The organism is Lentzea albida (assembly GCF_900111005.1).
Classification (GTDB): Bacteria; Actinomycetota; Actinomycetes; order Mycobacteriales; family Pseudonocardiaceae; genus Lentzea; species Lentzea albida.
This window is the reverse complement of the sequence record NZ_FOFV01000014.1, coordinates 1-54,630: the sequence shown is the minus strand read 5'-3', so window position 1 is coordinate 54,630 and position 54,630 is coordinate 1. Positions and strand designations below refer to the sequence as shown.

Genomic DNA, 54,630 nt, shown 5'->3' with positions numbered 1-54,630 from the left:
GCGCCGCCGAGCAGCACCAGCATCGAGATCACCACGACCAGCACGGCGGGCACGTTGACGATCCCGCCCGCTCCCGGCGCCTGGCTCAGCGCGTCCGGGATCCGCAGCCCCGTCACGAGGTGCAGCAGCTCGTTGACGTACTGCCCCCACCCGACCGCGACCGCCGCGACCGAGACGCCGTACTCCAGCACGAGGCACCAGCCGCAGACCCACGCGACGAGCTCGCCCAGGGTCGCGTAGGTGTAGGAGTACGAGGACCCGGACGCGGGGATCAGGCCCGCGAGCTCGGCGTACGACAGCGCGGAGAACAACGCCGTGATGCCCGCCAGCACGAACGACAGCACGATGGCGGGTCCGGCGAGCGGCACCGCCTCGCCCAGCACGACGAAGATGCCGGTGCCGAGCGTGGCGCCGATGCTGATCATCGTGAGGTGGCCGACACCCATGGTGCGCTTGAGTTCGCTGCCGGGATGAGTCAGCTGGTCGATCGGCTTGCGCCGCAACACCCGCGCCCCGATGCGCTGTCCGTTGCTCATCAGGACAACCTAACGCCAGGGCCCGAACCTATTTGCCACCCGTCGGGCGGAACGTGCGGCGGTACGTGTCCGGCGGCACACCGACGGTCCGCTGGAAGTGGCGGCGCAGCGTCGTGGCCGTGCCCATCCCGGACGCCTCCGCGATCCGGTCCACGCTGTCGTCCGTCATCTCCAGCAGCTCCTGCGCCCGCCGGATCCGCTGGGTGTGCAGCCACTGCAGCGGCGTGGTGCCCGTCACGGCCTTGAAGAGCCGCGTGAGGTGCCGCGAGCTCATGCCGGCCTGCCGCGCCATGTCCTCGACGCTGATCATCTGGTCGAACCGCGCCGACACCCACTCGAACAACTCGGTGAGCGGATGCCCCTCCCCCGACGGCACCGGCGCCGGCACGAACTGCGCCTGCCCGCCGTCGCGGTGCGGCGGCACGACGAGCCGGCGCGCGGCCGTGTTCGCCGTGGCGGCACCGTGATCACCGCGGATCACGTGCAGGCTCAGGTCGATCGCCGCCGCCTTGCCCGCACTCGTCAGCACCTGCCCGTTGTCGACGTAGAGCACATCGGGGTCGACCTCCACCCGCGGGTACCGCCGGGCCAGCTCGTCGGTGTGCCCCCAATGCGTCGTGGCCCGCAACCCGTCCAGCAGCCCGGCCTCGGCCAGCACGAACGCCCCGGTGCACAACGACACGATCCGCGCCCGTCGCCCGTGAGCCGCCTTCACGGCCTCTACGAGATCCGGGTCGAGCGGCCGGTCGACGTCCGCAACCGCAGGCACGACCACCGTGTCCGCGTGCACGAGCCCGCTCAACGGAAGATCGGGCTCCACCGTGAACCGCCCCACCCGCACCGGCGAGTCACCGCAGATCCGGACCTCGTAGTCGAGGTGCGGGGCGGTGAAGATCTCGTACGTCGCGGTCAGCTCGAAGTGCAGCATCCCGTCCGTCACGGCAAACGCCAGCATGTCCGAAACTGTACGCATCACGTCGTTCCAGACACTGGCCGGGGACCGCCTCCGCGACTTGGATGGTCCACATGGGACACCACATCGCCGTCTACGGCGCCTCCGGCCTCACGGGACGCTTCGTCGTGGCAGAACTGGAGAAGCGCGGCCACACCGCCCTCCCGTTCGGCCGGGCACAGGCAACGGCCGACGACCCGGCGGCCCTGGACCGAGCCCTCTCCGGCGCCGCAGCGGTGATCAACACCGCGGGCCCGTTCGCCGTGACGGCCCTACCGCTGATCGCCGCCGCAGAACGAGCCGGCATCCCGTACGTGGACGTGGCGGCCGAGATCGAGGCGAACGCCGACACGTTCGCCCGAGGCGCCTCAGTCCCGGTGGTCCCGGCGATGGCGTTCTTCGGCGGCCTGGCCGACCTCCTGACCACCGCCGCGATGGCCGACTGGCCGGCAGCCGACGAGGCCCGCATCGCCTACGGCCTGAGCGACTGGCAGCCCAGCCCGGGCACCCTCACCGCGGGCGAGGTCTCCCGAGACCGCCGAGGCGGCCGCCGCGTCCGCTTCCACAACGGCGAGCTGACCTACCACGACGACACCCCGACCACCCTCGACTGGGACTTCCCGGACGGCACCCGCGAGGTGATCGCCGAGTTCTCGATGGCCGACGTCGTCACGATCCCCAGCCACCTCAGAATCGCCACGGTGACCGACCACATGGCCACCACGGCCGCCGCCGGCCTGGCCGCAGGAGGAGTGCGCCAGGAGCCTGAGACCTTCGAGGTGGACGTCCGAGTCCGCCGGGCGGGCGAGGAACGCCGGCTGACCGCGACGGGCAAGGACATCTACGCCGTGAGCGCCCCTCTGGCCGTAGAAGCCACCGAACGCCTGCTGTCCGGCCGCTTCACCACGACCGGCGTCGCCTCCGCGGGCAAGATGTTCGACGCACCCGACTTCCTGAGGTCGCTGGCAGACGTCATCAAGGTCAGCGGCAGTTCTTGACAAACTCCACAAAATCGGCGCCGGCCAACGTCGCCCCGCACACTCGATGGGCCGCGATGTCGCAAAGCGACGAGCCGGCCCGGGGGTCCGGGGGCGGAGCCCGCCGGCTGGGGGTCTGGGGGCTCGGCCCCCAGAAGACACCCGGAACGACAAAGGGTGAGCGCTGTCCGCGAACAGCGCTCACCCATGGAGTGGAGGTGCCGGGAATCGAACCCGGGTCCTGTGGCGGTTCATCAGGGCTTCTCCGTGCGCAGTCCGCTCTGTCTCTGCTTGACCCCACCAGTCATGCGGACGAGCTGGTGTGACGGGCCCAGTCGCTGTGAGTTTCCCGAACAGCCCCCGCGACCGGGACTGCTGGTAAGCCCTCTAGCTGATGCCGAACACTAGGCCGAAGGCACTCCTAGGTCGACAACCACTAGCTCTGCTGTCAGGCAGCGAGAGCGTAAGCGGTGCGCTTGTCGTTAGACGTGGCGCTTATTGGTTTGCGATGACGCTTGCGGTGGTCTCTCGCCTGCACCGGCACGCTTCCCCTGAATCAACGTCCACAGTCGAAACCGTTCACCCCCTTGTAGTGGTACGCATAGCATAACGACTGCAGCCACTGAGTTCTTCCCGAGGCAGGTAGGGCTGTCCCCACCTTCGACCGGATGGCTGGCCAGATGGTCTCTGACCAGCGGGAACGACAGCATGGACGTCATGAGGAAACCGAACGCGCTCGCAGCCGGGGTCTACCTGCTGACCAACCTGGTGACCGGCATCTTCTGGTTCACCCTCACCGTCGTGCTGACCGTGGTCGGGTTCGCGACGGCGGTCCTCTGGGTGGGTCTGCCGCTGCTGTGGCTCGCGATGAACGTCGTGCGGGGCGGCGCGACGGTCGAGCGGGCGTGGGTCAGGGCGGCGTTGCGCACGGACATCCCCACGCCGTACCGCGACCGGCCGGAGGGCACGCTCTGGCAGCGCTGGAAGTCCCAGTTCACGGACCCGGCGACGTGGCGCGACTTCGGTTACCTCCTCCTGCTGCTGCCGCTCGGGATCTTCGAGTTCGGCGCGGTCGTCGCCATGTGGTCGGTCGCGGCGGCGTTCATCGCCGTGCCGTTCTGGATCGGCGACGCGCCGTTCGCGGTGGTCGTGGGCGAGTTCTGGACCATCGACTCGTTCGCGTCGGCGCTGCCGGTGACGCTGATCGGGCTGGCGCTGATCCCGTTCGCGGCGCTCGGCACGCGGTGGCTGGGGACGCTGCACGGGCGGTTCGCGCGGGGGATGCTCGGGCCGACGCGGGCCGACGCGCTGGCGATCGAGGCGGAGCGGCTGCAGTCGAGCCGGGCGCGGGGTGTGGAGGCGGCCGAGGCGGAGCGCCGGCGCATCGAACGCGACCTGCACGACGGCGCGCAGCAGCGGCTCGTGGCCGTGGCGATGGGGCTGGGCCGGGCGAAGTCGAAGATGGACACCGATCCGCAGGGTGCCGCCGAGCTCATCGCGGAGGCGCACGCGGACGCGAAGCTCGCCATCAAGGAGCTGCGGGACCTGGCGCGGGGCATCTACCCGTCGGTGCTGGGCGACCGGGGGCTCGACGCGGCGCTGTCCGCACTCGCCGCCCGCGTGCCGATCGAGGTCGACCTGCAGGTCAACGTCGAGCCGCGCCCACCGACGGCGGTCGAGAGCGCCGCGTACTTCACCGTCGGCGAGGCGCTCACGAACATCACCAAGCACTCCAACGGCACCAGGGCGACCGTGCGGGTCAACAGGGTGGACACGGGGGTGCTGGTGGAGGTCACCGACAACGGTCAGGGCGGCGCGGAGCTGAAGCCGGGCGGCGGTCTCGCCGGGCTCGCCGACAGGGCTGCCACGATCGACGGTGTGGTTGTCGTCGTCAGCCCCGTGGGTGGGCCGACCGTCATTCGAGCGGAGTTGCCGTGCGCGTGGTGATCGCTGAGGACTCGGTCCTGCTGAGAGAGGGCGTGCAGCGGCTGCTCGCCGACGAGGGCATCGAGACCGTCGCGGCCGTGGAGAACGGCGACGGCCTGCTGGACGCCGTGACGGAGCACAAGCCGGACCTGTGCGTGGTGGACGTGAGGATGCCGCCGACGTTCACCGACGAGGGCCTGCGGGCCGCCATCGAGTGCCGCCGCCGCTACCCCGGCCTGCCGGTGCTGGTGCTGTCGCAGTACGTCGAGGAGCGCTACGCCGTGGAACTCCTCGCGGGCGGCGCGAGCGGCGTCGGGTACCTGCTCAAGGAACGGGTCGCGGACGTGAAGGAGTTCGTCGACGCGGTGCGGAGGGTCGCCGACGGCGGCACGAGCATCGACCACGAGGTGATCACGCAGCTCATGGTGCGCAGCAAGAAGAGCCCCGTCGACAAGCTGACGCCGCGCGAACGCGAGGTGCTCGGGCTGATGGCGCAGGGCCTGTCCAACACGGCCATCGCCGCCGCGCTCGTCGTCTCCGACGGCGCCGTCGAGAAGCACGTCGGCAACATCTTCGCGAAGCTCGGCCTGGAGCCGTCGAACTCCGAGCACCGCCGCGTGCGCGCCGTCCTCGCCTACCTGGACAGCTGAAGCAGCCGGGCGCCGGTGTCGTGCAGCACCATCTGCAGGGCGGCGGCGTCCAGGCCCCACGACCTGATGGCGTCGATCTGCACCTCGTACGGGTACGGGATGTTCGGGAAATCGGACCCCAGCACCACACGGTCCGCGAGCCCGGCGACGCGCGCACGCCAGTCGGCCGGCAACGGCGCCATGGCCTCCGAGAACGGAACGCCCACCATCGTCGTGTCGACGTGCACGTTCCGATAGCGCTCCACGAGGTCCAAAGCGCCTGAGTAGTTCGGCATGCCCGCGTGCGCGAGGACCGCCGTCAGCCGCGGATGCCGCCGAAGCACCTCCTCGAAGACGTCCAGCCCGGTGAACTCACCCGGCATCGGCCCGTCGCCGCAGTGCACGACCACCGGCACGCCGGCCTCCGCCAGCTGGCCCCAGACACCGTCCAGCAGGGCGTCACGCGGGTCGTAGGCACCGACCTGGACGTGCGACTTGAAGCACCGCGCACCGGCCTCCAGGGCCTTGCGCACGTACGCCTCGGCACCGGGTTCGGCGTAGAACGTGCCGGTCGGAACGGCCTCGGGCACGCGGGCCGCGAAGTCGGCCGCCCACGCGTTCAGCCACTCCGCCATCCCGGGCTTGTGCGGGTAGAGCAGGGGCGCGAACGCGGAAACGCCCAGCTCCCGCAGTGCGGCGAGCCGGGCGTTCTCGTCAGTTCGGTACCAGATGATCCAGTCGACACCGCTTTCGCGCACGCGGTCGAAGTACGCCCAGACCTTGTTCAGGACGTTCTCCGGCATGAAGTGGACGTGGACGTCCACCAATGCCATCAGTAGCGGCCCTTCAAGGCCCGTCCGTGCGCACGCGCGATCTCGCGGTTCGCGTCGCGCTTCGCCAGGTCCTGGCGCTTGTCGTAGGCCTTCTTGCCCTTCGCGAGGGCGATCTCGACCTTGACGTAGCCGTCCTTGAAGTACATCTGCAGCGGCACGAGCGACAGACCCGACTCCTTGGTCTTGCCGATGAGCCGTTCGATCTCGCTCTTGTGCAGCAGCAGCTTGCGCTTGCGCCGGACCTCGTGGTTCGTCCAGGTGCCCGCGACGTACTCCGGAATGTGCAGCGCGTGCAGCCAGATCTCGCCGTCGTCGACCTGGGCGAAGGCGTCCACGAGGGACGCCCGGCCCATGCGCAGGCTCTTCACCTCGGTGCCGACGAGCTGAATGCCCGCCTCGTAGGTGTCCAGAATGGACCAGTCGTGCCGAGCCTTGCGGTTCGACGCGATGACCTTCTGCCCGCGTTCCTTGACCATGACAACCAGTCTAAGTGGTCGGCAAAACTCTTAAAGACGCACGTAGAGACGCAGTGTCACGTAGCCGGTCGTCGCCGAGATGACGATGGCGACGAGGAACAGCCACGGCGACACGATCAGGATGTCCAGGTACCCGATCGGCGGGATGATCCCCGACTCGGTGAGGTTCCTGGTGATCCGGTCGAGGAAGAACGCCTTGAACAGCACCAGGCCGGCGACCGCGGTGACCGAGCCGATGATGCCCGCGACGACCGCCTCGATGAGGAACGGCAGCTGCGTGTACCAGCGGGTCGCGCCGACCAGTCGCATGATGCCGACCTCGACGCGGCGGGTGAACGCCGACACCTGGATGGTGTTCGAGATCAGCAGCAGGGCGGCGAACGCCTGGATGAGCGCGAGGATCAGGGCGACGTCGCGGAGGCCGTTGAGGCCCTCGAAGAACCTCTCCAGGAACTTGCCCTGGTCGTCGACGCCCTTCACACCGGGCTTGCCCTCGAAGGCCTGCTTGATGACGTCGGTGCGCTCCGGGTCCTCGAGCTTCACGCGGAACGTGGCGGGGATCGCCTCGGGACGCGCGAGCTTGAGCAGTTCCGGCTGGGCCTCGAAGATGCGCTTGAAGCGCTCGAAGCCCTCGTCGCGGTTCTGGAACACCACTGTCTCGACACCGGACGTCTGCTCCAGCTGCGAGCGCAGACCCGCGCACGGCTGCTGGGTGCAGTCCTTGTCGTTGGCGCTGACGTCGTTGGTCAGCAGCACGGAGACCTCGAGCTTGCCCGCGTAGTTGGCCTGCATCTTGTCGACCATGCGGACGACGAGCAGGCCACCGCCGAGCAGCCCGAGCGAGATGGCGGTCGTGAGGATCATCGCGATCGTCATCGTGACGTTCCGGCGAAGTCCGGTGATGACCTCGCTGAACACGAAGCTGGTACGCATCGGGGGCGGGGTTCCTTGGGGTTCGGGGGCTTAGGGACGCTTAACGGCCAACGCCGTAAACGCCGCGCGCGTCATCACGGACGACCTTGCCGTACGAGAGCTCCACCACTCGGCGGCGCATCGAGTCGACGATGCCGTGGTCGTGCGTGGCCATGATGACGGTCGTGCCGGTGCGGTTGATCCGCTCCAGCAGCAACATGATGTCCTGGCTCGTGTCGGGGTCCAGGTTTCCGGTCGGCTCGTCGGCGATCAGCACCAGCGGGCGGTTCACGAACGCACGGGCGATCGCGACGCGCTGCTGCTCACCACCGGACAGCTCGGTCGGGAACCGGTCCTCCTTGCCGTCGAGGCCCACCAGCTGCAGCACCTCCGGCACCACCTTGACGATGGTGTTGCGGGGCTTGCCGATGACCTCGAGCGCGAACGCCACGTTCTCGGCGACCGTCTTCGTGGGCAGAAGGCGGAAGTCCTGGAACACGCAGCCGATCGACTGGCGCAGGCGGGGGACCCTGCGCCGCGACATCTTGGCGACGTCGAAGTTGGAGACGTAGACGCGTCCCCTGGTCGGCACCTCTTCGCGCAGCAGCAGGCGCAGGAACGTCGACTTGCCGGACCCGGAGGGCCCGATCAGGAAGACGAACTCGCCCTTTTCCATCTCGACGGACACGTCGTCGAGCGCGGGACGCGTGGAGGTCTTGTAGACCTTGGAAACGTGTTCGAGACGAATCACGAGGCGCGAGTCTACTCATGGCCGGGGTAAAGCCCCCGTTCCGGTTACTTCCGGCCCCGGAAGGGCGGTTCGAATCTCGACCCGGCGTGTCCGACCAGGCACTACGCGTCCACGAAAAGAGCACGTCCTGCCCTCGTTCAGGGCGGAACGTGCTCTTCGACTCTCGGATCAGCTCAGGGCTACGCCTGCTGGGACTGCTTGCGCCAGCGGATGCCCGCCTCGAGGAAGTCGTCGATCTCGCCGTCGAGCACCGCGGACGGGTTGCCGACCTCGTGCTCGGTGCGGAGGTCCTTGACCATCTGGTACGGGTGCAGCACGTAGGAGCGCATCTGGTTGCCCCAGCTGGAGCCGGAGTCCTTCAGCGCGTCCATCTTCGCCTGCTCCTCCTGCCGGCGGCGCTCGAGCAGCTTCGCCTGCAGGACGTTCATGGCGGTGGCCTTGTTCTGCAGTTGCGAGCGCTCGTTCTGGCAGGACACCACGATGCCGGTCGGGATGTGCGTGAGGCGCACCGCCGAGTCCGTGGTGTTGACGCCCTGGCCGCCGGGGCCGGACGAGCGGTAGACGTCGACGCGCAGGTCCTTCTCGTCGATCTCGACGTGGTCGGTCTGCTCGACGACGGGCACGACCTCGACGCCCGCGAACGACGTCTGGCGGCGGCCCTGGTTGTCGAACGGCGAGATGCGCACGAGGCGGTGGGTGCCCTGCTCGACGCTCAGCGTGCCGTAGGCGTACGGGGCGGTGACGCGGAACGTGGCGGACTTGATGCCGGCCTCTTCCGCGTAGGAGGTGTCGAAGACCTCGACGCCGTACTGGTGGCGCTCGGCCCAGCGCGAGTACATGCGCAGCAGCATCTCGGCGAAGTCCGCGGCGTCGACGCCACCGGCCTCGGCGCGGATGGTGACCAGCGCGTTGCGCTCGTCGTACTCGCCGGACAGCAGCGTGCGCACTTCCAGGCTCGCGATCTCCTCGCGCAGCTTGGCCCTGTCGTTGTCCGCGTCGGCCTGCGCCTCCGCGTCCTCGGCCTCTTCGGCGAGTTCGTAGAGCAGCGGCAGGTCGTCGAGGCGGGAGCGGAGGCCGGTGACCCGGCGGAGCTCGCCCTGCTTGTGCGACAGCTGGCTGGTGACCTTCTGCGCCTTCTCCTGGTCGTCCCAGAGGTCAGGGCGGGTGGCCTGCGTCTCCAGGTCCGCGACAGCGGCGCGCAACGCATCGAGGTCCATCACCGCCTCGATGCTCGACAGCGTCGCGGAGAGGTCCTTGATGTCTGCTTCGACGTCCGGGTTCACGCAAAAAGATTACGCCAGCACCGGTCACAGTTCGCGACCGGTGCTCGCAGGCGTCGTCCGGACGACGCCACCGCCGTGGTGCTTAAGCGGTGGGGATCGCGTCGAGGAGCTTGAGAACCGCCTTCGCGTGAGCGAGGCCGAACTCGGCCACCGCCTTGGCGTAGGGGTCCTCCGCCGTCTTGGCCGCGCTCTTGGCGCTCTCCTGCTCCTGACCGTACGTGGTGCGTGCGGTCGTGATCAGGGACTCGCGCTGCTTCGCGGTCAACGAGCCGGCGTGCACCAGGCGCAGGATGAGCGGACTGCGCAGGTGGTCCGGGCCGGGCTCGGACAGCAGCCAGTTCTTGAAGGCCTTCTTGCCCGCGGCCGTCAGCACGTACTGCTGGCTCGACCGCGGTCCCTGCTTGCCGAGGCGAAGCAGGCCTTGGTCAGCCAGCGCGGGCAGCTCGCGGTACACCTGGGAGCGGGTCACGCTGAAGAACGCGCCGAAGCGGTCTCCTGCCTCCGCCACCAACTGGCCACCGGTCTTGGGTCCGTCGTGCAGCAGCCCGAGCAGGGCGGCTGCGGTCGCATTCAGGTCTGACACAACGACAACGTTCCCACGTCTGGGGGAAGCTGTCCACAATGGTCAGCCGTTCTGTCCACAGTGGCTGATCACCGGGCTAGTCTGATGGGCCATGCGGAGCAACGAAAAGTCTCGCTGAGTAAGCGGCAGTTTCCCAGGCTCACGCGTTTGGCCGCTTGACCGTCCGTGTCCATCCCGGATGGAAAAGTCCTTTGTCATAAACGAAACTCCCCCGCCCTCACTCGATCGGCGGTACGACTCTCACCGGCCGGAGCCACCCGAATGGACGGTCGGGGCAAGTGGTCGCACGACCTGGTGATGTCCGCGCGGACCTCTTTCCAGCGCCCGCAACTCCGGGAAAATGATCACTGCCAGGCAGGCGGCACGACGACGGAGGTCGGGGAGACCATGAAGAACCTGAACCTGAAGTGGCTGGACCACAAGAAGGTGGCGGCGCACACCAGGGCGTGGGTCACGGGAGGCATCCCGGAGCAGGCGGGCAAGGACGAGTGCATGGTCTGCGGCAAGCAGATCCGCAAGCACCGCACCGTCAACGGGGAGGGCCGCATCTGCTCCAGCATGCTGTGCGCCCAGTACTGGGCGGAGAACATGACCTGAAAGACCCGCCACGGCGTCCGGGAGGCCCACCGCCTCCCGCGCCGCTCAGAAGGCCGGGGCTCGACCCGGTGCAAAACGAAGAAGGCCGGAGCCTGATGGCTCCGGCCTTCTGTCTAGTAGCGGGGACAGGATTTGAACCTGCGACCTCTGGGTTATGAGCCCAGCGAGCTACCGAGCTGCTCCACCCCGCGCCGCTTCTAGCTTGTCTTGCTGTTGTAAGGAGAACTCTACACCCTCGAAAAACCGCTTTTTCACCACCCCCCTCTAACCGCGTTTCCGCAGGTCGAGGGCTCGCGGTCGCCGCCGGAAGCAATCTCGCCCGCGAAAGCCGTGTCAGCGAGGCGGCGGGTGTAGTTGCACGAAAGCAAGAAGCCCGGAACCTGATGGCTCCGGGCTTCTGCCTTGTAGCGGGGACAGGATTTGAACCTGCGACCTCTGGGTTATGAGCCCAGCGAGCTACCGAGCTGCTCCACCCCGCGTCGGTATGAATAGAACCTTACGCGGGGTGGAGCGGATAAAGCAAATCGTCAGGTCAGCCGGACGGTGTGGGGCTCGGCACAACCGACGACTGGCCCGTGGGCGGCGGCGCGGCCGCCCCGGTGTTGTACTGCTTGAACCTCTTCGTCGCGTCGTCCAGCTTCGCGTACGCCTGGCCGAGTTCGGTGAAGTTGCCGCTCGACTGCGCCCGCTTGATGTCGGCCAGCGCCGCGTCGATGTCGTTGACCGCCTTCTGCAGGTCGGGGCTGAGCGTCCCGTTGGCAGGAGGCGTGGACGACGGCGGCGTGGAGGTCTGGCCGTTGCCGTTGTTGTTTCCGTCCGACGGCGGCGGCACGACCGCGCCGGCGCCGCTGAGCACCTGGTCCAGCGCCTCGTTCAACGTGGACGCGTAGCCGACCCGGTCGCCGTACCAGACGAGCACCTTGGACAGCTGCGGGTACGACGTGTTGTTCGACGCCCGTTCGATGTACACGGGCTCCACGTAGAGCAATGCTCCGCCCACCGGAAGGGTCAGCAGGTTGCCGTAGACGACCGTCGTCTTCTGCTGGGTCAGCAGGTTGAGCTCACGGCTGACGTTGTCCGACGTGAGGAACTGCGTCTGGATCTGCTGCGGGCCCTTCGCGTCCTGGTTGAGCTGCAGGACGCTGATCTTCCCGTAGTTGTCCGGATCGGACCCGACCGAGACGTGCGCCGCCATGAACTCGCGGTTCTCGCGCACCAGGGGGCTGGTCAGCTGGAAGCGGACCTTGCTCGGGTCGCTCGGGTCGCCCGCGAGGACGTAGAACGGCGGCTGGGCGTCCCGGCGCTTGCTCGCCGCGTCGCGCTGGGCGTCGGCCGTCGTCACGTTGTCGATCGTCGGGTCCTGCGGCGGTGCCCAGTAGGCGACACCGGAGTAGAAGTCCGACGGCGACGAGACGTGGTACTTCGACAGGATCTGCCGCTGCACCTTGAACAGGTCCTCGGGGTAGCGGAAGTGCTGGCGCAGCTCGTTCGAGATCTCGCTGCCCGGCTTGACCGTGCCCGGGAAGACGCCCATCCACGCCTTGAGGACCGGGTCCTTGTCGTCGATCTGGTACAGGTTCACCGAGCCGTCGTAAGCGTCCACAGTGGCCTTGACCGAGTTGCGGATGTAGTTGACGGGCTTGTTGACCTGCGAGATGACGACGCCGTCCGCGGTGAGCGAGTCGTTGGTCGCGTCACCGAGCTGGGTGCGCTGCGCGTACGGGTAGTTCTCGAGCGTGGTGTATCCGTCGACGATCCACGTGATGCGGCCGTTGACGACGGCCGGGTACGGGTCGCTGTCCACCGTGAGCCACGGGGCGACGGCCTGCACGCGGTCGCGCGGCGTGCGCTTGAACAGGATCTTCGACTCGTCGGCGATCGACTGGTTGAAGAGGATGTTCCGCTCGCCGTAGTACGCCGCGAACGCGAGCTTGTTGATCAGGCTGCCGATGGGGACGCCACCGGTGCCGGTGTAGGTGTAGGACTTGGCGTCCGTGTCGTACTCCGCCGCCGAACCGGCCGGGCGGCCGCCGACGATGGAGTAGTCGTTCACGCCGAACAGCTCGCCGTAGTAGGTGCGCGGCTGGTCGACCTTGATGCCGTTCTGCGCGTTGCCGACGTCGCCGTTGGACTTGACCTCACTGGTCTTGAAGTCCGGGTAGCCGCCGTTGGACTCGTCGGCGACCGCGTTCACCTTGTTCGCCTCGGCGTAGACGAAGCCGTTGCCGTGCGTGTAGATGAGGTGCTGGTTGATCCAGTCGCGCTGGCCCTGCGGCAGGCTGTCGAGCTTGAGCTCGCGCACCGCGACGATGTAGTCGCGGAGCTTGCCGTCCACTGTGTACCGGTCGACGTCGAGCTTGTTCGGGAAGCCGTAGAACGGCCGCAGCTGCTGGAACTGCGTGAACGTGCGCGAGAGCACCGCCGGGTCGAGCAGGCGGATGTTGCCCAGGGTCGCGGCGTCGTTGGTCTTGATCTGGTCGTTGCTGACGTTCTGCTTGCCGTCGTACGGCTTCGTCTCGACCTTGTCGTCGGTCAGCCCGAACGACTGCCTCGTCGCCGCGATGTTGCGCGTGATCGACTCGGCTTCCTTCTGGATGGCGTTCGGCTTGACCGAGAACTGCTCCAGCACCGCGGGCCAGGCGGCACCGACGAGCACGCTCGACAGCACCAGCAGGACGGTCGCGATGGCGGGCAGCTGCACGTTGCGCATGAACGCGCCCGCGAAGAACGCCACGGCGCAGAACACCGCGATGCACAGCAGGATCAGCTTGGCGGGCAGCACGGCGTTGAGGTCGGTGTAGCTCGCGCCGACGAACTTCTCGTTCTCGTGCAGCAGCAGCGAGTACCGGTCGAAGAAGTACGCCACGGCCTTGAGCAGCACGAACGTGCCGGCGACGAGCGCCAGGTGCAGCCGGGCCGGGCCCGAGAGCTGACCGCCGCGACCGGCCAGCCGGATGCCGCCGAACAGGTAGTGCGCGATCACCGCGCCGATGAACGACACCGCCGTCGCGATGAACAGCCACGACAGCAGCCACTCGTAGAACGGCAGCTGGAACGCGTAGAAGCCGATGTCGTGCCCGAACTGCGGGTCGGTCACGCCGAACGGCTGCGAGTTCATGAACAGCTGGATCTGCTGCCAGTCCGCCTGCGCCGACGCGCCCGCGATCAGGCCGACGAACACGGGGATGCCGATCGCGAACAACCGCATCCGCCGCATCACGACGGTGCGGTAGCGCGCCACCGGGTCGTCGGGACCGGACACCGGCACGAACACCGGCCGCGCCCGGTAGGCGAGGTAGAGGTTGAGCGCGACGACTCCGCCGACCACCGCGCCCACGGCCACGAACAGCCCGAGGCGGGTGAGCAGCACCGTGCTGTAGACGTCGCGGAATTTGACCTCGCCGAACCACAGCCAGTTCACGTAGGTGTCGAGCAGCCGCGATCCCGTGATGAGACCGAACAGGAGCACAACACCCACGATGAGCAGTATTCGGCTGCGTCGGGACAGTTTCGGCAGTCCGACCGGAGGCCGTGTGGCCACGAGGCACGCTCCTGGATCGCGGTAAATCGATACGTACGTTTAGTCCAACTCTACGGACGACGCCCTGGGTTCCCGTGAAGTCCGCCGTCTTACGATGACACGCGTGTCAGCGAGTGAAACGCCAGCGGTCATCCTCCCGACGGTCGCCCGAGAGGTCGAGGAGTTCGTAGCGGCGGGCGGCTGGGACCAGCCACCGCAGCTCTTCTCCCTCGTCGCCACCTCGGACCTGCTCGACCAGCAGCCGGAGCTGCGCAGCCAGCTCGACCCCGAGTCGAGCCCGCTGACCCCGATCGCCCAGGACGCCCTGGAAGGCGATCTGGGAGACGCGCTCGCGGGCATCGAGTGGCCGCAGACCGTCACCGGCTGCGCACTGGCCCAGGAGATCGTCGTCCTCCCGCCGGAGGCCGAGACGGAACTGAGCCACGGCGAGCTGGACGACGAGGCGGCACGCAGGTTCGCCGCCGAGCACCCGTCACGCCGCGAGGCCCGCCTGGTCGCGGCCGTGCTGCGCGACGGCTCGGTCTCCTGCGTGCTGCGCCTGCGCGGCACGGTCGAGATGCCCGAGGAGTTCGTCGAACACCCCGAGCTGGCTCCCAACCTCACCGACGCGCTGCTCGCCACGCTGCGGCCCTAGTCGTCACGTCCCCAGGCTGGCACAACCCCGGCGGGTGAACCCGGCGGGTGAACCCGCCGGGGTTGTCAAGTCTTTGTGCGCTGTTCGCGGCGAGCGGACAGGTCAGCAGCTCGGCGTCTCCTTGCCGGAGTTGAGGGCCTCCAGCGACGACACGGCGTCCGACAGGTTCTCGACCTTGATCAGCTTCAGGCCGTCCGGCGCCTGCTGCTTCGCGTCGTTGCAGTTGGCCGAGGGCACGAGGAACGCCTCCGCGCCGGCCTCCTTCGCGGCGACCATCTTGAAGGCGATGCCGCCGATGGGCTTCACGGTGCCGTCGCCGGTGATCTCGCCGGTGCCCGCGATGGCCTTGCCGCCGTTGAGCTCGCCCGGCGTCAGCTTGTCGACGATCGCGAGCGCGAAGATCAGGCCCGCCGAGGGACCGCCGACGTCCGACAGGCTGATCTTGATCTTGAACGGCACGTCCGCGCGGTCGACCGGCGAGATGCCGATGAAGCCCGCCGGGCGGCCGTCGTCGCGGGTGCCGAGGGTGAGCTGGGTCGACTGGGAGGTGCCGTCCTTCTCGAACGCCACCTCGATCCGGTCGCCCGGCTTGGTGTTCTCGAGCGCGGCGCTGACGTCCGCGGCGCTCTGCACCTGCTTGCCGTTGACCGAGATGATCCGGGCGCCGAGCGGGATGACGTTGTCCGCGGGGCTGCCCTTCGTGACCTGGTTCGCGATCACCATGCCCGGATACTTGAGGTAGTGCAGCGCGGCGACCTCGGCGGAGGTCTGCGACTCGCTGAACGCGAGTTCGTTGTTCTTCTGCACCTGCTCCTCGGACTCGCCGGGCTTGAAGAACTCCTCGCGCGGCGCCAGGGCGTACCGGCCGGACAACCACAGGCCGAGCGCGCCGAACAGCGAGACGTCGTCGGTGAGCGAGACCGTCGTCATGCGCAGCGTTCCCCCGGTGGGGAAGGTGTCCTGGCCGTCGACCGACACCACGTCGGCGTCCTTCACCTTGCTGAGCACGTCGTAGGTCGGGCCGGGGCCCAGCGCGACGTACGGGACCTGGACGAAGCCGCCCGCTGTCCCGAGTATCGCCACCACCAGGAAGCTGACGATCAGCGTCCACGTCCGGCGGGTCAGTCCGCGTTCCCTCGGCGGGGGCGCGGGTGGGGGTGCGGTCGTGACGGTTTCACTCACGGCTGAACAGCGTACGACCATGTCGATCCGCGTACGGTAGAGGCATGAGTGACGTGCCGTTCGGGTTCAGCCCGCACGACCCCGACGACAAGAGCGGGAAGCCGGGAGACAACCCGTTCGACTTCTCTCAGCTGGGCAACATGCTGAGCCAGCTGGGCGCGATGCTGAGCAGCGCCGGGACGTCGAGCGGGCCGGTCAACTACGACCTCGCCAAGCAGATCGCGTTCCAGCAGCTGTCCTCGACGACGACCACGATCGGGTTCGCGTCCGACCAGTCGAGCGCGGTCACCGACGCCGTGCACCTGGCGGAGATGTGGCTCGACCCGGTCACCTCGCTGCCGGCCGGCACCCGCACGACGCAGGCGTGGACCGCGCGCGACTGGATCGAGCGCACCATCCCGACGTGGCAGCGCCTGTGCGACCCGGTCGCGCAGCGCATGTCCGGCGCCTGGGTCGAGGCGATGCCCGCCGAGGCGAAGCAGGCGGCCGGTCCGCTGCTGTCCATGCTCGGGCAGATGGGCGGCATGGCGTTCGGCTCGCAGCTGGGCAACGCGCTCGCGCAGCTCGGCTCCGAGGTCCTCACCTCGACCGACGTCGGCCTGCCGCTCGGGCCCGAGGGCACCGCGGCGCTGCTGCCGGCGAACATCGAGAAGTTCACCGAGGGCTTGGAGCGTCCCGCGTCCGAGGTGATGGTGTTCCTCGCCGCCCGCGAAGCCGCGCACCAGCGCCTCTTCACGCACGTGCCGTGGCTGCGGCAGCGCCTGCTCGACACCGTCGAGGAGTTCGCCAAGGGCATCAAGGTCGACACCTCCGCGCTGGAGCAGCTCGCGGGCCAGATCGACCCGTCGAACCCCGCCTCCATCGAGGAGGCCATGGGCTCGGGCCTGCTCGAACCGCAGACCACCCCGGAGCAGAAGGCGGCGCTCAACCGCCTGGAGACGCTCCTCGCCCTGGTCGAGGGCTGGGTGGACGTCGTGGTCGACGCCGCCGTCTCCGAACGCCTGCCCGGCGCCCCCGCGCTGCGCGAGACGCTGCGCCGCCGCCGCGCCTCCGGTGGCCCGGCCGAGCAGACGTTCGCGACGCTCGTCGGCCTGGAGCTGCGCCCGCGCAAGCTGCGCGCCGCCTCCGCGCTGTGGAAGCTCATCGGCGACCAGCACGGCGTCGAGGTGCGCGACGGCGTCTGGGAGCACGCCGAGCTCGTCCCGACGGCCGAGGACCTGGACGACCCGCTGGAGTTCGCCGAGCGCCTCACCAACACGCGCAACGCCCTCGAGGACCCGATCGCCGAGCTGGAGCGCACCATGCGCGAGGACGGCGGCAAGGGCGACAAGCCGGAGGACGGCGGCAAGCCCGAAGGAGCCTGACCAGTACCTGAACGTGTGACGCGCCCGGTGAGGACTTCCTCGCCGGGCGCGCCGCGTTCTCGAGGTGCGCCTCGTTCGAACCCCGGCAAGCGCTCACCACACCGGCTGCCGCACCCGAACACGCGAAAGCCCGGCGAACACACCGTCGCCGGGCGCGCTTCGCGTGGTCGGACCTTCAGTCCTCGGTGATCCCCCAGCCTGCGGCGGCCGAGAGACCCTCCAGGTAGCCCATGGCCCGCTCGGTCTTCTGGTAGCGGTGGACCCACTCCCAGAAGTCCTTGCCGTGCCCTGGGACCAGCAGGTGCGCGAGCTCGTGCACCAGCACGTAGTCGAGCACCCACGGCGGCACGTCGCGCAGCCGTTCGGACACGCGGATCGTGCCCTCCGTCGGCGTGCACGACGCCCAGCGCGTGCGCATGGGCGGCACCCAGCGCACGCTCACCGGATCGGCCAGCGAGTCCAGGTAGCGCGCCGACAGCTCGGCGCACCGCGCCATCAACGCCTCGTCCGATGTCCGCGCAGGGGACTTCCTGCGCGTCTCGCTGCGCTGGAGGCGGCTCAACATCTCCGCCACCCAGTGCTTCTCTTCCCCCTTGGTCATCCGTGCCGGTAGGAGGACGACGACGGTGTCACCCTCCCGGTACGCGCTGACCATGCGGCGGCGCCGGGGGCTCCGCCGCACTTCCACCCGCGGTTCGGCCATGCAGTCACCGTAAACGGCGTCACCGACAATTTTCGGCCCCCAACCGGCGGCAGGCGCGCACCCGGCGGGTGAAGTTCCACCGAACGGCGGCTGGACACGCGCGGGATCGACATGCGCGGTTTCGCGCGCTCGCGGAGGTACCGTCGCGCCAAGGTCCCCGAGTGTGTCCGCACTCACAACTGCAAGGGAGGGGCTGTGGCCGACACCTACAACGGCTACTGCGTCAAGTGTCGCGAGAAGCGCGACTTCGACGGCAACGTCGAGGAGACCAATGGCCGGCGCATGGCGAAGGGCACCTGCCCTGTCTGCGGCACGAAGATGACGCGGATCCTCGGCAAGGCCAAGGTCTGACGTTCGCGCTGGCAGGGGGCGCCGCCCCCTGCCAGTCTTGCCGTCGTGGACATGAGACCTCGCGTGCGTGCAGGACTGGCCGTGGTGCGCAGATCCCTCGGCGTCGTCCAGGTCGGCATCGACCCCAAGCACGCGGTCGTGATCGACTCGCTGCCCGAGGCGCTGGTCGACGAGCTGGTCACCCTCGACGGCCGGCACACGGTCGCTGAACTGGGTGAAAAGCTGAAATCCCGCGGCGAGGACCCCACCCAGCTGGGTGAAGTTCTCGCTTCACTCGACGAAGCCGGTCTGCTCGACGGCGAGTCCCCCGCGAGGGGTGGGACGGCCGCCGTCCACGGGTCCGGGCACCTCGCGCTTTCCATCACTTCGCTTCTGGCTGAATCCAACGTCCAGCTCGCGCACAACGCGGATCTGACGGTGCTGGCGGCGACGCTCGTCCCCGATCCGAACCTCGTCAGCACGCTGATGGCATTCCGGACGCCTCATCTGGCCGTGCGCGTGCGTGAGGGCGTGGGCATCGTCGGCCCGTTGGTGCTGCCAGGGCGTTCGTCGTGCCTGAACTGCGCGGACCTGCACCGCGCCGACCAGGACCCGGCCTGGCCCGTCATCGCGGCCCAGCTCGTGGGCAGGCCCGCGTCCACCGACGTGCTGTTCGCGTCGGGCACGGCGGCGCTGGCCGTGGCGCAGGTCCTGGAGTCGCTGGTCTACGTCAACGGGCACGAGCAGGCCCCGCCGGCAGTGCTGAACGCCACCCTCGAACTGGACCTCGCGACCGGGGTTGCTGAGAGGCGAAGCTGGTATCCGCACCCTGACTGTCAGTGCTCCGCACATAACATGGCCGAGTGACCGAGATTCCGCGCAAGGCCGTGCAGCGCACCGCCAAGCTGGCGAGCCTCCCGATCGGGGTGGCCGGCCGGGTTGTCGGCGGCTGGGGGAAGCGACTCACCGGACGCGCGGCCGACGAGGTCAACGCCGAGGTGACGGCCAAGACGGCGGAGCAGGTCTTCGCGGTGCTGGGCCAGCTCAAGGGCGGCGCCATGAAGTTCGGCCAGGCCCTGAGCGTGTTCGAGGCGGCGGTCCCGGACGAGCTCGCCGCGCCGTACCGCGAGGCCCTGACGAAGCTGCAGACCGCGGCCCCGCCGATGCCCGCCCGCACCACGCACCGCGTCCTCGCCGAGCAGCTCGGCGCGTCCTGGGCGAAGCGCTTCCAGTCGTTCGACGACACGCCCGCCGCCTCGGCGTCCATCGGCCAGGTGCACCGCGCCGTGTGGCACGACGGCCGCGACGTGGCGGTGAAGGTGCAGTACCCCGGCGCGGACGAGGCCCTGCGCGCCGACCTGAAGCAGCTGCTGCGCTTCTCGAGGCTGCTGCAGGCGATCATGCCCGGCGCCGAGGTGCGCCCGCTGCTCGAGGAGCTGCGCGACCGGTACCTGGAGGAGCTCGACTACCGCGACGAGGCCGCGAACCAGCGCACGTTCGCGAAGGCCTTCGAGAACGACCCGCACGTGGTGGTCCCCCGCGTCATCGCCTCGGCGCCCAAGGTCATGGTGACCGAGTGGACCTCCGGCGTTGGCCTGTCGCACATCATCCGCGAGGGCACGGTCGAAGAACGCGACCTGGCCGGGCAGCGGCTGGCCGAGTTCCACTTCTCGGCCCCGTCCCGCTCGGGCCTGCTGCACGCCGACCCGCACCCCGGCAACTTCATGCTGGGCGACGACGGCCGCCTGCGCGTGATCGACTTCGGCGCCGTGGCCCGCCTCCCCGACGGCCTGCCGAAGACGCTGGGCCTGATGACCCGCCTCGCGCTGGACGGCCGCTCCGACGACCTGGTCGAACTGCTGCGCACCGAGAACTTCATCCGCGAGGGCATGGAACTGCACGGTGAGGACGTCCTCGGTTACCTGGCCCCCTTCGTGGAGCCGCTGCGCACCGAGTCGTTCCACTTCACCCGCCGCTGGCTGCAGTCGCAGGCGGAGCGCGTGGGCGACCTGCGCAGCCCGGACTCGCAGACGGGCCGCTCCCTGAACCTGCCGCCGCAGTACCTGCTGATCCACCGCGTGACGCTGGGCGCGACGGGCATCCTCTGCCAGCTCGACGCCCACGTGACGGCCCGCGAGATCGTCGCCCGCTGGCAGCCGGGATTCGACGACTGACTCGTCCGAGTGAACCTGGGCAGAGTTGTCCACAGGTTGCGGTCGAGCCCGATCTCCCCCTGTCCGCATGGGCCACGATGAACCCATGGCACCCATCACAACCACCGCTGACCTGCGCCGATCCGGAGTCTCCTCACGTCAGGCAGTGCGCCGCTGCGCCCCACTCGGGCCGTGGCAGCGCCTGCTGCCGGGCGTGGTCCTGACCTCCCCGTCCCCGCCGACCCGCCTGGACAGGTTGCGCGCCGTCCTCGCCTTCACCGGCCCCACGTCGGTCATCACGGGAGCCGACGCCCTGGTCCGCCAAGGCGCAGCCGTCCCCCTCCCCCGCCACGTCCACGTGCTCGGCGGCTCGAACACGCGAAGAGCCCACCCGGGCATCCTGCTGGAACGCACGAGTCGCCCACCCGACGTGGTGCAGCGCCACGGCCTGCGACTCGCCGGCGCAGCACGGGCCGCGGTGGACATGGCCCGGCGAGAGCTGAACCCGCGCACCGTGGTGGCCGTCCTCGACGCGGTGGTGGAGGCGCGGTTGTGCTCGCCGGCCGACCTGCGGGAGGAGGTGGAGGCGGGGTGCCGACGGGGGACGGCGCTGGTCAGGCAGGCCTTGGCACACCTCTACCCGACCTGACGGCGGCGGCGCGTGTTGTGGGACGCGCGCCTTCCTGACGCGGGTCATCCGCTCACGTGCCCTTCAGGTGCGGTTGCTCATCGGGCATTCAGCCAACGGACCGCTCACCCCAGCGCCCGACACCCAGCACCTCACAACGCTGCGGCGCCGCGCCCAGCACACGGCAAAGCGGCACCCTGCGGCCGGCGACTCACACCCACGAGCCCGCCCCGGCGCGAACGCGTCCACGCGAGCGCACTCCTATATGAGCCCTGTCTCCGCGCGACCCGCCCCATAAGAGCCCAAGCCCCGACACGAGCCCACACCCCGCCAGGCGGCCCTGCGGCCCCCGTCCCCATACGAGCTCAGGCACGACGCAAGCTCACTCCCTCTCGAGCCGTGCCCGCGCGAACCCTGCCTTCGTGCGACCCCCTCGCCACACAAGCCAGTCCCTAGACGAGCCCCCTCGCGCGAACTTCCGCGCGCGTGAGCCACCCGAGGCCGCGCGACGCACCGAGCCCCGCGCTCACGCCAGCCACCCAGAACTCGCGCTTCCCCCAACACCCCACCCCAGGCCCAACACACCCAACGGCGGGCCGCACACCACCCCACCAGCGCGCGATCCGCGCCCCAAGGTGACTCAACGCCAGTACTCGTCCGGCAACTTCCCCTCGATGTCCCGCACGTGGCTCTTAGAACACCCCACGCACAACCACCGCAGTCCCCCACCCACCCGCTCCGAAGACCAGGCCAGCAACTCGAGGTCGGGAACGGAGGAACGCAGCCGCCCACATCTGTGGCAAGAGGCCGAAGAGGCCGCCGGACCAGCGGTCACCGGCGCCGTCCCACGTGCACGGTGTCGGTCTCCAGCAGGAACACGTCCTCGCGGGCCCCGACGTACTCCGAGTCGGAGGGGTTGAGCAGGCGACGCAACGCCTCGCGGTCGGCAGGATGCAGCGAGGGGCTCGTGACCTCGGCCAGCCAGGTCAGGCGGTCGGCTGCCCAGTCCCGGACCAGCTGCTTCGCCGGCGCCGGGTGGTCGACGACGAAGCTGAAGGCGCTGATCTCGCCGAGGCCCGCGTCGGCCAGGGCCACGTTCCAGCCGACGGGGAGGCGGACGGTGCCCGTCATGTTCTCGCGCATCGACACGAACCAGTCGGCGCGGGCCGCGGCCAGGCGGTCCTGGAGGCCCGGTGCGCCGACGCCGAGGTCCCAGGGGAGGAAGCGGGTTTCGAGTCCGCCTTCCGCGAGGGCCAGCCAGCCGCCGGGGGCGAGGGCCGAGACCAGGCGCTTGACGCCGCGCAACTGATCGGGCAGGTGGTGGATCACGCGGGAGCCCCAGATGAGCTCCACCGGGCCCGCGAAGGACAGCGGGTCCTCGGACGACAGGTCTGCGAGGACCGGTTTGACCTGCACGACGCCGTCCGATTCGAGACGTGCCGCGGTGCAGGCCGCGTCCAGCAACTCGGGGGTGGCGTCGACCAGGACCAGCACGCCGCCGCCGTGGTCGCGCAGCGCGGAGACCAGGGGGACGCTCATGGAGCCGGCGCCGCAGCCGACGTCCATCACCACCGGTGAGTCGGGCAGTGGTTCGACGAGGCGGCGCGCGACCGAGGTCAGCGCCTCCGCCTGGAGCGAGCCGTAGCGCCTCATCGCGTGGAGGCGGGAGGACCAGTCGATTCCGTCGTGTGTGTGGTGCGGCACAAAGGGGACGGTACGGAGGAACGGCCGAGGCCGCCATCCACCTTCTCGTGGATGACGGCCTCAGCTCGAGACTGTCAGAGGTCGAAGCGAGCCGCTCTGCGTCCCGCCCATCGCGACAACCTGCGCCAACGTTGCGCTGACGCGAGGCGGTTCGCCACGCGTTGCTCTTCAGCGAACCTCTGGGCTTCTTGTATTCGTATTCGCACGAGTTCTTCGTTCAGAGACATGGGAGTCAGGCCCTCGTTCAGGTAGGCGGGCATTGCGCTGTGGTTGAGCTGCACGGTGTTCACGCTGCAGACTCCGTCCTGCTGGCCGGAACGACTGCCGCGTCCTTGCGCGGACGGCCACGCGGCCGCTTCCGCGCGATGACGACACCGCGCTCGAAGATCTCTCCACCCCAGACGCCCCACGGCTCGTGACGAGCGATCGCGCCGGCAAGGCACTCCGCGAGCACCGGGCAGGTGCCGCAGAAGGACTTCGCCTTCTCCAGGTCGGCAGGAGCGTCGGCGAACCAGAGGTCGGGGTTGTGGGTGCGGCAGGGGATGTCGAGTCCCTCCGCGAGGTCCGGAAGTGCCTCGCCCGTGAGCGGGACAGTTGCCGTCAACATCAGGGTTTTCTCCTTGTGTGGGGTACTGCAAAAACACGAAGGCCGCGGACTCTGTGCGAGTCCGCGGCCTTCGTGAGCCTGGTGGTCCTTCGACCCCCTTATGGGGTCGGCAGGAGCCTTCTCACTTGATGCGCGGACAGCGCATTCGTGTAGTTGTGGACGCCATCGATCACCGGCAGCGCGACGATCGGCTGCTCGCTGCGCAGATCGGTGCCGCGCAGTCCGGTGGCCCGCTCGCGGGCCTGCAGTGCCATTGGCTTCAGGGCAGATTCCTGCCACAAGGCCTGGGCGTTGGCAGACGCGCAGAAGCCCTCGGACACGGGGAGGCCGAGCGCGCGCGAAGTCATGGTGAACTTCACAACGGCCACCTCCTCCATAGAGAGCTCTGCTGCAGAGAGCTAGAGCGTGTAGTAGTAGTTCTTCTTCCCCAGACGGGTCCTCCGGACCCGGCATGAGCAGGTTATGACCCCGTACCTGGGGCTCGCAACCTATTTAACGAAACTTGTCCCGATCAGGTGGCGGAGTACCCGACACCGGCTCGGACCAGGCCCAACACGTCGTCGCCGAACTTGTCGAGCTTCGAGGCGCCGATGCCCGAGATCGCGACGAGCCCGGCCGAATCCGTAGGTCGCTGCTCCGCGATCGCCATCAGCGTGGCGTCCGTGAAGACGACGTACGCGGGCACCTTCAGCTCCCGCGCCCGCCCCGCACGCCACTGGCGCAACGACTCCAGCAGCTCCTCGTCCACATCGGACGGACAGCCGCGGCACCGGCCGAGCTTGACGGCCTGCGCCTCGACCAGCGTCGACGCGCACACCCGGCAGGTCGGCTTCTCCTTCTTCATGAGAGGAGGCCGGGCGGCGCCCGCGGATACACGGGCGGCCGGGTGGTTCTCGGGAACGAGGCTGTAGAGGAACCGCGAACGACGGCGGTACTTGCGCCCGCCCGCGGCGCGCGCCAGCGCCCACGACAGCCAGATGTGCTCACGCGCGCGCGTGACACCTACGTACAGAAGGCGGCGTTCTTCTTCGATCTTGGCGTCGTCGCCGTCGGCGTACTGGATCGGCATCGTGCCCTCGACCAGTCCGACGAGGAACACGGCGTCCCATTCGAGGCCCTTCGACGCGTGCAGCGACGCCAGGGTCACGCCCTCGACCGTCGGCGGGTGCTGCGCCTCCGCGCGCAGGTCCAGCTCCACGCAGAACCGCGGCAGGTCGGCCTCGGGAGAGGACACCGCGAACTCCTCGGCGAGCTCGACCAGCGCGAGCAAGGACTCCCAGCGCTCCCGCGCGCTGCCACCGGTCGGCGGCTCGTCGGTGAGCCCGACACGGCCCAGCGCCGAGCGGACCACCTCCGGCAGGCTGCCGCCGGGAGAGCCCGCCGACCGCAGCGTGATCATCGCCTGGCGCACCTCGGCGCGCTCGAAGAAGCGCTCACCACCGCGCACCAGGTACGGGATGCCGAGCGACGCGAGCGCCTGCTCGTACACCTCGGACTGCGCGTTGACGCGGTAGAGGATCGCGATCTCCGACGCCGCGACGCCCTCGTCGAGCAGCGCCTTCACGCGGCCGGCGACGGCGTCGGCCTCGCCCGGCTCGTCGTCGAACTCGTGGAACCGCGGCTTCGGCCCGTCCGGGCGCTGCCCGATGAGCTGCAGCCGCGACCCGGCGGGACGCCCGCGCGCCCACTTGATCACGTCGTTGGCCAGCTCCACGACCTGCGGCGTCGACCGGTAGTCGCGCTCCAGGCGGACGACGACCGCCTCGGGGAACCGGCGCCCGAAGTTGAGCAGCGGCTGCGGCGAGGCGCCCGCGAAGGAGTAGATGGTCTGGTTCGCGTCGCCGACCACGGTCAGGTCGTCGCGGTTGCCGAGCCACGAGTCGAGCACGCGCTGCTGCAGCGGCGTCACGTCCTGGTACTCGTCGACGACGAAGCAGCGGTAGCGGTCGCGGAACTCCTGCGCGACCTCCGCGTTGTCCTCCAGCGCGCCCGCCGTGTAGAGCAGCAGGTCGTCGAAGTCGAGCAGCTGCGCCTCGTTCTTGAGCTGCTCGTAGGTCGTGTAGAGCTTCATGATCTGCTCGGCGGGCGCCGGGATGTCCCGCGCGGCGCGAGCGGCCGCGACCGGGTAGTCCTCCGGCGTCAGCAGCGACGCCTTCGCCCACTCGATCTCGCTGGTCAGGTCGCGCAGCGCGTCGGGCTCGGTCGACATGCCCAGCCGGGTCGCGGCGCGGGCGACGACGCGGATCTTCTGGTCGACGAGGTCCCAGCGCGGTCCGCCGATGACGCGCGGCCAGAAGTAGCGCAGCTGGCGTGAGGCGGCGGCGTGGAACGTCACGGCCTGTGCGCCGTGCACGTCCAGAGAGCGCAAACGCGTGCGCATCTCCCCAGCAGCGCGTTTGGTGAACGTGACGGCGAGGACCTGCGACGGAGCGACGTGGCCGCGTTGGCACAGGTAGGCGATGCGGTGCGTGATGGTGCGCGTTTTGCCGGTGCCGGCGCCCGCGAGCACGCACACGGGGCCACGCGGAGCCTCGACCGCTGCACGCTGTTCCGGATCGAGACCCTCCAGCAACGCGTCCATAGCCAGGCAGTCTCGCAGACGGCCGATGCAACACCGAGACCAGCGCGCCGTATCCTTGAGGGCATGGCTGGCAAGCAGGACAAAGCGGCGGCGAAGGAAGCGGCGAAGGTTCGCCGCGCGGCATCGCGCGAACGGCGCAAGCAGATCTTCGAGGCGTTCAAGATGCAGCGCCGCGAGGACAAGGCGCTCGTCCCGATGATGCTGGGCGCCCTGCTGGGCGTCACCGCGATCGCCGTGGTCCTGGGCATCGTCTTCGACGCGGTCTGGATGTTCGTGCCGCTGGGCGTCGCGCTCGGCGCGCTGCTGGCCGTGATCATCTTCGGCCGCCGCGTGCAGAGCAACGTCTTCCGCAAGGCGGACGGCCAGCCGGGCGCGGGCGCCTGGGCGCTCGAGAACCTGCGCGGCCGCTGGCGCGTCACGCCCGCCGTCGCGGGCACCACGCAGCTCGACGCCGTGCACCGCGTGCTGGGCCGTCCGGGCGTCGTCCTGGTCGCCGAGGGCGCCCCGCAGCGCGTCAAGCCGCTCCTCGCGCAGGAGAAGAAGCGCATCGCCCGCGTCGTCGGCGAGACCCCGATCTACGACTTCATCATCGGCTCCGGTGACGGCCAGGTCCCGTTGAAGAAGCTGCAGTCGACGCTGATGAAGCTGCCGCGCAACATCACGGCGGCCCAGGTCGACACGCTCGAGACCCGCCTCGCCGCGCTGGCCAGCCGCGGCGCCGCGCTGCCCAAGGGCCCGATGCCGGCAGGCGCCAAGATGCGCAACGTCCAGCGCGCCATGCGCCGCCGGGGCTGACCGGCAGTTCTCGCGAAACGGCGCCTGTCCCCCAGCAGAGGGGGTAGGCGCCGTTTCGCGTCGTCAGGCCTCGCCGACGACGACCCGCACGGTCGAGTACCTGCGCCGCAGCTCCTTGAGCGGCTGGTACGCGGGCGAGTCCCAGAACTCCTGCACGGCCTGCCTGCTCTCGAACTCGTGGATCACGAGCCTGCGCCACGACCAGTCGCCCTCGAGCACGAGCGGCGTGGCCTCGTCGAGGACGTTGCGGGCCCCCGCCTTCTCCAGGAGCGGGAAGACCTGGTCCACGTACTGCTGGAAGCCCTCGTCGTCGGCGATGTCGGAGTCGATCACTACATAAGCGGTCATGGGACCAACCGTAGAAACCAGGCGCTGGTCTTTCCCATGCCGAAAACGACCCAAGAAATACGCGAGAAGACCAGGCTAGGGTGGCACCGTGGACGTCTTCACCGATGTCATCGCCACCATGCGCGTGGGCCGCGCCAAGTTCACCCGCTCACGCTTCAGCGGGCCGTGGGGTCACCGCTTCGGCCCGTACCCCGGCGCCGGCTTCCACGTCGTGGTGCGCGGGTCGTGCTGGCTGATCCCGCCGGCCGGCGCACCGATCCGCCTCGACGCCGGTGACGTCGTCTTCCTCCCGCACGGCGCGATGCACGGGCTGAGCGACCGCCCGGACCGCACCGCGGCCGAACTGCCGCCGGCGCGCGACACCGACGACGCCCCGGACGACCCCGACGCCCACACCCACCTGGTGTGCGGCGCCTACCGGCTCGACCGCGGCGAGGCGCACCCGTTCCTGCGCACGCTGCCGGAGGTGCTGCACCTGCGCGCCCGGCCCGGCAGGCATCCCGCGCTGCGCGCCGCCGTGGACCTGCTCGGCGCGGACGTCGTGGAGTCGGAACCCGGCGCGGGAGCCGCGCTGCCCGCGTTGCTCGACCTGCTGCTCGTGTACCTGCTGCGCGCGTGGCTCGCGGAGGAGTCCGAACGCAGCCCCGGCACCGGCTGGTGCGCCGCGTTCACGGACCCGGTCATCGCCGCGACCCTGCGCCACGTGCACCGCGAGCCCGCGCACAGGTGGAGCGTCGCCGAACTCGCCGCACGGGCGGGCATGTCCAAGACGGCGTTCGCGCGCCGGTTCACCGCGCTGGTGGGGCAGTCACCGATGGCGTACCTGACCTGGTGGCGGCTGAGCAGCGGCGCACGAATGCTGCGCGACGGCGACGAGACCCTGGCCGCGGTGGCGCGCCAGGTCGGGTACACGTCCGAGTTCGCCTTCGCGACGGCGTTCAAGCGGGAGTTCGGCGTGGCGCCCGGCAGGTTCCGGCGCGGGGCTACCGGACCTTGATGACGACGGTGCCGGCCGCCTTGTCGTGCAGGCACCGCCCGTCCGAGTCCCAGACCAGCGCCGGGATCAGCGGGAAGATGAGGACGGTCCGCAGCAGGGCGCGCGGCAGGTGCACGAACGCCTTGCCGTCGATCCGCGCCACCCGCAGCCCGAACAGCGCGTGACCCGGCGTGAACCCGAAGAACGCGACCGCGACCGTGGTGATCACGAACCAGGCCAGCAGGCTCCAGTTCTTCGGCAGGTCGGGCATGGTGAAGAGGCCCGCGACGCCGGCCGCCAGGAGGAAGTCGACGAGGATCGCGAACGTGCGCCGCCCGATCGAGGCGATCGAGCCCGGCCCCTTCTCTGGGAAGCCGTGGCGCTCGCCGCGCCAGCGCTGCTGCGTGCCGTCGTTCGAGTCGTCACCCGGTGACAGCACCGAGTTGGGTCCAGACAGCCACGTACCGGTCCACCTGCTCACCCCACCAGAGTAAGGCCGTGCTCAACGGGTGAGCACGGCCAGGTCGTCTTGCCCTGTTCAGCGTCCCCGTTAACACTGGCGAAACATCGGAGTGACGGACGGGCAACACCGCCGACATACGGTCGCTCCTGATGACAAGCCGTTGTCCATAGTCAAGGAGTCGACGAGGGTGTTCAAGAATTCCGACGAGGTGCTGAAGTTCATCACCGACGAGGGCGTCAAGTTCGTCGACGTGCGGTTCAGCGACCTGCCCGGCGTCATGCAGCACTTCACGCTGCCGGCGAAGGCGTTCGACGCCGACGCCATCGAAGAGGGTCTCGCCTTCGACGGCTCCTCCGTGCGCGGCTTCCAGTCCATCCACGAGTCGGACATGCTGCTGCTGCCCGACCTCTACACCGCGCGCCTCGACCCGTTCCGGATCGAGAAGACGCTGATCGTCAACTTCTTCGTGCACGACCCGTTCACGCGTGAGGCGTACAGCCGCGACCCGCGCAACATCGCGCGCAAGGCCGAGCAGTACATCACCGACTCGGGCATCGCCGACACCGCGTACTTCGGCGCCGAGGCCGAGTTCTACATCTTCGACTCGGTGCAGTTCGACACCACCGCGAACGGCTCGTTCCACAAGGTCGACGCGGTCTCCGGCTGGTGGAACACCGGCCGTGAGGAAGAGGGCGGCAACCTCGGCTACAAGGTCAAGTACAAGGGCGGCTACTTCCCCGTCACCCCGAACGACCACTACGCCGACCTGCGCGACCAGATGGTCCTCAACATGGAGGCCCAGGGCTTCACCGTCGAGCGCGCCCACCACGAGGTCGGCACCGGCGGCCAGGCCGAGATCAACTACAAGTTCAACACGCTGCTGCACGCCGCGGACGACCTGATGCTGTTCAAGTACATCATCAAGAACACCGCGTGGCAGGCCGGCAAGACCGTCACCTTCATGCCGAAGCCGCTGTTCGGCGACAACGGCTCGGGCATGCACACGCACCAGTCGCTGTGGAAGGACGGCGCGCCGCTGTTCCACGACGAGAGCGGCTACGCGGGCCTGTCCGACACCGCCCGCCACTACATCGGCGGCATCCTGCACCACGCCCCGTCGCTGCTGGCCTTCACCAACCCGACGGTGAACAGCTACCACCGCCTGGTCCCGGGCTACGAGGCCCCGGTCTCGCTGGTCTACTCCCAGCGCAACCGCTCGGCGTGCGTCCGCATCCCGATCACGGGCAACAACCCGAAGGCCAAGCGCATCGAGTTCCGCTGCCCCGACTCCTCGGGCAACCCGTACCTCGCCTTCTCGGCGATGGTCATGGCGGGCCTCGACGGCGTGAAGAACAAGATCGAGCCGCCGGCCCCGATCGACAAGGACCTCTACGAGCTCCCGCCCGAGGAAGCCCGCGACGTCAAGCAGGTCCCCGCGACCCTCGACGCCGTGCTCGACAACCTCGAGGCGGACCACGAGTTCCTGCTCGAGGGCGGCGTGTTCACGCCGGACGTCATCGACACCTGGATCTCGTACAAGCGCGAGCAGGAGATCGACCCGCTGCGTCTGCGCCCGAACCCCTACGAGTTCGCGCTCTACTACGACGTGTGATCGGCGCGGGGCTTTGACCAGCCGTTTCACCGGTTGAAGCCCCAGCCAGGCCGTCTCCAGGCCGTCCAGCGTGGAGAGGCCGCCTGATCGACCACAGGCCGAGGGCTGGGTGACTGTTTCAGTCGCCCGGCCCTCTGGCTATGTCAGTGCGTTATGCAGAAGCACCGGGAGGGTCTCCGACTCCACCCAAGATCACCTGAGCAACGACGCCCGACGAACTGACGTTCACGGGCGCGTCCAACACCTCAACCTCAAGAACAACGCCGGTTGAGAGGTGGATCTGTCCGAGGCCGGTGTTGATGCCGGGGCCACCGACACCGGTACCGCCCCACTCGGAGTGCAGGCCGTTTTTCGTTTCCTTCAACACGACCCTTGGCAGTTGGAATACGCGACCAGTCACGTCGACTAGCTGAGCTTCTCCCGTGTAGCTGAACATGATCCTCTTCTTTCTTGTTCGCTCATCGGGCGGGATAGTCGCGAGTGGGGTCGCGGACGAGAGCAGGCATCATGCTGCATCCGGCAACTTCGTACCGAACACCTTGTCGACCGCCACTCTCGTTCGCTCGTGACTCGATGGCATCAGATGGGTGTAGACCCGAAGTGTAAACGCCGGATCGGCGTGTCCTAGGTATTCGGCGAGAGCACGAATACTCACGCCGTCCTCAAGGAGCATCGAGGCGAAGAAGTGCCGCAGCGCGTGGAAGCCTTCCGCGCGCCCAGGGGCGAGCACGCCGGCTTCTACGAGTGCGGGCTTCCACACGTGGTGGTTGAACGAATGCCGGTAGATCTGTTTCGACTCCCGCGTGTAGATCAACAGCGGCACCGTCACGAGCTTGCCGTCAGGTGTCCCCCACGGCAGCGTGATCGGCAGCGGTTCGAACTTCTGGACGTGCGCGTCAATCGACTCCCCTAGGCTGCTGGCCAGAGGTACGTCCCGAGTCTTCCCGTGCTTCGGCGGAGCAAAGATCATCTTGCCGCGCACGATCTTGATCTGACGCACGACGTGGAGGACACCCTCCGACTCATCCACGTCATCCGGCGAGAAGCCGAAGACCTCTCCCTGCCGCAGGCCTGCACCCGCGCCCAGGTCCACGCCAACGCGGTACCGCTCTCCGATCGAGGACCGGACAGCGTGCACTCGTTCGGGCTCCCAGGGAACGATCTTCGGGTACTCGCCGCGCGGCTTCTTCACGGACTTGGCGTTGCACGGGTTCTTGCGGATGCGCTCGTCGTCCACGGCCGCCGTGAAGATTGCTGAAACGTTGGCGAAGATCGTTCGGCGGTAGGTCTCCGCCAGGCCCTTCTTCTGGAGCTTCCGGTCCCACGTCTGGATCGTGGACGGCAAGATCACGCGCAACTCGTCGTCCCCGAAGTACGGGAACACGTGGAGCTTCAGCCGAATCTCAACCTGCTCACGCGTGGACTCGTCGAACGTCTGCCCGTCGAGCCAGTGTTCCTCCGCGTACTTCCTGAACGCGATCTTCCCCGCGTCGGGGTCGAGGTACGTCCCCTTGTTCTTGTCGTTCTCCATCTCGTGCAAGAAGGCTTCCGCCGCGTTCTTCTGGCGGTCCGGGAACGACTTCGTTCGCTCCCCACCACCTGGCAACGGGATGCGCACTTTGTAGCGCAATCCCTTGCCGTACAAGGCAGTCTTCTCCCGCACGCCGTCCTTGACGGTCCACCAGCGGTCTTGGATGTGGCCCATGACAGTCTTCTCCCCTTGTTCGAATTCGAGTGCTGTCAGGCCGCTTCAGCGCTGTTGAACCACTCGCGCACCTTGGCCGGGTCCCAACGAAGGTGTTTGCCAACCCGCCGCGCAGGCGGGCCGTAGTTCTTGGTCCGCCACCCACGAATCGTGTGCACGGGCACCCCGAGGAAGACCGAGAGGTCTTCCACTGTCCACAGCGGTTCGACGTTCGACATGAGATCCCCCCAGATCAGGCCGCTTGTACCGAAGTTGCTGAAACATCTGGCGCGGGGCGAGGGAGTACGGCCAGGACGGCTTGCGCCTGGTCGTACTCCGCTTTCCACTTCAGCCGCTGGGCGACCATCTGCATGAGCAGTTCGGCGCGGCCGGGGACATGCGGGTCACCCGCTTGAACCGGAGACCACATCAGCCGCGTCCGGTCGGTCTCCTGCTTGGCGATACCTGCCGCCGCCAGCGCTTCCCTGACGAAGGCCGCCCGGTCGGACTTGTGTTCGGCGAGGGTCTTCCCCGACCACCGCCGCGACACCAGCACACGCCGGCCGGGCAAGCCGAGCGTCTCCCTGCGGTGTGCCTTGGACCGGCAGCGCCCAGGAGCCATCCGAGAGTGCGCGCCCTTGGGCTGCACGCCGTAGGCCAGCCAGACCGCGCACCGGTCCGAGCAGGGTGTGACAGCCAGCTCTGCCACCAACCGGTCAGCGTGGTCGGAGACCCGAGAGGACGCGTCAGCGTGCACCACTTCGGAGATCGACTTGACCAGGTACTTGGTCAAGTAACCGATGTGGCGACCCGCTTCCTCGGTACCGCCGAGGATCCCCTTGGAGTGGACCTGTGCGCCGAACTCAGCCACGTGTGCCGGGACGTCGAGGTCAGCAACGGCCTCACCCCACGACGTGAGCTGTACGCGCGTGTCCGGGTCCACGAACCCCATCAACTGCGAGTCCCACACGGGCATCCGATCGCCGCTGTACTTGATCTCGTCGTGGTTGGGCCACCACACCTGGAGGTAGGTAGCCGCCGTGACTTCGCGGATGACCCGATGCGGGATCGAGCCCCGCACCGCGAAGTGCGCGTGAGGCGTGATCCGCTTCTGAGGCTCCACCGTGCCGAAGTACTGGGCGTCGAACCCGACGACCCGCCGCAGGTTCTGCCACCACCGGTCGACCAGCGAGGCGAAGTGCACCGCGTCCCGAGCAGCACGACGGTAGTCGTACGTCGACGGATCGACCGGGGAGCCGTCCTCACGCACCTTGCCGTAGGTGTCGAGCGTGAGCGTGACGAAGGTGGACGGCCGGTACTTGCCCGCGAACTCCCTGCCCACCGTTCGCTTGTCCACCTTGCGCCGAGGAAGGTTGGGCGCGTCCTGACGTCGGCGAGTGGACCGAATCGGAGCTTTTTTCGCAGGTAGATCGACCGATGGAAGGTTGCCGCGGACACCCTCCCCGCGCAGGTCCGCGTCCGCTTCCCGGATGGCTTCACGCAGGTCATCGACCTGGTCCAACGCACCTTCCGCCGCTGCCTTCCGGTACTCCGCCGTCAGGTCGGACCGGTAGGTGACCAACTCGACCTGGTCAGCCGAAGGCGCTTCCCGTTCGGCCACCGGCTCCTGTTCGAGGTGCCAGCCTTCACGGCACTGCGCCATGCGGGACTTGCGGTTGCGGTCCGCACAAGCCCGGCACTTGCTCGCTTGCGTGGAGTTGCACCGCACCGCAACGATGCGCACCTCTCCGGTGTCGAGGTCGACCACCTCACGGACAACGGGCCGCGTGCACACGCCGTGGTGTTCAGCCGCCGCCTTCACCACGTCCAGAGTGAGCGGCAGGCGTGCCCGTTCAGCCGACCTCATGCCCGCAACGTCAAGCGGCACAGCAGGAAGAACGTCAACAGCGTCCGTCGTGGACTGTTCGTTGGTCATCACGCCGCCATCCCTTCCGGGCCGTCCGGACGTCCGGGAAACTCGTGCACCGTCGCGTCCTCTGCGGTGAAGAACAGGGCCAGCTCGACCAGGTCCGCGTCAGTGACGTGGAAGGCCCGAGCCCGTTCCGGCTCCCTGCGGCCGTCCTGCTTGACCCAGGCGACACCGGGCGTGTTCTCGCTGATCTCGTGAGCCGCCGCACCGCGTTGCCTGACGCCCTCGCCCAGGACCATGTCCACCTGGACCGGCTCATCGAGCCTCAGCGCAACGCGCGTGGTGAACAGGTGTCGGAACCCGACGATTTCCTTGCGCGGGTCCTGGACCAGAGCGACGACCGCGAAGCCCGGAGCGCGTCCCTGCGAGGTGATCGTCTGCACCGCCCGAGCAGCGCGCTCCCGCAGGTTCTTGTCCGTCTGGTAGGCGATCACGTCCGCCAGCTCGTCCACGATCAGGACCGTGAACGGCTCCCCCGTCGAGCGAGCCCACAAGCGTCGGACACCCCTGTAGCGAGACGCCCGCTCCTTCACCTCAGTGGCGATTTCTTCCAGCAGCGCCACCGCATCCGGGCCGCTGTCGTAGACGACCTTCGCGAAGGCGTCCGGACACTGGCCGAGCTCCATCCCGCCCTTGGGATCGATGCCCACCAGGCGCACGAGCCCCGCACGGATGGCCGGGGCGAGCTGCCAGACGATCGACCACAGCACCGAGCCCTTACCCGCGCCGGGCACGCCCACGACCAGGAGCTGAGACCCGAGCAGCCGCAGCGACCACGGCCGGCCTGTCTCCGTCTTTCCCACGACGACCCGCTTGAGGTTCACCGCCGCCACGTCGTCAGCCAGCGCCGGAACGAGGACCGGCCGGCCGAGCGGGTCCGAGTGGATGAAGTCGAGTTCCAGCACTCGAGGCCGCAACACGCGCACCCGACATGACTTGGCGTTGAACGAGTGCGCCAGGTTGTCCCGCCGCGCCTCCCATTGGTCCGGGGACTGCGCGGGAACCATCCTGACCCGCACCCGGTCCCGCCAGCCTTCCGAGCGCACGCGGCCGAGCTTCGGGCGATACTCCTTGCCCCGACTGTCCTTGGACAGGTCCGCCAGCCGCGTCACGGTGCGCCATTGCGGCACGTAGACCGTGGCACGCCGCCACTCCGTCAGCACCCGAAACCAGACGTGCCGGACGTATGACGACCGGTGAAGCCCTGCCCAGATCACCAGACCGCCAGTGAGCGCCAGGACCACGAAGACCAGAACCCACAATCCGAAGTGGATGTAGATCAGGTAGACCGCCAGGCCGCCGACTACAGCAACTGGATACCGCAGCGCGAGCGCGACCAGGCGCACGACGAGCCAGCAGCCCAGCAGCACCAAGACGATGGGCAAGGACACGACCTTCACCCACCGTGGCAGAAAGAACCACCACGGCAGACGAGGACGGACACCTTCGAACGGAGCAGGATCAACCCACCTGTTCCCGGACATCACGCCTCACCGCCGTTCACAACGACCGTGACGAAGATCAGCGGCAGCCAGCCCAGGCAGGTGCAGCACTTGACCTGTCCCGGGGCGTAGATGCCGAACCGGTGGCATACGGGGCACCGCCGACCGTTCGGCAGCTTCCACACGGATGGACGACCGGCCCCGCTTGACGTGCCACACGAGTGTGGCGATACGCTCTGCATGACTCGAATCCCCTTGTGTCCCAACGAATACATGGCTGTTCGAGTCGGTGTGAATCGCCGGGAAGCAGTCGAGGCCCGCCAAGACTTTCGACTGTTTCCCGTGCGACACACCAACATCGGATCTTCAGTTGTTGATCAGTTGCGGCCTGACGTGATGGCCGTTCAGAGCTTGTCCGGCATCCCGCCAACCCAGCCCGTGCCGCTCTTCGGTTCCAGCACGGCGGCCAGCAACCCGGCATGCTGCGACAGCTTCCGCAGGAAGGCCGCCAACTGCCGCTCACCGTCCGGACCCTCTGGCACGTGGATGGCGATCTGCGACGGGTCCAGGTTCAACCGCAGGCAGTAGCCCGCAGCGGTCGCGTCGGGCCACGAAACGATGTCCGCCGCCGCATCCGGCCCGGGCGAGAGCAGCAGCTTGATCATCATTGCCCCTCCTGCCACCCGAGCGTTCGCGTTTCGGTCGCGGCCGCGTGGTGCTCGAACATGTCGGCCGCGTGAAGAGCCGCCGCCTTCGCCCACCAGTCGGTCTTCGGCAAGGCCGCGAGGTTCCGCCAGACCGAAGCCACCTCGCGGCAGCTAGCGACGAGGCGGGCGACCTTCTCCGGATCGACCGCACCCGCGTACCGGTTGGCGTCCTCCGCCGCCGTGTAGGCGCGGTAGGCGTCCTCCCATTGGGAGGAGAGCAAGTCGAACTCCGACACGGGTTACGCCGCCTTGGAGGAGTCAGCGGCTCCAGCGCCAGCCTGCTTGTTCGCCTGCGGCGGGTTGCCCGCCGACCTGCCCGAGGCGCGGAAGCCCGTAGCCCGGTAGATGTAGCTCTGGTACTTGAACTCACCGGTCCCAGCGACCTTGGGCTCAGCTGTGAGCCCGTCCAGTTCGATCGGCCGCATTCCGGGCAGCACCTCACCCGTGGTCGGGACCGGCTGGACGTCCGCGAGGAACGTGATCTCGAAGCTCTTGCGCTTGGCGTTCGGCTCGCTGGGGTCCGTGACGGAGACCTTCCACTGGCGCTTGCCCGTGGACTCGTCGATGCGCTGCCGCACCGGTCGGCCGGCGTTCTTCTCGTCGCGGGTCTGGTACTCCGTGTCCGGGGCGACCTCTCCCACCATCACGAGGCCCTGAGGGAACGCGTCATCGAACGAGACAGGGAACCGGTGGCCCTTTGTGATGCCCATGCTGTGCTCCTCTGAAGGGGCCGCTCATCTGCGGCTGTTTGCCCTATCGGGCATTGCCCATTCAGAGTCGGAGCCGTTTCGTCCCGTCTGAGTTCCGCCGAGGTCTCGTCTGACGCGCCGAAGGCTCAAATAGTCTCTTCTTTGTCTCGTCTCGCTGGTAGCGTGGTCTCGTCTCACCACGGGGGAGGGCTCATGGCCGCCGAATCGACGCTGTTGAAGGTGCTCCTGCGACAGCGGCACATGCAGGGCTACACGACGTTCCGCAAGGAGTACGACCGTGTCGCGAAGCAACTGGACAGCGATCTCATCGGCAAGTGGCCGAGCAAGGCCCAGTTCTACCGGTGGATGTCCGGCGACCTTCAGGGCTTGCCGTACGCGGACCACTGCCGGATCTTGGAGAAAATGTTCCCCGGCTGGAGCGCACAGCAGCTTCTCGAACCCCACGAGGGCGACAGCGACAGCCTGGTGACCGCGCCCCAACGAGACGCCGCGCCCGCCCACCCAGCGCCGCGTCCAGTACAGCTTCCGCAGCAGACCCGCCTTGCAGATCTGACGGCCGTCTACCCCACGAGGACCGAGTTCCTGCACAACGTCACCCCGCGCACGCTGTTCGACGGCGCGCAGGAGATCTACATGGCCGGCCTCTCGCTGAACATGTTCTGCCAGCAGTACTCGGACCGGAGCATCCTCGACGCGATCGAGCAGGGCACGGTCATCAAGGCCTTGTTCCTCGACCCGAACGGCACCTACACAGCGGCCCGCGAGCGTGAGGAAGGCTTGCCGGATGGGCACCTCAGCACCCTTACGCGCTTGAACATCGAGGCGATCCGCCGCGTCGGCTCGAAGGTGTCGGCGGGGGCAGCGGGATCACTCGGGATTCGCGTTTACGACGAGCCGCTTCGCTTCAACATCACCATCATTGACCAGCGGAAATGCGTCGTGCAGTCGTACCTGCCGGACGCCCGCGGAGTTGAGTCCCCGACGATGGTCATCGAGAAGAACGAGACCATGCCTGGTCTCTACACGACGTTTGCCCAGGTCTTCGACTCCATGTGGGACCGCGCCCAGGAGGTTGCTTGATGCACCAGCTCGACCACTTGGCGGACGTGGCCAGGAGTGCCGTCCGAATCGGAACCGAGCTGATCAAGACCACCCGCCCACACACTGTCACCGAGAAGGCCGACCGCGACACCTTCACCGAGGTGGATGTTCGGATTGAGCGCGATATACGCACCTACCTCGCCGAGGCGACCCCGGAGATCGGTTTCGTCGGCGAGGAAGAAGGCCGCAGCGACGTCAACGCTGACAGCCCGTTTGTGTGGGGACTGGACCCAATCGACGGCACGGCGAACTTCGTTCACGGCGTGCCCCTCTGCGGCGTCTCTCTGGCACTTATCCAAGGCGACCGCACTGTCGTCGGTGTAATTTCACTTCCATACCTGGATCTTCACTATTCTGCCACGGCAAGCGGAGGCGCGTTCGTTAATGGCAGAAAACTCGAAGCAAGCAAAACCGCCAAGCTGACCAAATCCATCGTAGCCATTGGCGACTATGCTCTAGGAGAAGATGCCGCCGCCAAGAATCGGCAGCGGATCGACCTCACCGCCGAGCTTGCCTCTAAGGTCGAGCGTGTCCGCATGTTCGGATCAGCTGCGCACGATCTTGCATGGTTGGCCGAGGGTCGAATTGATGGAGCAATCGTGATGTCCAACCAAACCCTTGACCTTGCAGCAGGTGTGCTTATTGCACGCGAGGCGGGAGCAATCATCTTGGACAGCACAGGAAACACTCACACCGCCGCTTCAAAGCACACAATTGCCGCAGCCCCTGGAATTGCCGACCAACTTCTCGAATTGGTACAATCGACAATCTCGAAAAGCACCTAGTCTACCGATCGCTCAAGGCTTCGATAGTCAGCCCTCGAACCGGCTCATACTATTCGGACACCAAGCTGAAATCTCTTTGAATCGGAACCTCCACAACGGCGGAACGTCAATAAGATCTCCCTCTCCAACTATTTTTACTTCGTTCATGTGAAGATAGGTCGGCATGTCAACATCCGGAAGGTCGTCATCGATCAGGTAGATTCCATTATTTTCAATCAACGCCAATATTCCATCTGAAAGCCCTTCACCTCCAATCCCTGAGGCGCGCATTCGATCCAGCCAGGTCTGCACCCAGAATTCTCGCGATACCGCCAACCCAGTAAACACCGTACCGCCGACGACGACCGCAAGACTAAAGCTCTGCAGCGACTTATCCAGGAACGAAACCATCATTCGCAGAAGCCTATCGCCTTCGTGGTTACCTCGAACCCGAGGGAAGTCTTTCACTGTTATACCCGCTTTCACTCGTGTTAAGGTTAGCGATCCTATCAGCTCAACTTGCACCAGGAGGCCACTTTGACGCAGACCAAGCTCGCGGTGATGATTGACGGAGGATTCCTCGTCAAGGCAGGCTGCGCTACGCTGAACATTACAGTAGACGATTTGCATCTAAATCCACTCAGAATATCGAATTGGTGCAACTTTTCTGCTCGGCGAATAGGCGCAGACTTCATGCGGGCATACTGGTACGACGGAATTCATGAGCCATCGAATCCAGAATACGAAACGCAGCTGGCTCGCGTTCGCGGCCTTCGGAATCAGGCAGGAATCCAGACTCGCCTAGGAAAGCTCTCGAAGCGCCCCAACCCAGAGTGGTCTGAGATCCGAAAAGCACTACGACAAATTGGCGCAGACCCAGACGAGTTCAAGAAATACTATCCGATGTCGAAGTATCGGTACGAGCAGAAAGGGGTCGACACCCTTATTGTCCTGGACATGGTGAGACTTGCCCAACTAAATTCTTACGACACGCTTTTGCTGCTTGCGGGAGATACCGATCTTGCAGAAGCAGTTAAGACCGTTCAGGACTACGGCAAGCGCGTAATAATTGCACGACCGGAGAAATCCGGAAATGCAAGTGACCTATTTGATCTCGCAGACGAATCCGTGACACTCACGGCGGATACCTTGAAACACATGCTCCTGAAGACTCCCGACTTCGATGAGAAAATAGAAGAAATTCGAGCACGCAAGGGCACGTCCATGCCCCTAGAACTCTCAGAGGGCAAGTAAGTGATCAGCAGCACTGAGCACTGATGCCCCGACAATCCCCGAGGGGTTGTATTTTTAGCCTGCAAACCTTCGGAATAGCCCCTTCTTCTTTCCCTGCCACGTCGGCTTCCATTTCTGTTCCCTGCAGACTTCTTTAAAGGAAAGTGTCCCAATGCCGTGAAACGTGTAGATATCTTTGATTCGCATACCGAGAAGATGCTGGCGTTGAACCGCAGTGGCACCATACCCAAGATCCTCACGAGCAGCGACCAGAAATTCGCCGTACAAGTACATCAAGATAGGCGCCGGCGCCGCTGAGTAGATCGCTTGCATCCAATTATGGTAAGCCTGAACAGCTCTATCGGATCCGAAAATAGCAATCCAGGTGGCAAAGTCCCTCATCCTCGTAATCGGGTCCATGGCATCTTCACTCGCATTGTACCTACCATCAAGCATTTCACTTAGCATGTTGATCATCGGTTCATACGTGTTGAACTTCTTCTCTGATAAGCGAGCTTCAAGCTCTCGTGTCCGCTGAGCGTCGCTTTCTGCCCGGCGAGTGCGGAGAGCGTATCGGCCAGCGAAGATCGCGGAAACTATCGCCGCGACTGCAGGAATCCCTGCTACCGCAAGCGTTATGAGGATGGTCTGCGTGGGCATGGCGGGAGGATACCGACGACGAGCGACACTCGTGCACTGCTGAATTCAGCTTTATTGGATCAAGGCGCGCCGCCGTCGGCGGCGCGCGGCGGGCCAGTCGCCTACCAGCGTGGCCCGCATCCATCCGGGCACGTCGGGCTCCCGCTTCGCTCCGCCCGCCGGCCACGACGGCGCGGTCCTCTGCGGTGGCGTGGGCAGCGCGCCGCCAACAGCGGAACCACACCACTAGCTATCAGCCAACTCCGGTCGGGACGATCGCGCGGTGGTCAAGCTGACCGAACTGGGCACGGCGATCGGGTCTGCTGCACGAGTAGGTGACAGTGGTAGTCACGCAGCCCGGCTGGCTGGCGTGGTCATAATTGCTTCGTATTCGATAGGGGTCAACCGGCCGAGAGCGGCCTGGCGCCTGCGACGGTGGTAAGTGCGCTCGATCCAGGTCACGATCGCGATCCGCAGTTCCTCGCGCGTAGGCCAGCTGCGTCGGTTGAGAACGTTGTTCTGCAGTAACGCGAAGAAGCTTTCCATCGCGGCATTGTCACCAGCGGCGCCGACTCGGCCCATCGATCCGGCCAAGCCGTGATGAGTGAGCGCACGGACGAATTTCCTAGAACGAAATTGCGAGCCGCGGTCGGTGTGCACCACGCAGCCGGCGACCTCACCGCGGCGGGCGAGAGCGTTGGTGAGCGCGGTGACGGCCAGCCGCGACTTCATCCGGAAGTCGATCGAGTAGCCCACGATCCGGTTGGAACAGACGTCCTTGACCGCACACAGATACAGCTTTCCTTCTGCGGTGCGGTGTTCGGTGATATCGGCCAGCCACAGCCGGTTCGGCGCGGTAGCGGTGAAGTCGCGCCGGACCAGGTCGTCGTGCACCGGCGGGCCGGCCTTCTTGCCGGTGCGGCCGCGTTTCTTGCCGAACGCGCTCCACCAGCCCATGGATGAGCAGATCCGCCACGCGGTCCGATCCGCCATCGACCAGCCGGCGTCGCGGGCTTCGTCGGCCAGGAACCGGTAGCCGAACTCCGGGTCGTCGCGGTGCGCGTCGAACAACGCGTTCGCCCGCTGAGCCCGCTCGAGCTCGGTGGCGGTGACAGGGCGGGCACGCCATCGGTAGTACGGCTGTCGAGCGATGTTCAGGACCCGGCACGTCACCGCGACGGGGACCCCGTCGGCGGCGAGCTCGTTCACGAGCGGGTAGAGCCTTTTCCCGGGAGGTTCGCCTGCGACAGGTACGCGGTCGCGCGGCGCAGGATCTCGTTCTCCTGCTCCAGCAGCTTGATCCGCTTACGCGCCTCGCGCAGCTCCGCTGCCTCGGCCCGGCTCGCACCGGGCTTGGCGCCTTCCTCGACCTCGGCCTGGCGCAGCCACTTGAACAACGTCATCGGGTGCACCCCGAAGTCTTTCGCGATCTGCTCGACCGTCACACCGGGCTCGCGGTCACGCGCGACCCGCACGACATCGTCGCGGAACTCCTGGGGGTAGGGCTTGGGCACAGCGACATCCTCCCAGCTCACCATCACGGCAAGCCAACTCAGATGTCACCTGTCGGTGCAGCAGACCCATCGACTGCCGCGACGGCTACGCCGCCTTGCCATCGGTATGTGTCATCCACTGGACTGCACTCCGGCTCGAATCAACTCAGCCTGAACGTCCTCGATCGTCCAAGATGTGTCGATGATTGCGCCGCTGAAGGGCTCGCCGCGCTCATTCCAACTGGGCCATTTCTGGCGCAGCCGCTCATGCTCGTCCTCAGGAGCGAAGAGGAATCGGATATCGAGGAGGGTGAAGCGGAGCCCACCCGGCACACGCCACTCCCGCTCCCACTCGAACTCGTAGGTCCATCCCGGTCCTGAGCCAGGGTTGTCGATGAACGGCGTGAGTCCCCACAAGGGGTGCCCCTGGTCCACGCCTCCGCGCATCTCAGGGACCTTGAGTTCATGCACGTTGTCAGCCTGAACCGTGTTCCTCGGGAGGTACCAAACCGGTGCCCCACCCTGATCGCGTACAAAGGCTCGTTCAAACCCGCAGCCATACCGGCCATGGCGGTCAGCAAGCCTGTCCAACAGGCCAAGCGGGATCTCGCTGAAGCAAGCGGAGTGCTGCGTCACTCCTAGGCCATTGACGTCACGGGCGACCCCGAAGGCGCTCGGAGCAGCAATCTCACCTGCTTCCAAGATCGAACGAAGTGCATCCCGGCCAGTCAAGTGAACAAGGTAGTCAGACATGTCTTGCCACTCGGCGTGTCCCATAAAGCCCAGCACCACTTGCCGACCTCCTACACAGCATCTGCCGACGACATGGTGGTCACGAACAGCGGTACGGCGTCAAGACAGGAGATCAAGACTTGACCCGCACCGCTGTTTGCAAGGCTGGCTTTGAGTCAGCCGCCTTGGGAAGCGCCAGACCAAGATCAGGCCGTCTCCAGGCCGTCAGACGTGGATCAGCGTCGATCAACGACGGCAAACGTCGAGAACAAACCAGCAGCTCAAACAGGGTGCGGTAGCCCGAACCGCAGCTAGCCGGCCACCGGCGACAAACCTACGACGTGTGATCGGCGGCCCGACCGCGTGATCTGACCAAGGCCGAGGGCCGGGGGACTGTCTCAGTCGCCCGGCCCTTCGTCTTGTCCGCGTTCTCAGTCCCAATGGTTGAAGAGCGCCTCACCCAACGTGCCCGGCCGCCAGTAGGTGACGTCGTTCGGCGAGAGGTGCGGCCAGGCCGCGGCGTCGAACGGACCGTTCAGCTCTGACGGGTTGAGCACCCGAACTCCGGGGAGCAGCGCCGACACCACGGACACCAGTTCCGGGGCCTCGACGAACGTGAGCGGACCGGCGTCCGCGGCACCGCGGGGTTCCGCGACGGCCAGCACCTCGGAGTCACGCGTGCACGCCACGGCGACGGTGCGGCCGCAGCAGGCGATGAGTCCCTGGTGGAAGTTGGGCGTCACGTCGTCGGCCAGGCGGAACTCGACCACCTCGCCGCCCACGCGACGCGCAGCCTCGTGGCAGGCGCGCCGGAAATCGCGAGCGTCCGTCATCCGGTGAAGGTATCCGGCGGCTCAGGCCCCGAGCAGCGTCACGGTCGACGACGACCCGCTGACCCGGACGTTGGAGACGAGGACGTCGGCCTCCCCGCCTGTCGGCAGCTTGATCCGGGCCTCACCGCCGGTGAGCTCCTCGGCGGCGGTGCCGGCCCCGGAGAGCTGCCACTCACCGCCGTCGTTCACGGTCTCGATGAGGTCGACCCGCTCCATCGCGAACGCGTTGCCGTCCGCGTAGATGAGCCTGGCCGGTCCCGAGTAGCTGAACATCAGTTCTCCCCTGCGAGATGTCCCTGACGCAGTGACACACGTGCGGGACGGCCGCGGGGTTCACGATGATCCACAGAGGACTCACGCGGCGAGGCGCGACCTGACCTCCATCAGGGCCTCGCCGAGCAGGTTCAGCCCCAGCCACTGCGACGGGTCCGAGGCGCGCGGATCGGACGCCACCAGCCCGATGCCCCACACGCGGTCCTGTGGGCTCGCCTCGACCAGGACGCGGGATCCGGTGCCCAGCAGGTACGAGCGCAGCGCCGGGTCCTGGCCGAACTTCGCCAGGTTGCCCTCGACCACGATCGGCAGGCGCTGCGCGTCCCAGACCTCGCCGACGAAACCCGACACCTCACGGCCGAGCGCCTTGGCCTCGGCCGGGGTGCGGGCGGTCAGCACGCGCGCCGCCACGGCGGTGTCGTCGAACAGCAACGCCTTGCGCCACATCATGTAGTGCTCGGCTGACGCGAACGACCGGCCGTCCACCTCGAAGGTGCACGGCCACCACTGCGACAGGCAACCCTTGCCGATCTCACCGTTGTGTTCGGGCTGGTGGCCCCAGAAGAACAGGTACTTCACACAGGCAGGTTAGGCGAACTACTCGCGCGATTCCTCGGGCTTTTCGTCCGGCTCCGGCATCTCCGGTTCGCGCCACGCCTCGGAGCGCGTCGGGCCGTTGGCGCGGAGCTCGTTCTCGACCTCCTTCTTCAGGTGGTCGTCCTTCATGAAGCCGTGCGTGTCACTTCCGCGTTGCGTCATGCAACTGGAGGTACCCGGAACGGCCGGGAAATCACTTCGGGAGCGGGATTCCGGTGACCGTGATGGCGGCGCCGGTGGGCGCGAACTGGCCGGAGATCGACGAGAACGTCAGGGTGAGCGAGTTCACACCGTTGGCGATCTTCTCGTCGAGGACGACGGTGCCCGAGGTGGTGGTGCCCTGGGTGACGAGGCCGTCCCACTTGCTGCTCGACGCCGCGTAGGTGCGGTTCGAGTCGTCCAGGACGGCGATTCCCACGACGGGGAGGGTCATCCTGGCCTGGGAGGCGTTGGTGGCCGTCACGAAGAGCTTCACGCGGCCGTTCGCCGCTTCCACGCGGTTGACCTCTATGGTCAGCATGCCGCGCTGCTGCTTGAACGAGCCCGTCTGGACCTTCACGTCCGCGGACGGCTCTGTTGTTTCCAGTGCGGCGTCAGGAGTGTCGACGACGTTCGACGTGGTCGTCGTGGCGGTGGCGTTGGGCTGAGCGGCGGAGTTGTTGCCACTCAGTGCATACTCGATCACACCGAGTAGTGCGAGCACTCCGGCAGCCACGCCCGCGATGGCGATCACGGTCTTTCCTCGGCGCGTGACCCTGCGATGCTGCATGACTTCCTCTGCTAGACCCCCGAGACGACTACAGCTCCCCGCTGAGCGCGCCCTAGTCTCATCTCGATTGGGTGAAACGTCAATGCGCTAGTGTCCGCGCGTGTCTCAAGATGTCGCCGAATTCACGGCTCCTCAGCTGCTCACCACCCACGTCGTCGACTCGGCGGCCGAGGCCCTCGAGGCGGTTCAGGCCGCTGACGTGCTCGATCTCGGTGTCCGCGTCTACAACAGGCTCGTCCCGGACACCGACGACACCGAGTCGCTGGTCGAGGAATGGGTCGTCGAGGTCTACACCAGCGCTCCGGCGGTGGACCCCGATTCCGACGAGGACTGAGCAGGACAGGCGAGGGGCGTTCCGCGCGGAACGCCCCCGAACCTGAAGAAATACCTGAAGGTTTCAGACCGTCAGCACGACTTTTCCACGCACGTGGCCACCTTCGAGCAGCTTGTGCGCCTTGACGGCTTCCTGCAAGGGAAAGGTCTGCTGCACCTCGACGCGCAGCCTGCCGTCCGCGACGAGGTCCACGAGCCACTGCGTCTGCTCGGCGTTCGGCCGCGCCCAGGTGTTGACCACGCCGTTCTCCAGCGCCCTCGGCCCGTCCACAATGGACGTCATCCGCGCCCGGTCGCGCACCAGCTGCAACGACTGGTCGAACGCGAGTCCTCCCGCGTTGTCGACCACCACGTCGACCCGGCCGTCGCCGCCGACGAGTTCCGCGACCGCGTCCACCAGCGCGTCGCCGTAGGAGACCGGTTCGGCGCCCAGCGACCGCACGAACTCGTGGTTGCGCGGCGACGCCGTGCCGATCACGCGCGACGCGCCCAGTTCCCGCGCGATCTGCACCTGGAGGTGCCCGACGCCGCCGGCCGCCGCGTGCACGAGGACGACGTCACCGGAACCGGCACCGACGGCCTTCAGCGACTGCAGCGCCGTCAGCCCGGCCAGCGGCAACGCGGCCGCGGTCACGAAGTCCACGGTGGACGGTTTGCGCGCGACCATCCGGTCCGGCAGCGAGACCAGCTCGGCGTAGGTGCCGAACTGGACATGGTCCTTGCGCGCGTACGCGAGCACCTCGTCGCCCGGTTCCCAGTCCTGCACGCCGATGCCGACGGCGCGCACGACGCCCGCCACGTCCCAGCCCGGGATCAACGGCGTGTGGTGCGGCATGAGCCCCTGCAGGTACCCGGCTCTGATCTTGTAGTCCACCGGGTTCACCCCGGCGGCACGCACCTCCACCAGGACCTGGTCGGGCCCGAGCAACGGGTCGGGCAGCTCCTGCAACGACATGACCTCGGCGTCGCCGAACTCGGTCAGCGCGATGGCTTTCACGGTTTCTCACCGTAGAAGACACGCTCCGCCACCGCACGTGCACGGCGGGTGGTCCTGCGGTATTCCTCCAGGAACTCCCCCGGATCGCCGCCGGGCGGGTGCCCCATCACCGACGCCACCGCGACGAGGTCGCGCCCGGACGTCGGCAGTTGGTCGGAGGCCTTGCCCCGCACCAGCGTCACGGCGTTGCGGGCCTGCGTCGCGAGGTTCCACGCGGCGGTCAGTTCGGCGGCGTCCCCGGCGGCGAGCAGGCCGGCGTCGACGGCGGCCCCCATCGCGGCCATTGTGGACGGTGTGCGCAGTCCCGGCACAGCCCCGGAGTGCTGCAGCTGCAACAACTGCACGGTCCACTCGACGTCCGCGAGCCCGCCGCGACCGAGCTTGGTGTGCGTGCTCGGGTCGGCACCGCGCGGCAGCCGTTCCGCGTCGACCCGCGCCTTGATCCGCCGGATCTCCCGCACGGACGCCGCGTCGAGGCCGTCGGCCGGGTACCGCAGCGGCGCGATCAACGCCTCGAACTCGGCACCCAGTTCGGCGTCACCCGCGAGGAACCGGGCGCGCAGCAGCGCCTGCTTCTCCCAGATCTCCGCCCACTGCCGGTAGTACGCGCGGTAGGAGTCGAGCGTCCGGACCAGCGGCCCCTGCCTGCCCTCGGGCCGCAGGTCCGCGTCGACCTGCAGCGGCGGGTCCTGCGACGGCGCGCCGAGCAGCCGCCGGATCTTCTCCACGACCCCGCTCGCCCACTTCACCGCGTCGGCGTCGGACACACCGTCCAGCGGCTTGCAGACGAACAGCACGTCCGCGTCGGAGCCGTAGCCGAGCTCGTGGCCGCCGAGCCGTCCCATGCCGATCACGGACAGCGCGGCGACGGGCTCACCGGACGAGCGCACGGCCGCGTCCAGAGCGCTCTGCAGCACCGAACCCCACACCTCGGACAGCGAGACGCACACCGTCTCCAGGGGCATGAACCCCAGCAGGTCCGCGGCGGCGATCCGCAGCATCTCGTGGCGCCGCAACGACCGCGCGGCCGCGATGGCCCGCGCCGCGTCGCCGTACCGGGAAACGGCGCTGCGCAAGGGTTTCCCGATCGCGTGCGGGTCACCGCCGACGAGCGCGTCGGTGTCCGCCAGCAGCCGCAACACCTCCGGCGCGCGCACGAGCAGGTCCGGCACGAGCCGCGAGGTGCCCAGCAGCACCGCGAGCCGTTCGACGACCGCGCCCTCGTCCCGCAGAAGCCTCAGGTACCAGGGGGTTTCCGCGAGTGCCTCGGACACCTTCCGGTACGCGAGCAGCCCACCGTCCGCGTCGGGCGTGCCCGCGAACAGGTCGAGCAGCACCGGCAGCAACGCGCCCTGGATGCGGGCACGACGGGACATCCCGTGCGTCAACGCCTGGATGTGCCGCAACGCGCCGTCGGGCGAGGTGTAGCCCAAGGCCGCCAGCCGGGCCACGGCCTCCTTGGTGGTGAGCCGCAACGCCTCGGTCGGCACGCCCGCCACGGACTGCAGCAGCGGCCGGTAGAAGAGCTTCTCGTGCAGCCGCCGGACCTGGTTGGCGTGCCTGCGGAACTCCGCGAGCAGCACCTGCCCCTCGGACCTGCGCCCGTCCGCCGCCAGCCCCACCGACCGCGCCAGCCACCGCAGCGCCGTCACGTCGTCGTCGGCCGGGAAGAGGTGCGTGCGCAGCAGACGCTGCAGCTGCAGCCGGTGCTCCAGCGTGCGCAGGAACCGGTACGAGCGCCCGAAGTCCGCGGCGTCGTCCCGCCCGACGTACCCGCCCTGGCCCAGCGCGGCCAGCGCGGCCGTCGTCGCCTGGATGCGCAGGCCCTCGTCGGAACGCCCGTGCACGAGCTGCAGCAGCTGCACCGCGAACTCGACGTCGCGCAGACCGCCGCGGCCGAGCTTCAGCTCGCGGTCGGCGAGCGGGGTCGGCACGTGGTCCTCGACCCGGCGCCGCATCGCCTGCACGTCCTCGACGAAGTTCTCGCGCTCCGCCGCCGTCCACACGTACGGCCGCACGACGTCGAGGTACGCCTGTCCCAGCTCGGCGTCCCCGGCGACCGGCCGCGCCTTGAGCAGCGCCTGGAACTCCCAGGTCCGCGCCCACTTCTTGTAGTACGACGCGTGCCCGTCGAGCGTCCGGACCAGCGCGCCCGCCTTGCCCTCGGGCCGCAGCGCCGCGTCGACCTCGAAGCACGACTGGCCCGCGATCTGCATCATCGTGCTGGCCAGCCGGGTCGCCACGCCCAGATCACCCTCGGCGACGAACACGACGTCGACGTCGCTCACGTAGTTCAGCTCGTTGGCGCCGCACTTGCCCATGGCGATCACCGCGAGCTGACACCGGTCCGAGGCCCCGTTCACGCGTGCTTCGGCGAGCTTCAACGAAGCCCGAAGAGCGGACACGGCCAGATCGGACAGTTGCGCGGCCACCGTGTCGTACGGGACGAACGGCAGATCGGGCTCGACGACGTGCGCCAGGTCGTTGGCGGCCACGAGCAGCAGCTTCGCCCGGTACTCGGTGCGCAGCACGTCGCCGTCGCCCAGTTCGAGCGACACGTCGACCTCGTCGGTGAGCGAACGCCACCGCTCGGGGTTCACGACGAGGAAGTCCGACAGCGCGGTGGACGAGCCGAGCACGGCGAGCAGGCGCCCGCGCACCACGACGTCCTCGTGCAGCGCGGCCGACAGGGCGTCCCAGTCGGCGACGGCGTGCAGGCGTTCGAGGCCCCGCAGCGCGAGGTCGGGATCGGGGCAGCGGGACAGCGCGGACAGCACCGGCTCGGAACCCTCGGTGGGCCGGCGGTCGGCCCACAGGCCGAGACCGCGCAGCACTTCCTCGCTGCGCGGCTCGGTGAGGCCGAATCTTGCGGGAGACGCGTGGCGGACTGGTTCGCTCATCGTGAGCCAACCCTAATGCCCGCACACCTCTAGAAGACGATCAGCGAGAGCCCGTACAGCACCACGGCCACGCACCCGGCGAAGCTCGCGTACGCGGGGACCTTCTTGTCACCCGACAGTGCGCGGATGCCGACGACGAACAACGTCACGACCAGAACCGTGACCAGCAGCGTGGCGCCGAAGACCTGGAGCAGCGCCGTCCAGTCGACCTTCATGCCGCCACCTTGTGCAGTTCGGCCTGGGCGGCGACCTCGTCGACGATGTGCTCGGGCTTGACCGGCTCGCGCCGCGCCATGATCCAGATGACGAGCGACACGACGATGCCGATGGCGGCGACGCCGATGATGCCGCCGGTGCCGGTGGACGCCCACTTGCCCGCGAGCGCGCCGACGATGCCGGCGGCGGGGAGGGTGAGCAGCCAGCCCGCGGCCATCTTCCCCATGGTGCCCCACTTGACGCCGCGGCGGTCACGGCCGAGGCCGGAGCCCATGATGCCGCCGGACGCCACGTGCGTGGTCGACAGGGCGAAGCCGAGGTGCGACGACGCGAGGATCGCGGTGGCGGTCGAGGTCTGCGCCGCGAAGCCCTGGGCGGGCTCGATGGTCGTCAGGCCGCGGCCCAGCGTGTGCGTGATGCGCCAGCCGCCGAGGTACGTGCCCGCCGCGATCGCGAGACCGGCGCTGACGATCACCCAGGTGGGCGGGCCGGAGCCGGGGGCGAGGGAGCCGGACGTGATCAGCGCGAGCGTGATGATGCCCATCGTCTTCTGCGCGTCGTTCGTGCCGTGCGCGAGGGAGACGAGCGAGGCGGACGCCACCTGGCCGACCTTGAAGCCGGTGTGCGCGACGCGCGGGTCGGCGGCCTTCTTGAGGCGGTAGACGACGATCGTGGCGATGGCCGCGACCAGGCCGGCGACGAGCGGCGCCACGATGGCGGGCACCAGGACCTTGTCGACGACCTTGGCGAAGTGGATGGCGTCCACACCGGACGCGACCCAGGCGGCGCCGATCAGGCCGCCGAACAGCGCGTGCGACGAGCTGGAGGGCAGGCCGACGTACCACGTGACGAGGTTCCACATGATCGCGCCGACCAGCCCGCCGAAGATGATCGCGGGCGTGATCTGGGCGTCGTCGACGATGCCGCCGGAGATGGTCTTGGCCACCTCGACGGACAGGAACGCCCCCACGAGGTTGAGAACCGCCGACAACGCGACCGCCGTGCGGGGCTTCAGAGCACCCGTGGCGATGGAGGTGGCCATGGCGTTGGCCGTGTCGTGGAACCCGTTGGTGAAATCGAAGATGAGAGCAGTGACAACAACGATGATCACTACAAGTGCGGGATCCACACTGATCCTCCGGCTGGATCGAACAAGCTGTCCAGGAGGTTACGGTACCGCCAACGGAGGACGTCTTAAAACCTACGAAAGTAACGTCACACCAACGGAAGTTGTGTGCCGAGACCGCCCGCGGGCAACAGTTCTCCCCGAACGAGTTTCGCGAATCTGGCGACGAACGGCTGCCACACCTCCTCGAAGTCGCGGTGCGCCTGCTCGAGGAACTCCTGGTCGAAGTGGTGCGCCCGCGCACACGCCGCCGAATCAGGGTCCTTGGCCGCCCAGTTCAAGACGATTTCCGGTGTCGTCTCGATGTGGAACTGCAGGCCGTAAGCACTCGCACCGACACGGAACGCCTGATTCGGATATTTCGGGGACGCCGCGAGCTGTTCGGCGCCGGGCGGCAGCAGGTGCACCTCGTCGTTGTGGAACTGCAGGACGTCCGGGGTGAACGGCAGGTCGGCGAACAACGGGTCGGTGCCCGCCGCGTCCCGCTTCGCGACCAGCAGCACGCCGACCTCCGGCCCTTGTGGACCCTTGCGCACCTGACCGCCCGTGGCGGCCGCGAGCAGCTGCGCGCCGAGGCAGATCGCGAGCGTCGGCAGCTTCTTCGACACGGCGCTCGACAGCAGCCGGCGGGCGTCGGCGAGCCACGGGTGGTCGAGGTCGTCGAGCGCCCCCATCTCGCCACCGAGGCAGATGACGCCCTGGTAGCCGTCGAGGTTCTGCGGCGCGGGCTCGGTCTTCAGCTGCACGAGGTCGAGCTCGACGCCCTCGGCTTCGAGCCAGTCGCCGAGCTTGGCCAGCGGGTCCGACTCCGAGGGCTGCAGAACGAGCAGGCGTGGTGCGTTCACGCACCCGAGCCTAGTGCCGCGGCAGTCGGCCTTTGCCCCGGCTTCGGCGTTCAGGTGGCCGCATCGTGGTGCCGGCCCCGCGTCCCTGTACTGGTTGTACCGGGGCGCGGGGCCGGTGCCGCGAGGTGGCCCGCTGAACGCCGGAGGCGCGGCGAAGGCCGGCTGTCGCGGCACTAGGTGGGCGCAGGTCAGCAGTGACACGCGACCTTCGATACACCCTCCGTGACGAGCCCGTCCGACTCGATCGGGTAACCCGCCTCCCGCCACGCGGTGATGCCGCCGGAGAGCCGCTTCACCCGGTAACCCCGCTGGGCGAGCGCGAGGGCGCCCTTGGTCGCCGCGTTGCACTGGAAGCTCTCGCAGTAGCAGATGTAGACCAGGTCCGGGTCGAGGTCGAGGGTGGCGGGCAGGTCGCGGTAGGGCAGGTTGATCGCGCCGGGGATGCGCGCCTGCGCAAACGCTTCCGGTGCCCGCGTCTCCACCAGGACGTAGCCGGTGGTGTCGCCGTTCTGGAGGTCGCGGTGCACGTCGTCGGGGTCGGCCTCGAACGCGAGGTCGGCGGCGAAGTGGGCGGCGGCGGCCTCCGGGGTGGCGGCGGGGAAGCGCAGTGCGTTCGTCATGCCCTCGATCCTGCTGGCGCCGGTCCTCTGAGGACATGCGGAAGTCCAGGCGTTCGAACCGTTCTCCCTATGATTTCCAGGTGGAACTGGACGCTGTGGACTGGAAGATCCTGTCGCTGTTGCAGGAGGACGGGCGGCTGTCGTTCACCGCTCTGGGACGCGAGGTGTCGCTGTCCGCGCCGGCGGTGACCGAACGGGTCCGCCGCCTGGAGTCGCTCGGGGTGATCACCGGCTTCACCGCCGTGGTGTCGCCGGCGCGGCTGGGGCTGCCGATCGAGTCGATCGTGCGGGTGCGGGTGCGGTCGCTCGACACGCCCCGGTTCCGCACGCAGGTCCTGGTGCTGCCGCAGGTCCTCGACGCCGACCACGTGACCGGCGACGACTGCTGGTTGCTGCGGGTCGTCTGCCGGTCGATGGTCGAACTGGAGGAGCTCGTAGAGGTGATGCAGCGGTACGGCGACACGACGACGTCGCTGGTGTTCTCGTCGCACGTGCGCAACCGCCCGCTGTCACCCGAGCTGTTCGGTTAGGACCAGCGGTACTCCGACCAGTCGGAGACCGGGCGGAACCCGATGCCCTGGTACACCGAGTTCGCCGTGGGGTCGGCGAGGTCCGCGGTCAGCACGACGTGGTCGACGCCTTCGCCGTACGCCCACTGGCTGACCGCCGCGGTGGCCGCGGCCGCGTAGCCGTGCCGGCGGTGCTCGGGCGGGGTGTAGACAGGGCCGACCCTGGACACGCCGCCGACGGGGGCGGTGCTGCCCGCCCAGGAGACCGGGACGCCGTCCACGAGCCACAGGACGTGTCCCGCGTCCATCCACCGGCTGTCCATCGCCCGCTTCTCGGCTTCTTCGCGCGGCAGGCCGTCGAGCTCCTCCACGAACCGGATCCACCACTCGGTGATCAGGTCGTCGTCGGCCGGGGTGGTGAGCCTCGACTCCCCCGGGACGTCCGGCACGAGCAGCTCCTCCAGCCGGTACAGGCGCAGAGCGTACGTCTCCGTGCCGCCTTCCCGCCAGAGCCGGCGGAACGCCTCGACCCTGTCCCGCGTGCCGGTGACCTCGTTGATGTCCTCATCTCGCAGGACCTCGGCCACGAGAGGCGCGGCGGTGACCGGCATGGCCGCGACGTGCAGCGGGCGGCCCTCCATCCTGGTCACCGCGCCGACGACGTTCCCGTTGTCGTGCAGGGAGATCAGCGTCACCGCCGGTCTGCGTCCCCGCAGCGCCGCGTCGACGCCGGTGAGGTGCACGCTGTGGTTCACCGGGTCCGCGTCGAGGAAGTCGCCCGCCGTGGCGAGGAAATCGCTGATGTCGTTGTGGCTCAGTGCTTCCACCAGAACTCCGCCCAGTCGTCGAGTGGTTCGTAGCCGATCTGCTGGTAGATCGAGTTCGAGGTCGGGTTGGTCAGGTCCGCGAAGAGCAGGACGTCCGCGGCGCCCTGGCCGAGTGCCCACTGCGTGGCGGCCGCGCTGACCGCGGCCCCGTAGCCGCGGCGGCGGTGCGCGGGCGGGGTGTAGACCGGGCCGATCCTCGTCATGCCCGCCTGCGGGAGGCTGGCCGCGGCCCACGCGACCGGTGTGCCGTCGATCACCCAGAGGGCGTGGCCCTGCCCCAGTCGCAACGACGTGCGCATCGCGTCCGCGGCCGGGGCGGGTGGTGCCTCCGGCACGGCCTCCGCGACGAACGCCTCGCGCCAGGCGACGAGGAGTTCCACGTCGTCTTCCGTCGCCATGCGGCTGGTGCCTTCGACGGCCGGTGGGGCCAGGGTCGTCAGCCGGTACTGCCGGGTGGCCAGGGTCTCCCTGCACTCCTTGCCGGTCGCTGTGGCAAACGCCTCAGATCTCTCCCGCGGACCGGTCACGCCGGGAGCGTCCGGATCGACCCTGCCGGCGACGGAGACCGCGAGCTCCACCGCGTCGAGGGGGAGGTCGGCTGCCTGGAAGGGCCAGGGCGGGGTGCGGACGAGAGAGCCGACGACTTCGCCGCGGTCGTGGAACGTGATCAGGATCGGCGCTTCCTCGGTGGCCGGCGAGCGGCGGATCCGGTCCAGGGAGGTCAGGGCCACCGTGTTCCGCACCGGATCGGCTGTCAGCCGTTCGTGGGTGGCGGCGTCGAACGATTCGAGTGTGACGTGCACGACCGCGTCCATGGGGTCCATCGAATCAGGCCGCGCAAGCGAGATCCGGATATGCAGAAGACCCCTGAGGGGAGCACCGGAGTGCTCGACCCTCAGGGGTCTTCTGGAAATAATGTTCGGCGACGACCTACTCTCCCACACCGTAACCAGTGCAGTACCATCGGCGCAGAAGGGCTTAACTACCGGGTTCGGAATGGGACCGGGTGTTTCCCCAACGCTATGATCACCGAAACTCTGTGGAGTTGTACCTGCGGCGATCGGTATGCCGCTCGGTTCTTCCAGAACCGCACAGTGGATGCGTAGCGTCTTTGTAACAAGTCCTCGGCCTATTAGTACCAGTCAGCTCCAACCGTTACCGGTCTTCCACCTCTGGCCTATCAACCCAGTGGTCTAGCTGGGGGCCTTAACCCACAAAGGGTGGGATACCTCATCTTGGAACGAGCTTCCCGCTTAGATGCCTTCAGCGGTTAT

Annotated in this window: 60 protein-coding genes, 2 tRNA genes, 2 rRNA genes and 1 other RNA gene (1 of these 65 only partly in view); 18 read left to right on the top strand and 47 right to left on the bottom strand. The window is 67.9% G+C overall.

Translation table 11 applies throughout. The features are described 5' to 3' along the window. Together BMY74_RS29835 and BMY74_RS29830 are read right to left on the bottom strand one after the other, a co-directional pair. Positions 1-536: the beginning of an amino acid permease gene (locus BMY74_RS29835; protein WP_089921826.1), read on the bottom strand. The gene continues 877 nt to the left of window position 1, outside the view; only the first 536 of its 1,413 coding nucleotides appear in the window; the start codon lies at positions 534-536; the stop codon falls past the left edge of the window. Between the two features lie 28 nt (positions 537-564). Beyond that, positions 565-1,509: a GlxA family transcriptional regulator gene (locus BMY74_RS29830; RefSeq protein ID WP_089921825.1), complete on the bottom strand. Its 945-nt coding sequence runs from the start codon at positions 1,507-1,509 to the stop codon at positions 565-567. Positions 1,510-1,562: 53 nt separating this feature from the next. Between BMY74_RS29830 and BMY74_RS29825 the strand changes: the two genes are divergently transcribed. Continuing rightward, complete coding sequence (locus BMY74_RS29825) at positions 1,563-2,486, top strand: saccharopine dehydrogenase family protein (RefSeq protein ID WP_089921824.1); 924 nt, start codon at positions 1,563-1,565, stop codon at positions 2,484-2,486. A gap of 189 nt (positions 2,487-2,675) precedes the next feature. Here BMY74_RS29825 and ssrA read toward each other — a convergent pair. Then, positions 2,676-3,052: a transfer-messenger RNA gene (gene ssrA, locus BMY74_RS29820) on the bottom strand. 121 nt (positions 3,053-3,173) lie between these two features. Here ssrA and BMY74_RS29815 point away from each other — a divergent pair. Next, on the top strand, positions 3,174-4,412 hold the full coding sequence (locus BMY74_RS29815) for a sensor histidine kinase (RefSeq protein WP_425434868.1): 1,239 nt from the start codon (positions 3,174-3,176) through the stop codon (positions 4,410-4,412). Beyond that, on the top strand, positions 4,400-5,041 hold the full coding sequence (locus BMY74_RS29810) for a response regulator transcription factor (protein ID WP_177229980.1): 642 nt from the start codon (positions 4,400-4,402) through the stop codon (positions 5,039-5,041). Before BMY74_RS29815 ends, BMY74_RS29810 begins: the two co-directional genes overlap by 13 nt. Here the strand turns inward: BMY74_RS29810 and BMY74_RS29805 are convergent. The 6 genes from BMY74_RS29805 to BMY74_RS29780 all read right to left on the bottom strand — a co-directional run bounded on the left by BMY74_RS29805 (position 5,026) and on the right by BMY74_RS29780 (position 9,858). Continuing rightward, on the bottom strand, positions 5,026-5,853 hold the full coding sequence (locus tag BMY74_RS29805; protein WP_089921823.1) for an amidohydrolase family protein: 828 nt from the start codon (positions 5,851-5,853) through the stop codon (positions 5,026-5,028). The genes BMY74_RS29810 and BMY74_RS29805 overlap by 16 nt on opposite strands. After that, positions 5,853-6,329 (bottom strand): SsrA-binding protein SmpB, encoded by a 477-nt coding sequence (smpB, locus tag BMY74_RS29800; RefSeq protein ID WP_089921822.1) that lies wholly within the window; start codon positions 6,327-6,329, stop codon positions 5,853-5,855. Before smpB ends, BMY74_RS29805 begins: the two co-directional genes overlap by 1 nt. A 30-nt stretch (positions 6,330-6,359) precedes the next feature. Further along, positions 6,360-7,262, bottom strand: a complete 903-nt coding sequence (gene ftsX / locus BMY74_RS29795) for a permease-like cell division protein FtsX (RefSeq protein ID WP_089921821.1) — start codon at positions 7,260-7,262, stop codon at positions 6,360-6,362. A gap of 40 nt (positions 7,263-7,302) precedes the next feature. Continuing rightward, positions 7,303-7,992 (bottom strand): cell division ATP-binding protein FtsE, encoded by a 690-nt coding sequence (ftsE, locus tag BMY74_RS29790; protein WP_030470385.1) that lies wholly within the window; start codon positions 7,990-7,992, stop codon positions 7,303-7,305. Positions 7,993-8,171: 179 nt separating this feature from the next. Next, positions 8,172-9,275 (bottom strand): peptide chain release factor 2, encoded by a 1,104-nt coding sequence (gene prfB / locus BMY74_RS29785; RefSeq protein WP_089921820.1) that lies wholly within the window; start codon positions 9,273-9,275, stop codon positions 8,172-8,174. A gap of 82 nt (positions 9,276-9,357) precedes the next feature. After that, positions 9,358-9,858 carry a PadR family transcriptional regulator gene (locus BMY74_RS29780; RefSeq protein WP_089921819.1) on the bottom strand — a complete coding sequence of 167 codons (501 nt, stop codon included), beginning with the start codon at positions 9,856-9,858 and terminating at the stop codon, positions 9,358-9,360. A 261-nt stretch (positions 9,859-10,119) separates the two neighbouring features. Here BMY74_RS29780 and BMY74_RS46345 point away from each other — a divergent pair, with 261 nt between their 5' ends. Next, positions 10,120-10,455 carry a hypothetical protein gene (locus BMY74_RS46345; protein WP_245786432.1) on the top strand — a complete coding sequence of 112 codons (336 nt, stop codon included), beginning with the start codon at positions 10,120-10,122 and terminating at the stop codon, positions 10,453-10,455. A 117-nt stretch (positions 10,456-10,572) separates the two neighbouring features. Here the strand turns inward: BMY74_RS46345 and BMY74_RS29770 are convergent. From BMY74_RS29770 to BMY74_RS29760, 3 genes are all read right to left on the bottom strand, one after another. Next, positions 10,573-10,646: transfer RNA gene (locus BMY74_RS29770), tRNA-Met, on the bottom strand. A 214-nt stretch (positions 10,647-10,860) separates the two neighbouring features. Continuing rightward, positions 10,861-10,934: transfer RNA gene (locus BMY74_RS29765), tRNA-Met, on the bottom strand. 53 nt (positions 10,935-10,987) lie between these two features. Continuing rightward, positions 10,988-13,996 carry a UPF0182 family protein gene (locus tag BMY74_RS29760; protein WP_089921818.1) on the bottom strand — a complete coding sequence of 1,003 codons (3,009 nt, stop codon included), beginning with the start codon at positions 13,994-13,996 and terminating at the stop codon, positions 10,988-10,990. A 94-nt stretch (positions 13,997-14,090) separates the two neighbouring features. Between BMY74_RS29760 and BMY74_RS29755 the strand changes: the two genes are divergently transcribed. After that, on the top strand, positions 14,091-14,630 hold the full coding sequence (locus tag BMY74_RS29755) for a PPA1309 family protein (RefSeq protein ID WP_089921817.1): 540 nt from the start codon (positions 14,091-14,093) through the stop codon (positions 14,628-14,630). 102 nt (positions 14,631-14,732) lie between these two features. Here the strand turns inward: BMY74_RS29755 and BMY74_RS29750 are convergent, their stop codons facing one another. Beyond that, a complete protein-coding gene (locus tag BMY74_RS29750) occupies positions 14,733-15,812 on the bottom strand; it encodes a YlbL family protein (protein ID WP_245786431.1) in 1,080 nt (359 codons plus the stop codon). A gap of 44 nt (positions 15,813-15,856) precedes the next feature. On the opposite strand from BMY74_RS29750, the gene BMY74_RS29745 reads away from it, so the two are divergent. After that, positions 15,857-17,176, top strand: a complete 1,320-nt coding sequence (locus BMY74_RS29745; protein WP_089921815.1) for a zinc-dependent metalloprotease — start codon at positions 15,857-15,859, stop codon at positions 17,174-17,176. A 175-nt stretch (positions 17,177-17,351) separates the two neighbouring features. On the opposite strand, the gene BMY74_RS29740 is transcribed toward BMY74_RS29745, so the two are convergent. Continuing rightward, positions 17,352-17,879, bottom strand: a complete 528-nt coding sequence (locus tag BMY74_RS29740) for a M48 metallopeptidase family protein (protein WP_089921814.1) — start codon at positions 17,877-17,879, stop codon at positions 17,352-17,354. 195 nt (positions 17,880-18,074) lie between these two features. Between BMY74_RS29740 and BMY74_RS45280 the strand changes: the two genes are divergently transcribed. The 4 genes from BMY74_RS45280 to BMY74_RS29725 all read left to right on the top strand — a co-directional run bounded on the left by BMY74_RS45280 (position 18,075) and on the right by BMY74_RS29725 (position 21,011). Then, a complete protein-coding gene (locus BMY74_RS45280) occupies positions 18,075-18,230 on the top strand; it encodes a DUF5679 domain-containing protein (RefSeq protein WP_169746029.1) in 156 nt (51 codons plus the stop codon). Positions 18,231-18,281: 51 nt separating this feature from the next. After that, complete coding sequence (locus BMY74_RS29735) at positions 18,282-19,076, top strand: TOMM precursor leader peptide-binding protein (protein ID WP_089921813.1); 795 nt, start codon at positions 18,282-18,284, stop codon at positions 19,074-19,076. Beyond that, positions 19,073-20,383: an ABC1 kinase family protein gene (locus BMY74_RS29730; protein WP_089921812.1), complete on the top strand. Its 1,311-nt coding sequence runs from the start codon at positions 19,073-19,075 to the stop codon at positions 20,381-20,383. Before BMY74_RS29735 ends, BMY74_RS29730 begins: the two co-directional genes overlap by 4 nt. An 85-nt stretch (positions 20,384-20,468) precedes the next feature. Next, positions 20,469-21,011, top strand: coding sequence for a hypothetical protein (locus tag BMY74_RS29725; RefSeq protein WP_089921811.1), 543 nt, complete (start codon positions 20,469-20,471; stop codon positions 21,009-21,011). An 810-nt stretch (positions 21,012-21,821) separates the two neighbouring features. On the opposite strand, the gene BMY74_RS29715 is transcribed toward BMY74_RS29725, so the two are convergent. From BMY74_RS29715 to BMY74_RS29700, 4 genes are all read right to left on the bottom strand, one after another. Further along, positions 21,822-22,694, bottom strand: coding sequence for a class I SAM-dependent methyltransferase (locus tag BMY74_RS29715; RefSeq protein WP_245786430.1), 873 nt, complete (start codon positions 22,692-22,694; stop codon positions 21,822-21,824). Between the two features lie 286 nt (positions 22,695-22,980). Further along, entirely contained in the window at positions 22,981-23,301 is a 321-nt protein-coding gene (locus BMY74_RS29710; protein WP_089921809.1) for a WhiB family transcriptional regulator, read from the bottom strand. Between the two features lie 98 nt (positions 23,302-23,399). Then, a complete protein-coding gene (locus BMY74_RS29705; RefSeq protein ID WP_143091750.1) occupies positions 23,400-23,660 on the bottom strand; it encodes a hypothetical protein in 261 nt (86 codons plus the stop codon). 152 nt (positions 23,661-23,812) lie between these two features. After that, positions 23,813-25,882 (bottom strand): ATP-dependent DNA helicase UvrD2, encoded by a 2,070-nt coding sequence (locus BMY74_RS29700; protein WP_089921807.1) that lies wholly within the window; start codon positions 25,880-25,882, stop codon positions 23,813-23,815. Between the two features lie 63 nt (positions 25,883-25,945). On the opposite strand from BMY74_RS29700, the gene BMY74_RS29695 reads away from it, so the two are divergent. Continuing rightward, complete coding sequence (locus BMY74_RS29695) at positions 25,946-26,677, top strand: DUF4191 domain-containing protein (RefSeq protein ID WP_089921806.1); 732 nt, start codon at positions 25,946-25,948, stop codon at positions 26,675-26,677. Positions 26,678-26,740: 63 nt separating this feature from the next. On the opposite strand, the gene BMY74_RS29690 is transcribed toward BMY74_RS29695, so the two are convergent. Next, positions 26,741-27,025: a DUF1330 domain-containing protein gene (locus BMY74_RS29690; RefSeq protein WP_089921805.1), complete on the bottom strand. Its 285-nt coding sequence runs from the start codon at positions 27,023-27,025 to the stop codon at positions 26,741-26,743. 88 nt (positions 27,026-27,113) lie between these two features. Here BMY74_RS29690 and BMY74_RS29685 point away from each other — a divergent pair, with 88 nt between their 5' ends. Then, positions 27,114-28,022: an AraC family transcriptional regulator gene (locus BMY74_RS29685; protein WP_089921804.1), complete on the top strand. Its 909-nt coding sequence runs from the start codon at positions 27,114-27,116 to the stop codon at positions 28,020-28,022. Here the strand turns inward: BMY74_RS29685 and BMY74_RS29680 are convergent. Then, positions 28,009-28,482, bottom strand: coding sequence for an RDD family protein (locus BMY74_RS29680; RefSeq protein WP_089921803.1), 474 nt, complete (start codon positions 28,480-28,482; stop codon positions 28,009-28,011). The genes BMY74_RS29685 and BMY74_RS29680 overlap by 14 nt on opposite strands. Positions 28,483-28,651: 169 nt before the next feature. Between BMY74_RS29680 and glnA the strand changes: the two genes are divergently transcribed. After that, positions 28,652-30,076: a type I glutamate--ammonia ligase gene (glnA, locus tag BMY74_RS29675; RefSeq protein ID WP_089921802.1), complete on the top strand. Its 1,425-nt coding sequence runs from the start codon at positions 28,652-28,654 to the stop codon at positions 30,074-30,076. Positions 30,077-30,227: 151 nt separating this feature from the next. Here glnA and BMY74_RS44380 read toward each other — a convergent pair whose 3' ends face one another. From BMY74_RS44380 to BMY74_RS29640, 8 genes are all read right to left on the bottom strand, one after another. Continuing rightward, positions 30,228-30,512: a hypothetical protein gene (locus BMY74_RS44380; protein ID WP_143091749.1), complete on the bottom strand. Its 285-nt coding sequence runs from the start codon at positions 30,510-30,512 to the stop codon at positions 30,228-30,230. A 69-nt stretch (positions 30,513-30,581) separates the two neighbouring features. After that, positions 30,582-31,781: a tyrosine-type recombinase/integrase gene (locus BMY74_RS29670; RefSeq protein ID WP_089921801.1), complete on the bottom strand. Its 1,200-nt coding sequence runs from the start codon at positions 31,779-31,781 to the stop codon at positions 30,582-30,584. A gap of 35 nt (positions 31,782-31,816) precedes the next feature. Next, positions 31,817-31,999 carry a helix-turn-helix transcriptional regulator gene (locus BMY74_RS29665; protein ID WP_089921800.1) on the bottom strand — a complete coding sequence of 61 codons (183 nt, stop codon included), beginning with the start codon at positions 31,997-31,999 and terminating at the stop codon, positions 31,817-31,819. Positions 32,000-32,013: 14 nt separating this feature from the next. Beyond that, positions 32,014-33,627, bottom strand: a complete 1,614-nt coding sequence (locus BMY74_RS29660) for a replication initiator (protein ID WP_089921799.1) — start codon at positions 33,625-33,627, stop codon at positions 32,014-32,016. Positions 33,628-33,695: 68 nt separating this feature from the next. Next, positions 33,696-35,081 carry an FtsK/SpoIIIE domain-containing protein gene (locus BMY74_RS29655; RefSeq protein WP_342718246.1) on the bottom strand — a complete coding sequence of 462 codons (1,386 nt, stop codon included), beginning with the start codon at positions 35,079-35,081 and terminating at the stop codon, positions 33,696-33,698. 455 nt (positions 35,082-35,536) lie between these two features. Continuing rightward, complete coding sequence (locus tag BMY74_RS29650; RefSeq protein ID WP_089921797.1) at positions 35,537-35,800, bottom strand: hypothetical protein; 264 nt, start codon at positions 35,798-35,800, stop codon at positions 35,537-35,539. Next, complete coding sequence (locus BMY74_RS29645; RefSeq protein WP_089921796.1) at positions 35,797-36,075, bottom strand: hypothetical protein; 279 nt, start codon at positions 36,073-36,075, stop codon at positions 35,797-35,799. Before BMY74_RS29645 ends, BMY74_RS29650 begins: the two co-directional genes overlap by 4 nt. Before the next feature lie 3 nt (positions 36,076-36,078). Beyond that, positions 36,079-36,549 carry a hypothetical protein gene (locus BMY74_RS29640; RefSeq protein ID WP_089921795.1) on the bottom strand — a complete coding sequence of 157 codons (471 nt, stop codon included), beginning with the start codon at positions 36,547-36,549 and terminating at the stop codon, positions 36,079-36,081. Positions 36,550-36,741: 192 nt separating this feature from the next. Between BMY74_RS29640 and BMY74_RS29635 the strand changes: the two genes are divergently transcribed. Together BMY74_RS29635 and BMY74_RS29630 are read left to right on the top strand one after the other, a co-directional pair. After that, positions 36,742-37,629 carry a DUF5919 domain-containing protein gene (locus BMY74_RS29635; RefSeq protein WP_089921794.1) on the top strand — a complete coding sequence of 296 codons (888 nt, stop codon included), beginning with the start codon at positions 36,742-36,744 and terminating at the stop codon, positions 37,627-37,629. Then, complete coding sequence (locus BMY74_RS29630; protein ID WP_089921793.1) at positions 37,629-38,435, top strand: inositol monophosphatase family protein; 807 nt, start codon at positions 37,629-37,631, stop codon at positions 38,433-38,435. Before BMY74_RS29635 ends, BMY74_RS29630 begins: the two co-directional genes overlap by 1 nt. A gap of 27 nt (positions 38,436-38,462) precedes the next feature. On the opposite strand, the gene BMY74_RS44375 is transcribed toward BMY74_RS29630, so the two are convergent. Beyond that, positions 38,463-38,828 carry a hypothetical protein gene (locus BMY74_RS44375; RefSeq protein WP_143091748.1) on the bottom strand — a complete coding sequence of 122 codons (366 nt, stop codon included), beginning with the start codon at positions 38,826-38,828 and terminating at the stop codon, positions 38,463-38,465. A 123-nt stretch (positions 38,829-38,951) separates the two neighbouring features. On the opposite strand from BMY74_RS44375, the gene BMY74_RS29625 reads away from it, so the two are divergent. Beyond that, the gene (locus BMY74_RS29625) at positions 38,952-39,668 is read left to right on the top strand and encodes an NYN domain-containing protein (protein WP_143091747.1); all 717 of its coding nucleotides are present in this window, start codon (positions 38,952-38,954) and stop codon (positions 39,666-39,668) included. Between the two features lie 54 nt (positions 39,669-39,722). Here the strand turns inward: BMY74_RS29625 and BMY74_RS44370 are convergent, their stop codons facing one another. The 8 genes from BMY74_RS44370 to BMY74_RS29595 form a co-directional block, all read right to left on the bottom strand. Continuing rightward, positions 39,723-40,307, bottom strand: coding sequence for a hypothetical protein (locus BMY74_RS44370; protein ID WP_143091746.1), 585 nt, complete (start codon positions 40,305-40,307; stop codon positions 39,723-39,725). A 327-nt stretch (positions 40,308-40,634) separates the two neighbouring features. Then, positions 40,635-41,800, bottom strand: a protein-coding gene (locus BMY74_RS29620) for an IS3 family transposase (protein WP_089921791.1) whose coding sequence is annotated in 2 segments (ribosomal slippage) — positions 40,635-41,513 and positions 41,516-41,800 — 1,164 coding nt in all. Because the reading frame shifts where the segments join, the coding sequence is not laid out codon by codon here. Between the two features lie 111 nt (positions 41,801-41,911). Beyond that, a complete protein-coding gene (locus BMY74_RS29615) occupies positions 41,912-42,571 on the bottom strand; it encodes a hypothetical protein (protein ID WP_089921790.1) in 660 nt (219 codons plus the stop codon). Positions 42,572-42,942: 371 nt separating this feature from the next. Then, positions 42,943-43,344: a hypothetical protein gene (locus BMY74_RS29610; RefSeq protein WP_089921789.1), complete on the bottom strand. Its 402-nt coding sequence runs from the start codon at positions 43,342-43,344 to the stop codon at positions 42,943-42,945. 21 nt (positions 43,345-43,365) lie between these two features. Continuing rightward, the gene (locus tag BMY74_RS29605; RefSeq protein ID WP_089921788.1) at positions 43,366-43,617 is read right to left on the bottom strand and encodes a hypothetical protein; all 252 of its coding nucleotides are present in this window, start codon (positions 43,615-43,617) and stop codon (positions 43,366-43,368) included. 81 nt (positions 43,618-43,698) lie between these two features. Then, entirely contained in the window at positions 43,699-44,196 is a 498-nt protein-coding gene (locus BMY74_RS29600) for a riboflavin biosynthesis intermediates N-glycosidase (protein WP_089921787.1), read from the bottom strand. Between the two features lie 18 nt (positions 44,197-44,214). After that, positions 44,215-44,376 (bottom strand): hypothetical protein, encoded by a 162-nt coding sequence (locus tag BMY74_RS45275; protein WP_177229979.1) that lies wholly within the window; start codon positions 44,374-44,376, stop codon positions 44,215-44,217. A gap of 31 nt (positions 44,377-44,407) precedes the next feature. Continuing rightward, a complete protein-coding gene (locus BMY74_RS29595) occupies positions 44,408-44,947 on the bottom strand; it encodes a hypothetical protein (protein WP_089921786.1) in 540 nt (179 codons plus the stop codon). A gap of 136 nt (positions 44,948-45,083) precedes the next feature. Between BMY74_RS29595 and BMY74_RS29590 the strand changes: the two genes are divergently transcribed. Continuing rightward, positions 45,084-45,317, top strand: coding sequence for a hypothetical protein (locus BMY74_RS29590; RefSeq protein ID WP_089921785.1), 234 nt, complete (start codon positions 45,084-45,086; stop codon positions 45,315-45,317). A 63-nt stretch (positions 45,318-45,380) separates the two neighbouring features. Here BMY74_RS29590 and BMY74_RS29585 read toward each other — a convergent pair whose 3' ends face one another. The 6 genes from BMY74_RS29585 to BMY74_RS29560 form a co-directional block, all read right to left on the bottom strand. Next, positions 45,381-46,313: an NADP-dependent oxidoreductase gene (locus BMY74_RS29585; RefSeq protein ID WP_089921784.1), complete on the bottom strand. Its 933-nt coding sequence runs from the start codon at positions 46,311-46,313 to the stop codon at positions 45,381-45,383. After that, on the bottom strand, positions 46,310-49,213 hold the full coding sequence (locus BMY74_RS29580; protein WP_089921783.1) for a bifunctional [glutamine synthetase] adenylyltransferase/[glutamine synthetase]-adenylyl-L-tyrosine phosphorylase: 2,904 nt from the start codon (positions 49,211-49,213) through the stop codon (positions 46,310-46,312). The genes BMY74_RS29585 and BMY74_RS29580 overlap by 4 nt, the downstream gene beginning before the upstream one ends. A gap of 29 nt (positions 49,214-49,242) precedes the next feature. After that, positions 49,243-49,428 carry a hypothetical protein gene (locus tag BMY74_RS29575; RefSeq protein ID WP_089921782.1) on the bottom strand — a complete coding sequence of 62 codons (186 nt, stop codon included), beginning with the start codon at positions 49,426-49,428 and terminating at the stop codon, positions 49,243-49,245. After that, entirely contained in the window at positions 49,425-50,558 is a 1,134-nt protein-coding gene (locus tag BMY74_RS29570; protein ID WP_089921781.1) for an inorganic phosphate transporter, read from the bottom strand. Before BMY74_RS29570 ends, BMY74_RS29575 begins: the two co-directional genes overlap by 4 nt. Positions 50,559-50,644: 86 nt before the next feature. Then, entirely contained in the window at positions 50,645-51,400 is a 756-nt protein-coding gene (locus tag BMY74_RS29565; RefSeq protein ID WP_089921780.1) for a type 1 glutamine amidotransferase, read from the bottom strand. A 188-nt stretch (positions 51,401-51,588) separates the two neighbouring features. Then, complete coding sequence (locus tag BMY74_RS29560; protein WP_089921779.1) at positions 51,589-52,020, bottom strand: rhodanese-like domain-containing protein; 432 nt, start codon at positions 52,018-52,020, stop codon at positions 51,589-51,591. Between the two features lie 80 nt (positions 52,021-52,100). Between BMY74_RS29560 and BMY74_RS29555 the strand changes: the two genes are divergently transcribed. Next, a complete protein-coding gene (locus BMY74_RS29555; RefSeq protein WP_089921778.1) occupies positions 52,101-52,550 on the top strand; it encodes an Lrp/AsnC family transcriptional regulator in 450 nt (149 codons plus the stop codon). Here BMY74_RS29555 and BMY74_RS29550 read toward each other — a convergent pair. From BMY74_RS29550 to BMY74_RS29535, 4 genes are all read right to left on the bottom strand, one after another. Beyond that, complete coding sequence (locus tag BMY74_RS29550) at positions 52,547-53,356, bottom strand: GNAT family N-acetyltransferase (RefSeq protein WP_089921777.1); 810 nt, start codon at positions 53,354-53,356, stop codon at positions 52,547-52,549. The two genes, BMY74_RS29555 and BMY74_RS29550, sit on opposite strands and share 4 nt — an antisense overlap. Then, a complete protein-coding gene (locus BMY74_RS29545) occupies positions 53,344-54,171 on the bottom strand; it encodes a GNAT family N-acetyltransferase (protein WP_177229978.1) in 828 nt (275 codons plus the stop codon). The genes BMY74_RS29550 and BMY74_RS29545 overlap by 13 nt, the downstream gene beginning before the upstream one ends. Positions 54,172-54,273: 102 nt before the next feature. Further along, a 5S ribosomal RNA gene (gene rrf / locus BMY74_RS29540) occupies positions 54,274-54,390 on the bottom strand. Positions 54,391-54,468: 78 nt separating this feature from the next. Further along, positions 54,469-54,630: ribosomal RNA gene (locus BMY74_RS29535) — 23S ribosomal RNA — on the bottom strand; the annotation flags it as partial.

Excerpts from the sequence above, each read along its gene's own strand:
- BMY74_RS44380 (WP_143091749.1), bottom strand. The coding sequence starts at position 30,512 with ATGTTCAGCTACACGGGAGAAGCTCAGCTAGTCGACGTGACTGGTCGC.
- BMY74_RS29805 (WP_089921823.1), bottom strand. The coding sequence starts at position 5,853 with ATGGCATTGGTGGACGTCCACGTCCACTTCATGCCGGAGAACGTCCTG.
- BMY74_RS29650 (WP_089921797.1), bottom strand. The coding sequence starts at position 35,800 with ATGATGATCAAGCTGCTGCTCTCGCCCGGGCCGGATGCGGCGGCGGAC.
- BMY74_RS44375 (WP_143091748.1), bottom strand. The coding sequence starts at position 38,828 with ATGATGGTTTCGTTCCTGGATAAGTCGCTGCAGAGCTTTAGTCTTGCG.
- BMY74_RS29755 (WP_089921817.1), top strand. The coding sequence starts at position 14,091 with ATGACACGCGTGTCAGCGAGTGAAACGCCAGCGGTCATCCTCCCGACG.
- BMY74_RS29825 (WP_089921824.1), top strand. The coding sequence starts at position 1,563 with ATGGGACACCACATCGCCGTCTACGGCGCCTCCGGCCTCACGGGACGC.
- BMY74_RS29670 (WP_089921801.1), bottom strand. The coding sequence starts at position 31,781 with ATGGGCCACATCCAAGACCGCTGGTGGACCGTCAAGGACGGCGTGCGG.
- BMY74_RS29640 (WP_089921795.1), bottom strand. The coding sequence starts at position 36,549 with ATGGGCATCACAAAGGGCCACCGGTTCCCTGTCTCGTTCGATGACGCG.
- BMY74_RS29580 (WP_089921783.1), bottom strand. The coding sequence starts at position 49,213 with ATGAGCGAACCAGTCCGCCACGCGTCTCCCGCAAGATTCGGCCTCACC.
- BMY74_RS29725 (WP_089921811.1), top strand. The coding sequence starts at position 20,469 with ATGGCACCCATCACAACCACCGCTGACCTGCGCCGATCCGGAGTCTCC.
- BMY74_RS29830 (WP_089921825.1), bottom strand. The coding sequence starts at position 1,509 with ATGCGTACAGTTTCGGACATGCTGGCGTTTGCCGTGACGGACGGGATG.
- BMY74_RS29660 (WP_089921799.1), bottom strand. The coding sequence starts at position 33,627 with ATGAGGTCGGCTGAACGGGCACGCCTGCCGCTCACTCTGGACGTGGTG.
- BMY74_RS29610 (WP_089921789.1), bottom strand. The coding sequence starts at position 43,344 with ATGACGGACGCTCGCGATTTCCGGCGCGCCTGCCACGAGGCTGCGCGT.
- BMY74_RS44370 (WP_143091746.1), bottom strand. The coding sequence starts at position 40,307 with ATGCCCACGCAGACCATCCTCATAACGCTTGCGGTAGCAGGGATTCCT.
- BMY74_RS29630 (WP_089921793.1), top strand. The coding sequence starts at position 37,629 with ATGCACCAGCTCGACCACTTGGCGGACGTGGCCAGGAGTGCCGTCCGA.
- BMY74_RS46345 (WP_245786432.1), top strand. The coding sequence starts at position 10,120 with ATGGACGGTCGGGGCAAGTGGTCGCACGACCTGGTGATGTCCGCGCGG.
- BMY74_RS29815 (WP_425434868.1), top strand. The coding sequence starts at position 3,174 with ATGGACGTCATGAGGAAACCGAACGCGCTCGCAGCCGGGGTCTACCTG.
- BMY74_RS29740 (WP_089921814.1), bottom strand. The coding sequence starts at position 17,879 with ATGGCCGAACCGCGGGTGGAAGTGCGGCGGAGCCCCCGGCGCCGCCGC.
- smpB (WP_089921822.1), bottom strand. The coding sequence starts at position 6,329 with ATGGTCAAGGAACGCGGGCAGAAGGTCATCGCGTCGAACCGCAAGGCT.
- BMY74_RS29560 (WP_089921779.1), bottom strand. The coding sequence starts at position 52,020 with ATGACGAACGCACTGCGCTTCCCCGCCGCCACCCCGGAGGCCGCCGCC.
- BMY74_RS29605 (WP_089921788.1), bottom strand. The coding sequence starts at position 43,617 with ATGTTCAGCTACTCGGGACCGGCCAGGCTCATCTACGCGGACGGCAAC.
- BMY74_RS29710 (WP_089921809.1), bottom strand. The coding sequence starts at position 23,301 with ATGTTGACGGCAACTGTCCCGCTCACGGGCGAGGCACTTCCGGACCTC.
- ftsX (WP_089921821.1), bottom strand. The coding sequence starts at position 7,262 with ATGCGTACCAGCTTCGTGTTCAGCGAGGTCATCACCGGACTTCGCCGG.
- BMY74_RS45275 (WP_177229979.1), bottom strand. The coding sequence starts at position 44,376 with ATGACGCAACGCGGAAGTGACACGCACGGCTTCATGAAGGACGACCAC.
- BMY74_RS29690 (WP_089921805.1), bottom strand. The coding sequence starts at position 27,025 with ATGACCGCTTATGTAGTGATCGACTCCGACATCGCCGACGACGAGGGC.
- BMY74_RS29635 (WP_089921794.1), top strand. The coding sequence starts at position 36,742 with ATGGCCGCCGAATCGACGCTGTTGAAGGTGCTCCTGCGACAGCGGCAC.
- BMY74_RS29665 (WP_089921800.1), bottom strand. The coding sequence starts at position 31,999 with ATGTCGAACGTCGAACCGCTGTGGACAGTGGAAGACCTCTCGGTCTTC.
- BMY74_RS29575 (WP_089921782.1), bottom strand. The coding sequence starts at position 49,428 with ATGAAGGTCGACTGGACGGCGCTGCTCCAGGTCTTCGGCGCCACGCTG.
- BMY74_RS29695 (WP_089921806.1), top strand. The coding sequence starts at position 25,946 with ATGGCTGGCAAGCAGGACAAAGCGGCGGCGAAGGAAGCGGCGAAGGTT.
- BMY74_RS29735 (WP_089921813.1), top strand. The coding sequence starts at position 18,282 with ATGAGACCTCGCGTGCGTGCAGGACTGGCCGTGGTGCGCAGATCCCTC.
- BMY74_RS29700 (WP_089921807.1), bottom strand. The coding sequence starts at position 25,882 with ATGGACGCGTTGCTGGAGGGTCTCGATCCGGAACAGCGTGCAGCGGTC.
- BMY74_RS29745 (WP_089921815.1), top strand. The coding sequence starts at position 15,857 with ATGAGTGACGTGCCGTTCGGGTTCAGCCCGCACGACCCCGACGACAAG.
- BMY74_RS29545 (WP_177229978.1), bottom strand. The coding sequence starts at position 54,171 with ATGGACGCGGTCGTGCACGTCACACTCGAATCGTTCGACGCCGCCACC.